Origin of the sequence: Flavobacterium sp. I-STPP5a (genome assembly GCF_009764685.1) — a bacterium.
GTDB lineage: Bacteria > Bacteroidota > Bacteroidia > Flavobacteriales > Flavobacteriaceae > Flavobacterium.
In genome coordinates this window covers 1-57,671 of record NZ_VHLM01000059.1, presented here as the reverse complement: position 1 = coordinate 57,671, position 57,671 = coordinate 1, and the positions used below count along the sequence as shown (strand labels likewise).

The window sequence follows — 57,671 nt, the reverse complement described above, 5'->3', positions numbered from 1 at the left end:
CGTCAATTCCTATTGCAGCACATTTTTTACAAAAATTTTCAATTCCATATTGCAACATAGGGTTAAAGTAGCCCATGATTATAAGTGGTATAGAAACGGTTTCTCTTATTTTTTCCAGTTGGTCAAATAACACTTGCGTGGTCATGCCATTATGCAAGGCTTGTGTAGAACTTTCTTGAATAGTAGGACCATCTGCTAGTGGATCACTAAAAGGCAGTCCAATTTCAATCATGTCAACTCCATTTTTTTCTAAGTCTTGTATTATTTGTACGGTATCGTGCAAGCTAGGATATCCAGCCGAAAAGTAAATGGAAAGTATTTTATTATTTTCTTGTAATTTTTTATTAATTCTGTTCATGATATATTGATTTCCCTTTTTGATTAGGGTTTAGTTATGGGCTTACTTTTATTTAAATTACGGCGCTGTAGGCCCAGGCTTTCTGTTTTGATTGGAGCTGTACTTCAACTCTTTTATAATGCAGCCCTTCATATAAATCAGATTGGTGTAGCTCTTTGGTACTAATTTCGTAGACCATTCCGTTAATGGTATTTTCTTGATTTTCAGTTTGTGTAATAATGGGGTAGTTGACAATGCCAAATTCTTCTTCAATTTGAATTTGTTTTACCACATATCCTATTAGTGTTTCTGGAGTACCCTCTAGAATGCGCCCAAAGAGGTCTTTTTGTATGTCCTCGTTTTGTAAACTACCGTAAGCAAATAATTTTTCCATAATGTGGGTTTGACAAATTTAATTTAAAACGTGATGTGCTCTTCTTGATTGCGTTAAGGATGGCAGCGGTATCTACTGGTTTAGAAAAATAAGGCTTTTGCCGTAGTTTTTGTTAATCGGGAATTTAGCGTACAGCCTGACCTCGCTTTTTTCGGCGAGGGAACGCCCTAAAATTAAGTCAAAAAAAACATCTCACAGGATAATAGTGTACTAAATTATAATTTAAAATAATCTATGTAAGTATTTAAATCCTTGTCACCACGGCCAGAGAGATTAATTACTACAATATCGTCTTTCTTGAATTTCATTTCGTCTAATACTGCAAAGGCGTGCGCACTTTCTATGGCAGGAATTAAGCCCTCCATTTTAGATAATTTGATACCCCAGTCCATGGCTTGTGCATCTGTAATTGAGATAAATTGAGCTCTTCCAGTAGTGTATAAATTAGCGTGCATGGGGCCAACACCAGGATAATCAAGTCCAGCTGATATGGAGTAAGGCTCTGTTATTTGTCCATCGTTGGTTTGCATTAATAGTGTTTTACTACCATGAATAACACCTATTTTTCCTAATGCTGAGGTAGCTGCGCTTTCCCCAGAGTCTACGCCTAGTCCAGCTGCTTCAACAGCAATGATGTTGACTTCTTTTTCGTCCAGGAAATGATAATAAGTTCCTGCAGCATTGCTACCACCGCCTACGCAGGCAATAACGTAATCTGGGTTTTCTTTCCCTTCTTTTTCTAGCAATTGCTCTTTTATTTCTTTTGAAATAACACTTTGAAAACGCGCCACCATATCAGGATATGGGTGTGGTCCCACTACCGATCCTATGATGTAGTACGTATCTACAGGATTGTTAATCCAGTCTCTAATGGCTTCATTAGTAGCGTCTTTCAAGGTTTTGGATCCAGACTTGGCAGGTCTTACTTCGGCACCAAGCATTTTCATTCGGGCTACGTTTGGCGCTTGTCTTTTTATATCTACTTCACCCATGTACACAATACATTCTAGTCCCATTAAGGCACATACCGTTGCTGTAGCTACACCGTGTTGTCCAGCGCCAGTCTCGGCAATAATTCTTTTTTTGCCCAATCGTTTGGCTAGGAGTATTTGTCCTATGGTGTTGTTTACTTTATGTGCTCCCGTGTGACACAAATCTTCTCTTTTGAGGTAAATTTTTGTATTATATTCTTCGGATAAGCGTTTTGCAAAATACAAGGGAGTAGGGCGGCCTACATACTCTTTTAGCAAGGCATCAAACTCTTCTTGAAATTCAGGTTCTGCTGTGATTTTTAGGTAATTTTGGCGAAGTTCTTCTACATTTGGGTATAACATTTCAGGAATGAAAGCACCACCAAATTCTCCATAATATCCTTTTTCATTAACGTTGTAACTCATTTTGTGTATGTTTAAAAGTTAAAGTTGTAAATTATGTTGCAACTTTTGTAATAATGTAATGTCTTTTAATCCAGGCTCTGTTTCAAATTTACTGTTTAAATCTAGAGCGTGAATTGGTAAATTGGTATTCAAGATTTGTTGTATAGATTCAACCTCATCAAGGCTTATCCCACCACTTAAAAAAAATGGTTTAAGCGAAGGATATTTTTCTAAAACCCGCCAGTCAAATGTATTTCCGTTCCCACCCGGAAGTTTGCCTTTAGTATCAAATAAAAAGTAATCGCATACCGTTTCAAAAGGTTCTAGTTCTTGAAAATCAAAGGTGTCATTGACCGAGAAAACCTTGATGATTTCTATTTTTTTTTCTTTTAATTTTTCTTTCAAATCACTACAAAAAGCAACCGACTCATTTCCATGTAATTGTATGGCTTGTAAATTATATTTTTCGGCTTTCGCCAAAATTACTTCGATTTCCTCTTGCACAAATACCCCCACTTTTTTTATAGATGCTGGTAATTCGGGCATCTCTCCATCAAAATAACGAGTGGATTTATCCCAAAAAATAAATCCCAAATAATCAGGTTGTAGCGCAGCAAGTCCCAAAATGTTTTCTGGATATTTCATGCCGCATACTTTTACTTTTACCCCCATTTTTCCTGACATAACGGGAGACGAAAGGGGAGTTGTATTTGGGTTATTTATTGAAGGTTGCATAATGACTACCTGTATTGATTGTTGTGTTATATTTTTTTTAAATTAAGAAAGTAGTTTCTGGATAAATTCAGTAGCTGCTTTTCCTGCATTGTCTGTTTTCATAAAATTTTCTCCTATCAAAAACCCCTTAAAACCATATGGTTTGAGTTCATTAATAGCTTCCACGCTAGCAATTCCACTCTCGGATACTTTTACAAAATTATCTGGGATTTGTGAAGCGAGTTGCTTGCTGAAATCCAAACTCACTTCAAAAGTTTTTAAATTTCTGTTGTTAACACCTATCATGTCAAGTGACGGCATAATAGATTTTTCTAACTCTTCTTGATCATGTACTTCTAGTAACACTTCTAATCCTAAACTATGTGCAAATTCAGATAACTGTTTGATTTCCTCTCGCGTTAAAACCGCTGCAATCAGTAAAATTAAATCGGCGCCATGAGCTTTTGCCTCTAGAATTTGGTACTCATCAACTATGAATTCTTTGCGCAAAAGCGGAATGTTTACTGTTGCTCTAGCCAAAAGTAAATCATCAAGAGAACCACCAAAATACTTCCCATCAGTAAGTACCGATATGCCACAAGCACCTGCAGTTTCATATCCTTTTACCACCTCTTCAACAGTAAAATTATAATTAATTTCAGCTTTTGATGGTGACCTGCGTTTGTGTTCGGCAATTATTCCAGAGTTACTGGCTCTAAGCGATTGACTTAATGAAATTGTTTTTTTTGTGAAAAATACTGAGGATTCTAGCTGCGATACCGGAATTATTGTTTTTTTGAGAATCACTTCTCTTTTTTTGTCAACTATTATTTTATCTAAGATGTTCATTTATTTTTTATTAGACGTTTTTATATTTAACATTTCATTTTGATCTGTAATTAGCTATTTCAGGAACACTTACCTTAAATTTTAAACTATTTTATTTGCTTAATTCTTGTAATTTCTTCAAAGATAAAAGTCCTTTACCAGATAATAAACTCTCTTTCGCTATTTGAAATCCTTCTAAAGGCGAGCAATTTGTAACCGTTGCAATAGCCATGGCAGCATTGGCACAGACGACATTATTTTGAGCTTCGGTTCCTTTTCCAGCAATAATTGTAGTAAACATTTCAGCCGATTCTTCAATGGTTGTTCCGCCTTCAATTTCTTTTTGGGTTAGTAAGTTTACACCAAAATCTTCGGGATTCAACATCCCTTCTCTTGTTTTTGATATTGTTTTTGAAGCACCAGTCAGGGATATTTCATCATATCCATCTAAAGAATGAAGTATGGTGAAGTTTACATCTGTATTTTGATACAAATACGCGTACATTCGAGCAAGTTCTAGATTGAAAACACCTACCAATTGATTTTTTGGAAAAGAAGGATTTACCATAGGACCTAGCATATTAAAAAATGTTTTTACAGCCAGTTCTTTTCTAATAGGACCCACGTTTTTCATTGCAGGATGAAATAAAGGTGCGTGTAAAATACAAATTCCAGCTTGGTCCATACAACTTTCTAGAAAACCATTGTCATTGCTAAAACGGATACCTAGTTTTTCCATTACGTTACTAGAACCAGAAATAGACGAAACACCATAATTGCCATGTTTAGCTACTTTTATTCCGGCACCTGCCGCTACAAACGATGCTAATGTTGAAATATTAAAGGTATCCTTCCCATCTCCGCCAGTACCACAAAGATCTATGGTGTTATAAGCAGATAAATCAACTCGAATACACAATTCTAGCAGTGCTTCTCTAAAGCCAGCAAGCTCCTCAATAGTGATGCTACGCATCATGTAAACGGTAAGGAAAGAAGCTATTTGGCTGTTGTTGTAACCTCCGTTTGAAATAGTAATCAATACGTTCTTTGCTTCCTCTCTAGAAAGGGTTTCGTGATTGATCAATCGGTTTAATATGTTTTTCATTTGTGATAGTTGTTCTTAATGGTAAACTCTTTGTGTGATACTTTAACTAGGAAAATTTTTAAAACTAGCTTTTAATCCAGTTTTCCAAAATTCGTTTTCCATTAGGTGTCAATACACTTTCAGGGTGAAACTGCACCCCACGTACATCATAAGTTTTGTGACGCAAGGACATGATTTGTCCGTTTTCGTCAAGAGAGGTAATCTCTAGTACATCAGGTAAATGAGTATCTACTACCCAAGAATGGTAACGCCCTACCTCAAAGGAGTTTCCTAAACCTTCAAAAAGAAGTTCATCAGTCACGGTAGTTTTTACCATAGAGGCTACGCCATGATATACTTTGTCAAGATTAGAAAGTGTTCCACCGTAAACCTCACCTATGGCTTGCTGCCCTAGACAGACTCCAAAAATACTCTTGGTAGGACCATATTTGCGAATCACTTCTTTTAACAAACCCGCTTCATCAGGAATTCCAGGACCTGGTGAAAGCAGAATTTTATCGAAAACTGAAATTTCATCAATATCAAATTGATCGTTTCTATAAACGGTAACTTCACAGTCTAAATCTTCAAGATAATGTACTAAATTATAGGTGAAACTATCGTAATTATCAATGACTAAAACTTGCCGTCTTGCAGCAGCAGTTGAAGTAGATGGTGTGTTTATATTGTTGCTCATTATATTTTTTTATTTTAATTTTTTTTTGAAAATGAAACCCTTTTTAGAAGGAATTTATTAGAATTGAATTAAATCGTTTCGGCTAAATCTAATGCGGCATTTAAGGCTCTTAATTTATTGTACACTTCTTGCATTTCACTTTCTTCATCAGAGCTTGCCACAATTCCAGCGCCCGCTTGACAATGCAATTGATGATTTTTACTTAAAAAACTTCGGATCATGATGGCATGGTTAAAATTACCATCAAAATCCATCACCCCTATTGCGCCTCCATAAAAATTCCGACTTGTTTTTTCGTATTCTTCAATGAGTTGCATGGCACGGTGTTTAGGTGCACCACTAAGCGTACCTGCTGGAAACGTATCAGCTACCACTTGCATCGTTGTGGCCGTGTCATGTAAATACCCTGTGACTTTAGAAACCAAGTGAATAACATGCGAAAAGAATTGTACTTCTCTATATTTTTCTACTTGAACATCATGACCATTTCGGCTTAAATCATTTCTGGCCAAGTCAACCAGCATCACGTGTTCACTGTTTTCTTTTTTATCCTCAGATAATTGCTTGGCAAGGTTTGCATCTTTCTCATCATCTCCTGTACGTTTAAAAGTTCCAGCAATGGGATGAATTTCGGCTTTTCTATCTTTTACGATAATCTGAGCTTCGGGAGAGCTTCCAAAAATTTTGAAATCGCCATAATCAAAGAAAAATAGGTAAGGGGAAGGGTTGATGCTTCTCAAGGCTCGGTATACATTAAACTCATCACCTTTAAAACCTTGCGTAAATCTTCTTGACAAAACGAGCTGAAACACATCACCTCTAAAACAATGTTTTTTTGCTAAGGCCACATTTTCTTTAAATTCTGCATCAGTCAAATTAGAAAAACCGTCACCTTCTTTTGAAAATTTATACGAAGCAATATTTCTAGATTGAAGCAGTTGTTCTATCTCGGCAATATTATTACGACCATCTAAGCTGTGGCAAAAGAGATACGCTTCATTCTTAAAATGGTTAATAGCAATAATGTTTTGGTAAACCGCATAGTGTACATCTGGAATGGAATTGCTATTTTCTTTTTTAGCGATTGTAACTTTTTCAAAATACCGAACCGCATCATACGAAATGTATCCAAATAACCCGTTGTTTATAAATTTGAAATTGTTTTTATCTGACTTGAATTGTCCAGAAAACTCTTGAATGACAGCTGGAATATCGGTATTTGTGTCAATATTTATTTTTTCAGAACTACCGTCAGGGAATGATTTATAAATCACTTCATTTTCTATTTTTAAGGATGCAATAGGATTGCAACAAATATAGGAGAAGCTGTTGTCATTACCATGATAATCACTACTCTCTAGTAAAAGACTATTGGGAAATTTATCTCTAATCTTAAAGTATACACTCACGGGGGTAATGGTGTCAGCTAAGATTTGCTTGTATTTTGTTTGTAATGTAAATGATTTCAATTTTTTATGTTTTTAGTGTTGTTTCCATTTTAGATCAAAAAAAAAGGCCTGTCGTGATGACAAGCCTTTTATATTTATAGTTTTAAAAATACCATAGGAGCTTAATTCACGACATTTGACGTAAATTGTTCCACCACCATGAATTGTTTAAAATTGTGTTCATTGTTTATTATTTTATACAAATATATAAATGAAATTTCAATTATAACACATTTTAAATTAAAATTAAATAATTTTTTTTCTGTTTTTTGTTATGAATATAAAACCTGAGTTTTTCTTAGAAGTGATTTTATTATGAATTACTTACTGGCTAAATTGGTATACGATTTTAAACGGAAATCTGGTGCTTTTTTTAAGGAAGGTTGAATGAAAAAATCTAAAGTTGGTATGGTAGTATAATCTAATGCGTAGGAGGCGTTGCTGTACCAATTTGCTATTTCAATATTATTTCCTGCTACTTCACTAATGATTTTATCAGAACAATTATTAGCAATTACACCTCTAAAACTAATTCGACCAAGATTTTCACTAATGTAACTTATCTTTGAATCTAAAACAGCTATTGCAGAAAAACCATGTATTACGCTATTATCTAATGTTAGAAAGCACTTATCTTTAATGTAAATTGATTCTTTAACAAGTCCTTGATTATTTTCTTGCGTATTAAGTAAGGTCATGTTATTGGCGGTTATTGAGGTAGCTTTTTTAGTAAAATCGCAGTTTTCTATTTTGTCATAATTGTCAATTTCAAAGCATCTAGAGCCTGCAACATCGCTTGAAAATGGATCTCTTATGGCAATACTATTGGTAATTTTAGCCTGTGCACCTTGTGTAAAATCAAAATCATCATCAGTAGAACGGTATGAAATAATATTGTTTAAAGTTGTTTTACCTCCATAACATTCAAAGGAATCATCATTTGAAAAACTTATTTGGATGTTTTCTAGTTTTGTTTTATTTCCAACGCCGGCAAGTGATAAACCATTGAGTTCTTTTTGTTCTTTTAATTTTCTGCCTGAAAATTCAATACGCACAAATTTTAAAATCCCGGAATTATCCTCTTCATTTGCACCACCATAATAGCTAACTTCTGGATTTAAATTAAAGTCTAAAAAACCGATTCCACCAATCCTATTGATTGGTGCATCGCCAAGAATTACAATTCCACCCCAATCTCCAGGTTTTCTTGATAAAACAGCATTGTTAGAGGTAAATACAATAGGAGCAGTTTCATTACCTTCGGCCATAATCTTAGAACCTTTTGTAATTACTAGCGTTCCGCAGGTTTCTTTATCACCACGAATAACGGTTCCTGGCTCAATAGTAAGCGTTGCTTTGTTCGTAACATAAACTACACCTATTAATCGATAAGTGTTTTTACGTTGTAAGGTCATATTGCTACTTATAACCCCTGTTAATATCGTTGTTGCTTCATTATATTCAGTACTAGCGGGTTTAAAATTAGTCCAATTGTTAAGCCAGTTTTCTTCTCCTATTATACCTTTGAGTTGTTGTGCATTGATGTACAAGCAAGAAAGCAGTAAAAGCAGTGTGATTTTTAATTTCATGGTACTTGTTTTTGTAGTTTCAGTTGTTATATGAGATGTAAATTTCATTTAACCAAAAGTACTTTAGTGCTGTTAAGCTAGTCTGTATCTAATATTATTAGTTTATTAAGAATAACTGACCGATGTTATTTTTGTGGAACTAAAGTTTGACTGTTCTGAAATTTCAGTTCTGATTTTAATGCAAGAACTAGGAGTATTGCTTTTCGGGTTTACTTGAAGAGAAAAAAATGTAAATACATTTTTAAGTACGGTTTTGGTCTAAAAAAGGAAATTAGCGATAAAAAGTAAAAATCATTAAAAAAAGAAAACCCTATCAATTTCTTGATAGGGTTTAAGGAGTGAGTTGTCTTGGAATTAGAATTTCAAATTCACAGCTAATGTAAAATCATCGTTGATTGCTTTGTCACCAATAGCACTAAAGATGCTAGCCGAGTTGTACTCTATTTTATATTTAGTTCTGTCTACAATTACATTTGCAGTTGCAGAATTAGCCGTAGTAGCCAGATCAAAAGTTACAGGGTTTGTAATTCCTTTTATAGTTAAATCAGCAGTTACAGCGTAAAGATTAGCTGATTTGCTTACTACTTTTTTGAAAACCAAAGTTGAAGTTGCAAATTTTTCAGTTCCAAAAAAGTCATCTGCTTTTAAGTGTCCTTCTAGATTTTCTTTTCCTTGTCCTGCTTTTAAGTCAGTTACTGTCATTGAAGTCATATCAACAACAAATGAACCTCCAGCTACTTTTTTTCCTTTAAAAACAAGGTTTCCACTTTTAAGGTTGATAGTACCTTCATGTGCTCCTGTTACTTTTTTTCCAACCCAGTTGATAGTACTTTTAGAAACGTCTACTGCTTTTGTTTGAGCATTTACGGTTACTGTTGTTAGCGCAATTACTGCTGCTAATGCAATTGATTTTAAGTTTTTCATTTTAGTTTGTTTAAAGTTGTTTAAAAAAATTATAGTGTAATAAATAAATCCTCGTTTGATTTTCTCACTTTTTTGTAATGCTGTGTAGCATCTTCTTTATGGCGATATCCTATTGTTGCAAGTAATGTAGCATTAAGACCTAATTTATCTAGACCTAGAATTTCATTTACTTGTGCTGGTATAAAACCTTCCATAGGAGTGGTGTCAATTTTTAATTCAGCAGCACTGTTTAATAGGTTACCAAGTGCAATATAGGTTTGTTTTGCTGACCATAAGTTTCTGCTTTCTTCAGACAATCCTACAATGTTACCCTTCATGTAATCCACATACCCTTGAATGCTTTCAAGTGGAATTTCACGAGTTTCGCTCATTGTTTTTGCAAAATCGTCAATTCCCTCTGCACCAAAGTTTAATTCATTTGCAAAAACAATCAAGTGTGAAGCATCCACAACTTGCGCTTGTCCGTAAGCTGCTGGTTGCAATTGAGCACGTAATTCAGGATTGTCAACAATAATAATTTTGTATGGTTGTAATCCATAAGAAGATGCGGTTAAGCGGATAGCTTCTTTTAACGTACTTAAATCTTCTGTTGTTATTTTTTTTGATGCATCAAATTTTTTAGTTGCATATCTCCAATTCTGGTTTTCTATAAATGTACTCATAATTATATTTATTTATTGTTTTCTATATTTTTCTAATAATGCGTTTAACTGTTCAATTTCTTCTGGTGTTAAGTTTTGCGAAAAAAAACGTTCATGCGCTATCACTTTTGGATCTAATTCTGATAGCACTTCTAATCCTTTAAGGGTAATTAAAACTTCAATTTTTCGTCGGTTATCAGGGCATACTTTTCTCGTTACATATTCTTTTAGGAGCAATTTGTCTACAAGGCGGGTTGTGTTGCTTGTTTTTGCAAGCATTCTTTCTTGAATTACAGACATGTTTGCTGGATTTCCTTTTTGCCCCCTTAGGATACGCAATACGTTATATTGTTCACTTGATATTTCAAAGGGTTTGAGGATTTCATTAAAGTTCTCTGTAATGACATTTTGTGTATATAAAATATTCAGGATAATTTTTTTTGAATTATCCATAGTTACAGTTGATTTTAATATCTCTTCAATTTTCATATTTGTATATATGTAATTTGTTGGTACAAATATAGTGATAATTATTGTTGTATATACAAATGTGTTTTAAATTTTTGTTAAATTTTATGTTCTTAATTTTGAAAAGCTCATTAAAGCATTTTACAAATAATAAAAATATACTATTAAATTGAAATGTATTTAACCTCTTATGTGTGTATTCTATCGAACATTATTTAAGTTTCATCATTTAAGTTTTTAATGGATTATTTTTTTTGTTATATTTAGCGATTACTTTAATACTAATGTCTTATGAATGAGGCTAATTACAGCTATGATGAATTGCTTATTTTAGTAAAGCAAAAGGGAACACAAATTCAAAACTTAATAGAAAAAGACTCATGTAAAAATAACTTTGAGCAATTAATTCAGAGTTCACAGGATTTTGTATGTATTGCTACTGCCGATTGTTATTTTAAAGAAATAAATCCAGCATTTGTTTCGGTATTAGGGTACACAGAACATGAACTTTTATCGCAACCTTTTCTAAACTTTATACATCCTGAAGATCTTGAAAAAAGTAGAGATGAAGTAAAAAGGCTAGGTAAGGAAAAGGAATCAATAAACTTTGAAAATCGTTATGTTAAAAAAAATGGTGAGATTATTTCTATTCAATGGATTATCACCGTATCTCATGAACACGGCCTAGCTTATGGCATAGGGAGAGACGTAACGTGTGTTAAAAGTATTCAAGAGCAATTATCAGTAAGTGAAAAATTACTTAATGATGCCCAACATATTGCCAAATTAGGTAGCTGGAGATATAAGTTAGATACTAAAGAAATGTTTTGGTCTAATGAATTGTATGCTATTTATGAATTGATAAGAGAACCTGATCAAGATTTATTTAAAGAATTTTTAAATATTTTTTCAAAAGAGGATTCTTCTTTTTTTCTCGAAAAAATAAATAATGCAATAATTGATAAAAAGGAATTTGATTTAGAGCGTAAAGTAGTCTTTGCAAACCAAGATCAAAAATGGCTGTATGCCATTGTTATTCCGCAAGAGGATAAGTCTGGTAGAATCATTGCTTTTAATGGAACGGTTCAAGATGTAACTGAAAAAAAGCAAATAGAATCTAAAATTAAAAAACGTGAAAAAGTTGAGGTTGCTCAGCGAATACAATTTATTCAAAAAGAAAGTGATTTAAAATTTCAAAACTATATCGAAAATGCTCCGGATGGTGTGTTTGTTTTAGATGAGCATGGATCTTATATTGAGGTTAATCAGGCTGCAACATTGCTTTCGGGTTATTCCAGGGAAGAGTTGCTTACGAAGAAATTTGGGGATTTATCAGCAATTACATACCAGAAAGAGTACTTTGTTGAATTTAAAAATCTTTTAGAAAAAGGAGTAGGTAAAAAAGAAATGCAAGCCGTTTTAAAAGACGGTTCCAGGAGATGGTGGCAAGTTGAAGCAGTAAAAATTGCTAAAAATCGTTACCTCGGTTTTGTTAAAGATGTAACAGAGAAAAAAGCTATTGAGGAAAAAATTGCTCAAAACGAACGTCGTTTTAGAGCTTTAATACAAAATAGCGTAGACATCATTTCTTTAGTTGATGATAAGTTAAATATTATTTTCCGAAGTGAATCTGCTCAAAGAGTCACTGGATGGTCACATGAAGATTTTGAAAGTAAATCAGTTTTTGATTATATTCATCCTGAGGATCAAAAAGATATTCCACTTTTATTAAAAAAAGTATTGAGTGAACCAGGAAGTCCTTTTCCAGTCACTTTACAATTAAAACATAAACGAGGTCATTACATCTGGCTCGAAGGCTATGTTAATAATTTATTGCATGATCCTGATATAGGTGGTATTGTTATTAATTTAAGAGATGTAACATCTAATAAAAAAGCACAAGAATTATTAAATGAGGAACGCAATAAATTTTTTAAGATTGCAGCTACCTCACCAGGTTTAATATATTCTATGAGACAAAATAAAGATCAGTCTTTATCTTATACGTATGCAAGTAATGCCATTCAAGAAATTTATGGTTTTGCTTTTGATGAAATTGAGTTTGATACTTCAAAATTATTTGAACGCATACATCCAGAAGACGTTAATTATGTTGTTGAGAAGATTAAAATTACCAAAACCAATTTGGTGCCACTAAAAACTCAATACCGTTATTTTCATCCGCAAAAGGGAATGGTTTGGCATGATGTCAACTCGTTGCCTATATTAGAACCCGAGGGGACAGTAATTTGTCATGGTATTATTACTGATATTACTGATCGAATACTAACAGAACAAAAAATTATTAAAACCAATAGATTATATTCATTTATAAGTCAAATGAATCAAATGATTGTGCGCACTACAGATGAGCAAACTTTATTTAGAGAAGCATGTAACATTGCTGTAGAGACAGGAAAGTTTAAGCTAGCATGGATTGGTATCATTGATAAAGAGAGTGAAAAAGTACTTCCTGCCATGGTTGCCGGAGAACATGAAAATTATGTTTCTGTAATTAGTACAATTTCTGTGAACAGAAACATTCCAGAGGGAAGAGGTCCAATAGGACAAGCCGTATATGAAAAAAAGTTTATAGTTTGTAATAATATTGCGGATGATCCTAGAATGCAGCCTTGGAGAACAGAGGCTTTGACAAGAAATTACAAATCATTGCTAACTATCCCTATCAAAAAATTTAATTTGGTAGTTGGCGTGATTACATTTTACGCCAGTGAAATCAATTTTTTTGATGATGAAGAAATTACATTACTAATAGAGGCTACAGGGGATATTTCTTTTGCGCTTGAAATATTTGAAAAAGAATCTTTGAGGAAAAAAGCTGAGGAAACTATTTCTGAAAGTGAACAACGTTATCATACCTTAACAGAGGTTTCTCCAGTAGGCATTTTTAGAACAGATCCTGCAGGATACACTACTTATGTTAATCCGTATTGGAGTCAACTTTCAGGTTTGTCTTTTGAAGAGGCATTAGGGAATGGGTGGTTTAAGGCGGTACATCATGATGATGTAGCAAACCTGGCTGGTCGCTGGAATAACGATTCGAAAAAATTAAATTCTTCATTTTCTGAGTACAGGTTTCTTCGCCCAGATGGAGCAATATCGTGGGTAATGGGTAAGGCCATACCAGAGAGAAATCTCAAAAATGAAATCGTTGGATACATAGGTACAATTACTGATATCACCGAGCGTAAACTTGCAGAATCGGAAATTTTGAAAGAAAAACAGCTGTCAGAAGTAGTTATAAATAGCCTTCCTGGAATTTTTTACCTCTATGATGAAAAAGGGAAATTTGTAAAATGGAACCAAAATTTTGAAGAAATCACAGGATATACCGAAGAAGAAATTTTAAATATGAGTCCGCTTGATTTCTTTGATGACGATCAAAAAAAGAGAATCGCTCCCCGAATTCAATCTATATTTGAGACCAAACAAGGCAATTCGGATATAAATAGCGAAGGTTTTGAGCTTGAATTCTTTACTAAATCTAAAAATAAAATTCCGTACTATGTAAACTCAAGATGTATTTCCTACGAAGGTAAAAAATGCATTGTAGGGATGGGTGTAGATCTTACCGAAATTAAAAAAGCAGAAGAGAAAATTAGAGCTGCCAATGAGCGTTTTGAAATGATTTCAGCAGCTACCAATGATGCTGTTTTTGAGGTAAACTTAATCACAGGAGAGAGTTGGAATAATCAAGCTTTTATAGATCTTTTAGGATTTGGTAGTACTGTAACAAATGGTGTTAACAACATGACTGTTTGGCGTTCAAAACTCCATCCAGATGATAGAGATCGAGTTATCAAAAAACTGGAAGAAACATACGCAGGAACTACTAATAATTGGTCTGATGAGTTTCGATTCATGAAAGCAGATGGAACCTATGGGATATTTTTTGACAGAGGTATAGTTTCAAGAGACGAAGAGGGTAAGGCAATACTTCTCAATGGAGCATTAACCGAAATTACTGAATTAAAGAATATCAAAGAACAGCTTGTTAACAGTGAAGAGCGCTATAAAAGTTTGATAGAGCAAGCCTCAGATGCAATTATGATTAGTAATAGTAAAGGTAACTTGCTAGAAGTTAATGATAGCGCCTGTAAAATGCTAGGTTTTACAAAAGAGGAATTATGTACTAAGAATTTTGAAAACTTATACATTATAGATGATCTTGTCAAAAGACCAATCATCTTTACTGAATTGATAAATACGGAGCAAACATTGATGGAGTGCAATATGATGCACAAAAATGGGACTTTAAGAGCTGTAGAGATCACTGCTAAAAAAATTGTAGATGGTAGAATTGTAGCCATTGTTAGGGATGTTAGTGAGCGTAAACAAATAGATGATGAGTTTATGCGCATGCATAAAAAAATGGAGGCCATACTTGGCGCCATTCCGGATATGCTTTTTGAAATTAATCTCGAAGGTAAAATTTTTAATTATCACTCCCGTAGAGATGATTTACTTGCGGTACCACCAGAATATTTTTTAGATAAAAAGTTTTCAGATGTGCTACCCGAAGAAGCGTCAAGCATAATTCTTGAAGCCATAAATGAAGCTTCGGTTGATGGTTTTTCAGCTGGCAAGCAATATGTACTCGAATTAGGCCAAGAAAAACATTGGTTTGAATTATCCGTTGCGCCTATGAAAGAAAATTTAGATAATGAGATTCACTTTATTTGCCTCTGTAGGGATATTACAAAAGCGAAACAATCTGATGTCGCATTCTTTAAAAGTGAGGAACGATACCGCGGATTATTGAATAACCTTGATGCGGGAATCATGGTATACAAACCTGATGCCTCAATCATTGTAAACAATCAGAAAGCAAATGAGTTGTTAGGACTTACAGATGAAGAGTTGAAAGGCATTTCTACTTATGATAGAAATCTTACCCTTTATGATGAGATTGGAATTGAATTACTTGTTGAGAAATATCCGGTCAACCAAATTATTTCAACAAAGTCATCCTTGAAAAATTTTAAAATGGGAGTAGTACGCTCGGCTAATAAAGAACCAATATGGGTCTTGGTAAACGGCTATCCAGATTTTGACAGTCAAGGGAACATCAACGAAATTGTTTTGAGTTTCATTGATATTACGGAACAGAAAGTGCTGGAAATGGAGCTCTTAAAAGCTAAAGAATTGGCCGAAGCCGCAAACAAAGCCAAAACAGATTTCTTAGCAAATATGAGTCATGAAATTAGAACTCCATTAAACGGGATTATAGGTTTTACACACTTGTTAATGAAGTCTAATCTTAAGAAAAACCAAGCAGAGTATATGACTACTGTTAATGAATCAGCAACGTCATTAATGGATATAGTAAATGATGTTTTGGATTTCTCCAAAATTGAGTCGGGTAAACTAGAGTTGGATTTTGAAAAAGTAAATCTTTTTAAACTTACCAATCAGGTAATCAACTTGTTTAAGATTCAGGCCATCAAAAAAAATATAAACTTAATACTTGATATTGACAAAGCTGTGCCGCAATACATCATTGCAGACTCGGTAAGACTCAAGCAAATTTTAGTAAACTTATTAAGTAATGCAATAAAGTTTACTCATTTTGGTGAAATTAGATTAGATATTAGTCAAATAAATAAACCTGAAAAAAAATCAGCAACAATTAAGTTTTCTGTAAAGGATACAGGTGTTGGAATCAAGACATATAATAATGAAAAAATCTTTAAGTCATTTGTACAAGAGGATAATTCTACCAACAGAAAGTTTGGGGGTACTGGATTAGGATTAGCAATTTCAAATCAGTTGCTAGCCTTAATGGATAGTAAGTTAGAGTTAATTAGTAAATATGGAGATGGAAGTGATTTTTACTTTGTGGTCAAATTTACAAGAGCGAGTTTCAAAAATGATTTAGACACACTAATTATTCCTAAAAATAATATCCTAACTAGCTTGCCGGAATGTATTTTAGATGATAAGAGAGTTTTGATTGTTGAGGATAATAAAATCAATATGTTGCTAGCTAAAACATTAGTGAAAAGAATCATTTCTAATTGTCAAATTTTTGAAGCCAAAGATGGTAACGAAGCTGTGGAACTTTATGAAAAAGAAAGACCTGATGTAATTCTTATGGACATACAAATGCCTAATAAAAACGGTTATGAAGCCACTGATGAGATTAGAAAATTTGAAAACTCTCAAGACATCCCTATCATTGCCATTACAGCAGGAATCATGGCAGGGGATAAAGAAAAATGTTTTGAAGCAGGAATGAATGATTATCTTCCTAAACCAATAATTCAAACAGATTTAGAGCGTGTTTTGCAAGCTTGGTTAAAAAAATAACTTTCATCAATGAGGTTCTCAATAAAAAAGGTATTTGAACAGTCAAATACCTTTTTTATTGATTACCTATTATGTTACAATATTAACTAGTAAAGCATATTTTCTAGGTAGTGCTATGAGGCGTAATTGAATAATTAGCGTCATATAAAAGCGCATCTTGAAGTTTTTCAATTACAATCATCGAGTGGCTTACAATAACAATTTCTTGGAAGTTTGTACTTATTGAAACTTGAAGTATACCTTCAATATCAGTTAATTTTGAATCTATTGTTTCGGCACATGTAGAGCAAGTAACTCCGTTTAATTCAAACAAGTTCACAATAACATTCGTCTTTTTTTCAAACATAAAAAACAACTCAGAGTTTGCTCTTGGCGCAACAGAATTTCTGGCTATTTCCATTTTTTGAATTCGGAAAGCATTTTCAAAAAGGCTTTCATATTCTTTTTGGCTTCCGCCAAAGGGAGGTCCAGCTTCAAAATTTCTATTAAAAAATAGTCCTGCTAAAATTCCGTTTTTTGCCAGCAGCTGATGCATTTTCCAAAGGTATTTTTGCCTCATAAACGGTGGAATAGCACAAAAGAAGGTTTGCTCAATAATACAATCATACTGACCAGAATGTGTAAAAAAATCACCTTGAATAATCTTTATGTTTGGATTGTTAGCATGTTTTTTTGTTAAGGCTGCCACCGGTGATGGTGCAATATCTATAACGGTAATGTTACTAAAACCATTTGCTAAAAGATATTCAGCCTCATAACTATTACCGCAACCCGGAATCAAAATACTACAGTCTTTATTGGTTATAGTATTTATAAATTCTTGAAGTGGTGGTGCTATGGTTCCCAAATCCCATTTTGTAGTTTGTGCAACATATTGCGATTCCCAATAATTTGCATCTATGGGTTGCTCGCAGCTAACAATGCAACATTTTAAATCAGACATAGTTTTATTATATCAAATCAAATGATTTATCATTTTGACATAAATCAAAATGAATCAATTGATTATAGTTTATTGTTATTTTAATATTTTACTTTGGCAAACAAAATCTGTTTTGGGAATATTCGTTTTTGCAATGGCGTTAAATCCCCCTTCAATTTCGGTAAAGTTTCTAAAACCGCGAGCTTCAAGGATAGAAGCTGCAATCATACTGCGGTATCCTCCAGCACAATGAATGTAAAAATGTTCTTTTGGGTCAATATCTTTAATCCAATCATTTATAGCAGCAAGTGGTTTATTATAAGCATCGTCTACGTGCTCTGCGCTATATTCAGTCTCTTTTCTTATATCAACGATTTTGCTTTCACCTATTTTTACTTCTTGTTCAAATTGTGCTGCCGAAATTCTATTAATTGTATCTATTTCATTTCCAGCATTCACCCATGCATCAAATCCTCCTTCAAGATGGCCTAATAAATTGTCAAACCCTACACGACTCAATCGTGTTACTGTTTCTTCTTCTTGTCCTACTTCACAAATTATCAATATAGGTTGTTGTACATCAGCCACTAGCGCACCTACCCAAGGTGCAAAATCACCATCTATACCTATGTTTATTGATTGCGGGATAAATCCTTTTGCAAAAACACCGTTTTTACGAGTATCAAGAAGTAATGCACCATTTTCTTCGGCAGCAGTTTCAAATTCTCTAGGAGTTAGTGCTCGCATTCCTAAATTCAATACATTTTCAAAACTATCGTACCCTTTTTTATTCATGGCTACATTCATACCAAAATAAGCTGGTGGAGGCAATAAACCATCTGTAACTTCTGCAATAAATTCTGCTTCGGTCATGTTTGCTCTTAAGGCGTAATTAGTTTCTTTTTGGTTCCCAATGGTAGAAACGGTTTCTTTACTCATGTTTTTACCGCAAGCACTTCCCGCTCCATGTGCGGGATACACAATAACATCATCAGCCAAAGTCATAATTTTATCACGTAGAGAATGGTACAAAGTAGCTGCAAGTTGTTCTTGTGTCATGTGTGCTGCTTTTTGAGCCAAATCAGGTCTTCCAACATCACCTATGAATAAAGTGTCACCAGAAAAAATGGCATGGTCTTTTCCGTTTTCATCAATAAGTAAAAACGTAGTACTTTCCATGGTGTGTCCTGGAGTATGCAACACCTTGATTGTCAAATTTCCTAAAGTAAAAATTTGGCCATCCACCGCAGAGACACATTCAAATTCGCAAGTAGCATTAGGACCATAAACAATAGGTGCATTTGTAGCACGACTTAAATCTAAGTGTCCTGAAACAAAATCAGCGTGAAAATGCGTTTCAAAAATGTATTTCAATGTTACACCATCTCTTTGTAATCTTTCAAGATATGGCTGCGTTTCTCTAAGCGGGTCTATAATGGCAGCTTCACCATTAGAAGTAATATAGTAAGCACCTTGCGCTAAACATCCTGTATATATTTGTTCTATTTTCATTTTTATAATTTATTTAGAGTACAAATGTACTTCTGTTTTTTAGTATTAACAGTGATATTTGTTACATAAAGTTTTTATTTAAAGAAAAATTCTTTAGTAATAATGTAGATGCCCATGAACAGTACAAACCAACCAAAAATAGGTTTTAGTTGCGCTCCATCTATTTTTTTTGATAGTTGCAAACCTATTAGCATTCCTATAAAAGCCATGCCCGATATTAAAAAAAGAATTTTATAATTTATGGGTGTACCAATGTATAAATCTCCACCAAAACCAATACTCGAGTTAATGAAAATAATAAGCAATGAGGTGCCCACCGCTTGCTTCATAGGTAATTTCGCAAAAAATAAAAGAGCAGGTATAATTAAAAATCCTCCTCCAGCACCCAAAAATCCAGTTACAATACCAATAAGAAAACCAATTGCACTAAGTTGTTTATAATTGGTCTTATTTGCTGAACTGCTAGGTTTTGATTTTCTGATCATTGTAATAGCAGATGCAATCATAAGTACTGAAAAAACTGACATAATAAGTGCGTTTTTAGAGACTTGATAAGAGGCTATTGAGAATAGGGTAGTGGCTATTTTAGGGAATATAACTTCACGAATTATTAATATTGAAATTACTGATGGTATGGCAAAGTACAAAGCCGATTTAATTTTTAAATTCCCCATCTTGTAATGACTAACGCAACCAAATAATGCGGTCACACCTACAATAAAAAGGGAGTAGCTAGTAGCAATTTCAGGATCTATTTTAAAAAGATATACTAAAATAGGTATGGTAAGAATGGAGCCTCCGCCGCCTATTAATCCAAGCGATAGCCCAATTATGATGGATGCAATGTATCCTAAATATTCCATAAACGATGTTGTTGAAAGGTGAACTAATTTTTAAAAACGTAAAATGTTAGTTTTAAAGAAGTTCAATATTATTACGATGAAGTGACACTTTTCCTCTTTGTTCCATTTTTTTTAACAATCGAGAAATTACTTCCCTTGATGTATTTAAGTCAGATGCTATTTCTTGATGCGATAGTTTAAGCTCTTTACAGCCGCAAGAAGTAGCGTGGCGTTGCAAATAAAATTCTAATCTTTCATCCATAGCTCTAAAAGCAATGCTGTCAATCACTTCAAGAACTTCTTCAAATCGGCTTCTATAGGTGTCAATAACAAATTCGTACCAGCTTCGGTGCTGCATCATCCATTTATCCATCAGGGGCAAGGGAATCATTACCAACTCAACATCCTCGACAACAAGGGCCATAATTTGACTTTTTTCATTTTTAGTAGCACATATCATAGAAATGGCACAAGCTTGACCTGGCTGCAAATAATACATGAAAAATTCCCCTCCATTTTCATCTTCCCTGTAAATTTTTATTTTTCCTTGAATAACTAGTACGGTACTTTTTATATACTGACCTGTACGCATAATTACGGTTCCAGCTGGATAAGATTGTAAGACTGCACTACTTTCTATTTCGTGAACTAAATCATTAGAGAAGGAGTGGAATATTTTTTTTATGGAGTCAATCATTTTTGGAATTATATTTTTTATAAAAGTAATCTAAAATACCAAATTTAGCCGTTTTTTCAGTTCTAAAAAATAATTAAACAGCTCATTAGTAGGTTGTTGAAAAATGTTTTCCTATGGATTTTATAGGCTTTTAAAGTGTGCTGTTTTATTTGATTGAATGTGAATGTTTTACGCAATCGTTTTCTTAGGATTAGAATCTAATTAACAATTGATTCGATAATTGTTTCATAAAAACATCGTATTTTTACAAAAAAACAATAGTATGAATTTAACACAAGAAGAGTGGGTTTCTCAATTTGAGGCCGACCAAAACACAGTAATTTTAGACGTAAGAACTGAAGATGAATTCAATGATGGTTTTATAGCCAATGCCATTAATATTGATATTCATAGGGGCCAAGATTTTATCAATGAAATTGAAGCATTAGATAAAGACAAAAAATATTATGTGTACTGTAGATCTGGTATGCGTAGTGCAAAAGCTTGCGAAATAATGAATCAATTGGGATTTGAAAGCACCTATAATTTACTAGGAGGTATTTTAGATTGGGAAGGTACTGTAGTAACGCCTTAATATTGCGCATGTGCTTGCTGATTTTTAATTTTAAAATTCAAAACAATGAATGTGATTCCCGAAGAATATCAGATTAAGAGTTTATTAAATCAAGACACCTATCTTGTTAATGGTGAATTAAAAAAATGGGAGGGACAAACTACTGCCGTTTTTTCTACAATTTCATCTACTCTGGAATATGGTCCTACCATTCTTGGTTCAATACCATTTATGGGCGAAGAGGAGGCTCTTGAGGCTGTACAAGCGGCAAGTAATGCCTATAATAATGGTCAAGGACTTTGGCCTACAATGAAGGTGTCAGATCGTATTAAGTGCATGACAAGTTTTGTCAAGCAAATGAAAGCAACCCGAGCTGAGGTAGTAAAGTTACTAATGTGGGAAATAGGAAAATCATTGCCAGATTCTGAAAAAGAGTTTGATAGAACCGTGGAATACATTTATGATACTATTGAAGATTATAAATTATTAGATAGAAATTCATCCCGATTTACTAAAAGTCAAGGTGTCAATGCCATGGTGCGTCGTGGGCCTTTAGGAGTTGTTTTGTGCTTAGGACCGTATAATTATCCGTTAAATGAAACTTTTTCATTGCTAATTCCTGCTTTGATTATGGGTAACACTGTGATTTTTAAGCCAGCAAAACATGGAGTACTTTTAATTTCACCTTTGTTAGAAGCTTTTAGAAATAGTTTTCCAAAAGGTGCCATCAATATCATTTACGGTAGAGGTCGCGAAGTAGCTTCGCCAATTATGAAATCTGGGAAAGTGGATATTCTGGCGTTGATAGGGAATAGTAAATCAGCTATTGCACTTCAGGACCAGCATCCTAATAAAAACAGATTACGTTTAATTTTAGGTCTTGAAGCGAAAAACCCAGCCATTATTCTACCAGATGCCGATCTTGATTTGACTATTCAAGAATGTATTGCTGGCTCATTATCTTTTAATGGACAGCGATGTACAGCATTAAAAATAATATATGTTCATGAAAGTATTGCAGATGAATTTAACACCAGGTTTGCTGCCAAAGTAGATGCTCTCACTTTTGGAAATCCTTGGGACAACGGGGTAATGTTAACTCCTTTGCCAGAAAAAGAAAAGCCCGCTTATATACAGGATTTAATTGATGATGCAATTAAAAATGGTGCTACAATCCTCAATGAAAAAGGGGGTGAGCATACGCCAAATTATATTTTCCCAGCAGTATTGTTTCCGGTGAATAAGGAAATGAGAGTGTACCACGAAGAGCAGTTTGGACCTGTTGTTCCTGTGATGACTTTCAAGGATATTCAAGAGCCATTGAACGATATGGCTGAGTCTAACTACGGACAGCAAGTAAGTTTATTTGGTAGGGATATTAAAACCATTGCACCATTAATTGATAGTTTGGTAAATTTAGTGTGTAGGGTAAATTTGAATAGTTCTTGCCAGAGAGGTCCAGATGTGTATCCGTTTACAGGTCGTAAGGATTCTGCGGTGGGTACTTTGAGTATTTATGATGCGTTACGATCGTTCTCCATTAGAACTTTTGTGGCCTCAAAGGATAACGAGTACAATAATGAAATTTTACAAGCATTATTAAATAGTAAAGAATCAAATTTTGTGAACACTGATTATACTTTGTAATCCGATTTAGTAGTTTTATAAAGCCATCTCAATGAACATGCCCCAATAAGTTAGACACTAATTGGGGCATTTTTTATGAAGAGAAAAATAAAATAGGTTTCATAAAAAAAGGTGATCTATTGCTAGGTCACCTTTTAAACAAATTAAAATTCAATATTTAAACCAAGTCAAAACGATCAAGGTTCATCACCTTAGTCCATGCAGCTACAAAGTCAGCTACAAATTTTTCATGTGCATCATGGTAACCGTAAACTTCTGCAAGTGCTCTTAATTCAGAGTTAGAACCAAAGATTAAATCAACTCTTGTTCCAATCCATTTTAATCCACCAGCCATTCTATCACTACCTACAAAAGCATCATCAGATTCTGAAACGGCTTTCCAAGTAGTTCTTAAATCTAATAAGTTTACAAAGAAATCATTAGTAAGTGTTTCAGGTCTGCTTGTAAAAATTCCGTTTTGCGACTTATCAAAATTAGTGTTCAATACGCGCATACCACCTACTAAAACGGTCATTTCTGGGGCAGTTAAGGTCAATAACTGTGCTTTATCAATTAACATTTCTTCGGCAGAAACAGTATATTTAGTTTTTACATAATTTCTAAAGCCATCAGCTTGTGGTTCTAAAACTGCAAACGATTCAACGTCTGTTTGCTCTTGTGAAGCATCCGTACGTCCAGCGGCAAAAGGAACTTTAACTTGAATTCCTGCATTTGCTGCAGCTTTTTCAACTGCTGCATTTCCAGCTAGTACAATTAAATCAGCAATAGATACTTTTTTATCAGTATTATGAGAATTGAATTCATTTTTGATATTCTCCAGCGCAGCTAATACACGATCAAGTTGAGAAGGATTGTTTACTTTCCAACTTTTTTGTGGCTCTAGTCTAATACGAGCACCGTTTGCTCCTCCACGCTTATCAGATCCTCTAAAAGTAGATGCCGATGCCCAGGCGGTGCTTACTAACTCTGAGATACTTAATCCAGATGATAAAACAGAAGTTTTAAGTGCTTCAACGTCTTGCTCGTTAATTAATTCAAATGTAACCTCAGGAACTGGATCTTGCCAAATTAACTCTTCAGCTGGAACTTCATTTCCTAAATAACGCACTTTTGGTCCCATATCTCTGTGAGTCAATTTAAACCATGCTCTCGCAAAAGCATCGTTAAAAGCATCAGGATTTTCTAAAAAGTGACGAGAGATTTTCTCATAAGCAGGATCAACACGCAAAGATAAATCAGTTGTAAGCATCATTGGTTGATGCGTTTTTGATGCATCATGAGCATCTGGAACTGATCCTGAACCACCATTATTTACTGGTTTCCATTGGTGAGCACCTGCCGGACTTTTTGTTAATTCCCACTCATAACCAAATAGGTTTTCAAAATAATTATTACTCCAGTTTACTGGTGTAGTAGTCCAAGCACCTTCTAGTCCACTAGTAATGGTATCTGCACCATTTCCAGTGCCATATGTATTTCTCCAGCCTAAACTTTGCTCTTCAATAGATGCACCTGCTGGTTCAGCTCCTACATATACATTAGGATCAGCAGCTCCGTGGGTTTTTCCTAGCGTGTGCCCACCAGCAATCAAGGCAACTGTTTCCTCGTCATTCATAGCCATACGTGCAAATGTCTCTCTAATGTCACGTGCTGCTAATAGTGGATCTGGATTTCCATCTGGTCCTTCTGGGTTTACATAAATAAGCCCCATTTGTACAGCAGCCAAAGGATTTTCTAACTCACGATCTCCTGAGTAACGGCTGTGTGGTTCTGTACTTAAAGACAACCATTCTTTTTCTGGTCCCCAGTAAATATCTTCTTGTGGTTCCCAAACGTCTACACGACCTCCAGCAAAACCAAACGTTTTAAATCCTGCTGATTCTAAGGCACAGTTTCCTACTAATACCATTAAATCTGCCCATGAAACTTTGTTGCCATATTTTTGTTTTATGGGCCATAACAACAAACGAGCTTTGTCTAAGTTGGCATTATCTGGCCAGCTGTTTAATGGTGCAAATCTTTGTGTTCCAAAACCAGCTCCACCACGACCATCAGCAATACGGTATGTTCCTGCGCTGTGCCAAGCTAAACGTATAAAAAACGGACCGTAGCTTCCGTAATCTGCAGGCCACCAGTCTTGAGAAGTTGTGATAACTTCTTTAATATCATTTTTTAAAGTCTCTAAATCTACTTTTTTAAATTCTTCGGCATAATTAAAGTTGGCTCCCATGGGATTGTTCTCTAATGAATTTTGACGCAGAATTTTTAAATTAAGTTGGTTAGGCCACCAATCACGATTTGTTTTACCGTGAGTAACACTTTGTTTAGGCGCAGCAGATGATGCCCCAGAGAAAGGACATTTACTCTCTCCGTTTACATTGTAAGAGGTTGGTTTTGCATTATGTTCCATAGTATGTTTGTTTTTTATTTTTCTGAATACAAAGTTATTTAAAACACCCGTAGTAAATTAAAAAATCAATAGATAAAAATTATAGTTCGAATTATTATTTATATGCTAATATAAAAAATATTGCTCTTTTAATCTCACTTTTAAGGTGTTAACTTTGTGTTAGTCTCTATTTATTTTGTATTTTTTTTTTGACATCAAAATATACACACACTCTAGATTGTTTTTATAAATGGTTAATTGTAAATTTAGCAAAAAAAATTTTGGAAAAAGACATTAATACTATGGGAGAAAATCCAATTCAATCTGAAGCTGAGGCTTGGTTAGGAATTTTATATACTTGTATAAAAGCAGATCATCATATATCTGAAGCCGAAAGAAAATCGCTATCAAGAATACTGTATTCTAAAGAAAAATTTAAGAATGTAGATTTCGGACCTTATTATGAAACTGCCGTCGTATTATATCAAGAGTTGGGACAGCTTAAATATATAAAGGCTTGTTGCTCTTGGATAGAAACCGAAGATAAAGAGACCTTGTTTGCTCTTGCCTTAGAGGTCTTATTGGCTGACGGAACATTAGAAAAAGAGGAAAAAAGTCTTATTGAAATTTTATCCAATCATTTAGGTGTGAGCACCTCTATGTCTAGTAAAATTATCGAGGTTATGTTTTTAAAAAACAGAGGGAATATTAAAGTAAAATAAGTACTCTAATAATAAGAACACGATATAGAAAGGTTACTTATTATATTATGTTTTTCTTTAAAATTTCAATAGTTTTAATGAGGCAGTTTATCTCTAAAATAACCATATACCCAAGTGCCTACGATTGCAAAAAATAGGGTTACAATCATCACGGTGGCGCCCGTTCCAATTTGTGCAAACAACGGTCCTGGACAAGCTCCGGTTACTGCCCAGCCCAATCCAAAAATAAGTCCACCATAAACTTGTCCTTTGTTGAAGGTTTTGTCGTGAAACTCAATTTTTTCTCCATAAATGGTTTTGATATTGAATTTTTTTATCAAAAAAACGGATGTCATTCCCACTACAACGGCACTTCCAATTACACCATACATGTGAAAAGATTGGAAAAGGAACATTTCCTGAATGCGATACCAACTGATAATTTCTGCTTTGATGAAAACAATTCCAAACAAGATACCAATGACAAGATATTTTAAATTATGGTACCATTTGTGTTGTAATTGGCTTTCGTTAATACAAACCGTATCCAAGGAACGCATTTCGAAATCAGTATTTTGATCTTTTATATTCATAATTAGTATTTTAAAGTGAAAGAATAAATGGTAAAATAAGGTTTGCCATAATCAAACCGCCTATGAAGAAACAACATGTCGCAATTAATGATGGTATTTGTAAATTAGACAAACCAGAAATAGCGTGACCACTAGTGCAACCTCCCGCATAACGAGAACCAAAACCAATGAAAAAACCACCAACGACCATCATGAAAAAGCCTTTGAGTGTAAACAAACTTTCCCATGAGAAAAGTTGTTCTGGTAGCATTCCGTAAATTTCAGTAATGCCGTAGCCTGCCAATTCGGTTTTTAGATCTCCATCAATGATAATCGCATTAGGATTTGACAAAAAGCTGTAAGCAAGTATGCCACCTAATAAAATTCCGAAAACGAAAAACATATTCCAGATTTCTTTTTTCCAATCGTATTTGAAAAACTTAATATTTGCTGGTAAACAAATAGCGCAAGTATGACGCAATGAAGCACTAATGCCAAATGATTTGTTGCCAATGATTAACAAAGCCGGAGCGGTAAGTCCAACTAGCGGGCCCGCAATATACCAAGGCCAAGGTTCGTTGATTAATTCTAAAATTTCCATAAACATGCTGTTATATTGTAATTGATACAAAGTTTATTTATTGTAATTCAAGTACTTTTTAAAATTCATAATATTCCAATTGATATTCACCAATGTGTTTTTTATTAGAAGCAATTGATTTTTTGTGTTTTACATAATTCATACACCCAATTGTAAAAATTACGAAAGATGCACTAAAGAGGATGATTTCAAACAAGATACTGTTCTCTACTTTGATCACATTTTTAAGGCTTAAACCTGCAATCAAGAAATACATTGAGGTTCTTAAAAAGGAAAGAAATGTAGATTGATTTGCCAATGTTGTTCGTTGAAGTGCTAGTTTTTCTCTTAAAATAAGATCTTTATTAATTTGTTTTGTAATTTCCATGACACTATTTTTTTTCAGTAATCTTCCTAAGAATGTCTTGAATAGTAACCCAAGTACCTCCGTTTGTAACATTATTAATACCGTTTTTGTTTAATAGTGATTTTGCTTTTCCACTACGATTACCGCTTCTACAGTAAACAATAATATTTGTTTTACTCCTAAAGTGGTATAGGTTATTTTCAATTTGGTCTAAAGGTATATTGACTGAACCGACCACATTTCCCTGCGAAAATTCATTTTGTGAGCGAACGTCTATTAACAAGGCGCCCTCTTGTATCATTTTTTCTAAGATACCGTTGTCTTTTTTAGAAAATATATTTTGTAGAATGTGAAGCATAACTGTTTTTTTTAATGTATTTGTATCAAAGAATGTTTCCTTTTATAATTTTATCTATGCAAAAGTAGCAATGCTTTTTACCTCGGTTAGTGACATAAGTTACATTGCATTTAGAATGTAGAATTTTAGAGCTAAACAGCTTTCTAATTTTAAAAAAAACTAGATGAATTATAACTATCATTGAAAGTTACTTTGAATCTGGTGAAAGATTTGACTATTAGGTTATTCTTTTTGCTATTTTTACCGCTTTTTTAAGGATAGCATTATGAGTATGCACCTAATAATTTATTGTAGTAGAATATGGTTTCAAGGATAGTTTTTTTATTTCTAATTTTTTCATTTCGGGTAGGTTACGCACAAGATATTGATTCAAAAGGTAAAAAGGATCATCGTTTTATAGGGCTTGGTTTTTCTATGGGTAAAACATTGCCATCGATAAGTATTTTTCCCGAGACTGAAAATCAAAAAGGAATAGATTTAACTTTTGGAAAAACTACCTATCAAAATAAAACATGGGCTAAATTCCTTAATTATCCTAAAACTGGAATTGCAGTAACGTACGCCGATTTTGGTAATCTTAAGCAAGTAGGATACAGTGTTGCCGTTTTGCCTTTTTTAGATTTTGGAGTATTTCAAAGCTTTACAAATAGAGTTCGTTTTCAAGTAGGTCTTGGAGCTTCCTACCACAGTGTGATTTATGATAAGGTTACAAATCCAGGCAATTATGGGGTTTCAACACCCATAACTTGGGCATTTAGGTCGTTTGTATATTATGATGTAGCACAAACAAACCAAGTAGCTGTAAAACTTGGAGTAGGAGCAACGCATTTTTCTAACGGACATACTAGATTGCCTAATCATGGTTTGAATTCGGTTTTGGCCACGCTTAAAACTGAATTTAAGTATCCTAAAAAGGAACTGATTGAAATACGTAAATCGGCTGATACTAGTCAGTCATCAACACAAAATTATATTTCTACCCGTTTTGGTCTAGGACAAAAAGTGTTGGCAAGAGGTTATAATTCGGTTGAAAACGTTTACACAGCATCATTTGCCATTGGAAAAATAAAAAATAAGACCTACAAATATGGTTTAGGTATGTATTACCGTTTTTATGATGATTATTTTAATTTTATAAAAAGTAATGATGAGTTGTTAAAGAATCAATTTGCATACTTAAAGGAAAATCCATTTCATAACGCAACCACTTTAGGAATGTATGCTAATTTTGAAATTTTAATGAATCATTTTAGTGTCGAAACGGAATTGGGAGTCAATTTTTACAAACCCTCTTATAAATTAGATTGGTACTTAAACAATGGAAGCTCAAAGTCAGGGCAATATATTGCAAAAGATTTTGCGGTAAAAGCAAGGGTAAAACAGGTGATTTCTTCTCGATTGGGTTTTAGGTATTACGCCTTTTCTACCCAAAAATCTCCGCAACACAACATATTTTTGGCAGCAAATATAAATGCAAATCTAGGGCAGGCTGATTTTACGGAGCTAAGTTTGGGATATGTTTACTCTCCAAAGATTAAGGCTAGTACTCACCTAGAGCATCATTAAAAATCATTTTAAAAGAATTTTGTAATAGCATTCTAAAACTGCTTTGAGTTCTCTTAGGAAACATATATCAACTTTAAGAATGTTTTCTAATTACTGATTACATTGCTAAAAGCTTGACTGTTAATAATAAAAAGATTGTATTGAATAAATATTTAATTGCTTGATGATAGTATAATTATCTTTGACTTGAAAGTAGTAATGGGAAGATGTTGGGAAAGACTAAAATAAAAAACCTGTTAACATCTATAAATCAAGACATTAACAGGTTTTTAAAGTGGAGTCGCCGGGAATCGAACCCGGGTCCAAACAAGCAATTCATACACTTTCTACGCGCTTATTTCCTGATTGAATTTTAGACGCAGTGCTAGGCCAGAAACAGCCACACTTTGCTTAGCTACTTTAGTTTCGAAAATTGTCCGTAGCTTACAAAATTCTAGGTTTTAATTTACGATTCCCCTGTTTCGAACGCTAAAAACCAGAGCTTTCGAGGAGAATCCTGCTTTCCTACCTGGTAGGACGAGGCTAATCTTACTATAATTCGGATTATGCAGCAAGAGCGTAGTTTCCTTCGCCGTGTAAATGTTTTGAAACCTTTTATTAACGAGAATTGTCCCAGTTCTCGACGTGCTTATGTATCAATTCGACTTGCTGTCAAAACCAGTCGACCCCTTTTTTAATCAGGTTGCAAATGTACAACTAATTTAATCCTTTAAAACAAAAATCATTCCTAAATTTATTCATCTCCAATCTTGAACGGATAATCCCCAAAAAGAACAGCCAGCTTTCTAACATTATAGGTTTTTCTTGTAAATTTATTTGATAATGCAATAATTGTAACGCCTTCCTCTTTTAAGGTAATGTAGGATGAGGTATTACCATGCCACCAACCATTGTGAAAATAAAAGTTTTGCCCTGTATCCCAGTTGATCATTCTAATCCCAAGACCGTAATTTTTTGTCCCCTTACGTTCATTGCTGTAACCTTTGTAGACTTCTTTTAATAATGAAGGATTTAAAAATTGAGTACCACTTCTAGCACGGTCAAATTTTAATAAATCTCTTGGGGTGGAGTATATATTTTTGTCTCCATAAACAGCATCTAAATAATCTTTACCAATTTCTATTTTATTCCCTTTGTATGATGTAACAGCAGTGTTTTTATCTTTTTCATAATCAAAAACGTAGGTGTTTTGCATTCCAAGCGGTTCAAAAATAAGTTGTTTCATTGCTTCCTTATAAGTCAAGTTTGTAACTTTTTCTATCAATAAGGCTAGTATAGCATAATTGGTATTGCAATAGCTAAAACGTGTATCTGTTTTGAACTCTAACGCTATGTTTTTTGTAGCTAGTAAGTTGAGAATATCTTTATTTGTTAAAATATTTTTCCTGTCCCAAACACTTTTGTCTCTATCTGTAAAATAGGCATAATTCCGCATTCCGCTTCTATGATTCAGTAGAGTTCTAACAGTCACATCGGGATATGGGAATTCTATTAAAAGCGTATTTACTTTTTGATCTAAAGAGATTCGTTTTGCATTTACCAATTTTAAAATAGCAGTAGCTGTTATCACTTTACTTACAGATGCAATGTGAAGAGGAGTGTTTGCTTTTATTAGGGTTTGATCTCTAAAGTTTGAATAACCTTCGTATTTTTCAAAAATTACTTGACCATTTTTAGCTACTAGAAAACTTCCATTAGCAGTATTATTAGGCCAGTTTTTTTTGTAAAACGAATCAATTTGTGCTCTTTTTTGGTTTATATACAGTGCCTCAAGTGGTGCTTCTTTTTGCAGTAATGGTTTCATTATAGGCAAAGTAGTTTTAGGAAGTTGATCGTCTCTGAGTTCAACTTTTTTCTTCACTTTTTCACAGGAGATTAAAAGGGATAGGAGCAGGATAATATGTAGTATATTTGTATTTTTCGGAAATTTCATCAAATGTGGCTTTAAAGGCAAATATATAGAAACGGAGGCTTTTAAGAATCAGTTATTTTTTGATCTTAACACAACTTTATAAACGTAAAAAAATGAAATTGTTGTTATTATTTTGTATTTCAAGCTTTAGTGAAATATGAAGTCAATCAAATGTTGAAAAAAAAGGAAATTTTAAGATACTTTTGTTATATTTGTAACAAATACATATCATAAAGTTATATAAATTTAATTATAAGTTATTTAAATCATGAAGTTCGGAATTATAAAAGAAAGAAAAAACCCTGTAGATCGGAGAGTTATTTTTTCGCCAAATGCTATTGAACAAATTTTGACACAGTATGAAGAAGTGTCAGTACAGGTTGAAGCATCAGATTGTAGGGTTTTTGCGGATTCACAATATGAAAATTTAGGGATACCAGTTACAGAGGATTTGAGTGATTGTGATTTCTTATTTGGAGTTAAAGAAGTTCCTGTTGAGAATTTAATTCCTAATAAATCATATTTCTTTTTTTCTCACACTATAAAAAAGCAACCGTATAACAGAAAGTTGCTGCAAGCCGTTCTGGAAAAAAACATTAACTTATATGATTATGAAACTGTTGTTGATGATTCAAATAGAAGGCTTATTGGTTTTGGTAGATATGCGGGTATTGTAGGTGCTTATAACAGTATAAGAGCATTTGGACTGAAATTTGAACTTTTTAAAATGCCCAAAGCTGAAACGTTATCAGGCAAAGAGGCTTTGATTTTACAACTTAAAAGAGTAATACTACCACCGATAAAGTTTGTTGTTACAGGAACTGGTAAAGTAGGAAATGGGATTAAAGAGGTATTGGATGCTATAAAAGTTAAAGAAATTTCGGCGGAAAATTATTTGACAAAGAAATATACACAACCGGTTTATACACAAATTGACGTATTAGATTATAATATTAGGACAGATAGATCTTTAAATGATTTTACTGATTTTTATCAAAACCCAAAATTATATGAGTCTAATTTTGAACGTTTTACAAAAGTTTCGGATATTTATATTGCAGGTCACTTTCATGGTAATGATGCGCCTATTATTTTATCTAGAGCTATGTTACAATCAAATGAATGTAAACTCAAAATTGTTGGGGATGTATCTTGTGATGTAAATGGTCCCGTTGCTTGTACCCTTAGAGCATCAACTATTGAAGACCCCTTGTATGGTTATTTGCCAAGTGAGGATAGGGAGGTTGATTTTTTTCATCCTGCTGCAGTTGTAGTAATGGCAGTTGATAATTTACCATGTGAATTGCCAAAAGATGCCAGCGATGGTTTTGGAGAAATGTTTATTAATCAAGTGTTACCAGCTTTCTTTAATCAAGACAAAGATGGAATTCTTGAAAGAGCTAAAATTACTGAAAACGGAAAATTAACGAAGCGATTTAGTTATTTACAAGATTTTGTTGATGGGAAGTAGTTCTTAAAACCTATCAATTAAAAAGTCGTGAATTTATTCCCGACTTTTTTTTCTTTTGAAAATAATTGATTTATTAAATTTAAATCTCAAAAAGAGAAAAGTGAATACAATTATTAAATTGATAATGAAAAGTAGATTTAAGTAAAATTTCAATTGAAATTTTAGATTATTTTTCAGTATAATTAATTTTTTTATTTAATGTAAAAATATTTCGAGTATTATTTTTGAAAATCAAATTATTAATCTAATTTGCTACACTTAATAGAGTATTAAATGTTAAAATATGATATTTTATTAGTTTTATTAACCGAATACCGCACAGAATACATGAGAAAGAACTTTACTTTATTATTATTGTTATCTTACATTTTTGTTGGATATGCCCAGAAAGATCAAATTAAAGAGGCGCAATTACAGTTTAAAAATGGTAATTCTCAAGGAGCATTATCGATTCTAAAAAAAACGCAATATTTAATTAATAATGCTGTTGCAGATGACAAGTCAGAGTTTTTTAAGCTTAAAGCTGAAATTTATAAAAGTTTAGCGGACCAAAAAGTTGAACCAGCTGCTAATCTTTCTGCTGCAATTGCTGCTTATAAGGAATTAATTGCGGAAGAAGATCGTATTGAAACTTATAAATACTCTGTAAAAGCCCGCGAAGCTATTAAGTTGATTAAAGCTGATGTGCAAAATAATGCCATTAAGGACGTTAATAGTGATAATTATGCCGAAGCAGCTAAAAAAATGTATGTCTTGTATGAGATAGATAAAAAAGATACAATCAACTTATACCTTTCTACTTCTTATTATTTAAAGGTTAAAGACTACGACTCGGCTTTAATAAATTATAAGGAGTTGAATAAATTGAATTATACTGGTAGAGGGATGGAGTATTATGCAGTGAACAAAAAAACTAACGTTGACGAATTGTATTTTAGTATTACAGAAAGAGACTCTTACGTAAAAGCTGGAATGGCAGAAAAGCCTAGAAATGTTGTCGCAGTTTCTAAGAGAAATGAAATTCTATTAAATATGGGTTTTATTTATCGAGAGAAAAAAGATTTGGCTGCAGCCGAAAACTGCTATAAACAGCTCGTTGCATATGATCCTACATCAGTTGATGGATATTTAGAACTGGCGTATTTAAGTTTAGACAAGAAAAAAGCAATAGGTGAGCAAATGAGTGTTTTAGGAACCTCCAAAGCAGAAATGCTTACCTATGATAATTTAAAAATTAAAATGGATGATATTGTAAAAGGTGCCATTAAATATCTTGAAAAAGCAAATGCGTTGCAGCCTAGTGATAAAACAGTTTCTGATTTGCTATTAAAGTTATATCGTTCTATGGATTTGATTGCGGAATATAATGCCTTAAAAGCCAAAACTAATTAACAAACTCTTAGTGAATTTATTATAGCCCTGTAATTAGATTACAGGGCTTCTTGTTTTATATCATTTCAGTAGGTTTTACCCAATTATCAAAATCTTCGGGTGTTACATATCCAAGACGTATTGCTTCGTATTTTAATGTGGTACCATTTTTATGAGCGGATTGAGCAATTTCTGCTGCTTTGTAATATCCTATTTTTGGGTTTAAGGCGGTTACTAGCATCAATGAATTGTCTAGTAATTCTTTAATTCTGCTATGATTTGGTTCAATTCCTTGGGCACAATGAAGATCAAATGACAAGCATGCATCACTAAGTAATCTAGCAGATTGTAAAAAATTTGATGCTATAAGGGGTTTAAATACATTTAATTCATAGTGACCTTGCATTCCACCAATAGTTATTGCGACATCATTTCCTATTACTTGTGCGCATACCATGGTCAATGCTTCACATTGCGTTGGATTTATTTTGCCAGGCATTATAGATGAACCAGGTTCGTTTTCAGGAATGAGGATTTCATTAATTCCGGATCGTGGTCCAGAGGACAGCATGCGGATATCATTTGCAATTTTATTTAGAGAAACGGCCAATTGTTTTAAAGCGCCATGACTCTCAACAATAGCGTCATGAGCAGCTAAGGCTTCAAACTTATTTTGGGCTGTAATAAATGGATGTCCGGTAAACTCAGTAATGTATTGAGCAACTTTTACAGCATATCCTTTTGGAGCATTTAGGCCAGTTCCTACAGCAGTTCCTCCGAGTGCTATTTCAGATAGGTGCGGTAGTGAGTTTTTTAAAGCCTTCAATCCATAATTTAATTGGGCTACATATCCCGAGATTTCTTGTCCAAGGGTTATAGGTGTAGCATCCATCATGTGGGTTCGACCTATTTTAACAATAGTATTAAATTTAATTGCTTTAGCTTGAAGTGTGTTTTTTAATTTTTCAATATTTGGAATAGTACTTTCAACTATTATTTTGTAAGCAGCAATGTGCATTGCCGTTGGAAAAGTATCGTTTGATGATTGGGATTTGTTTACATCATCATTTGCATTAATAAATTGGTTTTCTCCTATTTGTAAATCTTTAATAATTTGAGTTCTATTTGCAATCACTTCATTTACATTCATGTTGCTTTGAGTTCCAGACCCAGTTTGCCAGATTACTAATGGAAACTGATCGTCAAGTTTTCCGTCTAAAATTTCATTACAAACCATAGCAATACAATCTCGTTTTTCCTCTGATAGAATTTTTAAATCGCAATTGGTGTATGCGGCTGCTTTTTTTAAGTAGGCAAAACCATATATGATTTCTTTTGGCATAGATGCCGCTTCTCCAATTTTGAAGTTATTTCTAGAACGTTCTGTCTGTGCTCCCCAATATTTATCTATTGGAACACGTACCTCGCCTAACGTATCTTTTTCAATTCTATACCTCATTTTATTTGACTTTATTAATGAACTTATTAATGTATGAATAGTGCAATCGTTTTAAATTATGTGAAATTTACGATTTCTAGAAATGAACGGCTTGTTTATGTAATGTACGTAATATAATTATTTTGACAAGTGCATCTTTAGTTTTTATGTTTTTTTATTGCTACCAAAAATAATTAACGTTACATTTGTACCTACATTCAAAATTCCGGAAAACATGTTTGAATTTTCACAGTATTTAGGCTTTTTACTTTTCTTAACCATCCTAACAATGGGATTTTGGTTAATGTTTTTTCTAGTTGGTTTCGTATCCTATTGGGTTGGCGGTGCAAGTTGGGAAGCATACAAAGAGAAGAAAGCAAAAAAGAAGCAAGAACAATCTGTTTAAGCTTTTTTAGTATTATAAAGAACTCGTTTTTATGAGTTCTTTTTTTTTTGACTTTAAACGAAAAAAATAAGGACTCATTCTCATGAGTCCTTATTTTTTTTATCCTTGATAATCACCTTCGCTTTCATTTTGCATTTTGCGGGCAGGTTTTTCTCTTTCGTTTTTAGATTTGTTAAAACGGTAAGTAAAGGAAAGTGTGAACTGTCTTTCTCTCCATTGCATTTCGCTGTATGAATTAGCAAACAGAGGTAACTTAGTTTCCATAAGTCGCTTTCTAGAATTGAAAACATCGCTTACGTTAAATGAAAGTGTTCCTTTGTCTTTCATAATATCTTTACTAAAGGCTAAGTTTGCCGCAAATACTCCTAAGCTTCTTCCTTGTGCGTTGCCTTGAGGACCATTGTAGGTAGCATTAGTTTGCCAATCAATTTTGTTTGGTAATGTTATTTTTGAGGTAATTCTAGTAAACCAAGAAGTAGCGATATTATTGAAGTTTTGTGTTACTTTTTCGTTTTTAAAATTAGTGTACTCATATATTCCTTGAGTTTCATTCCTGAAGAAGTTAAAATTACCGTTTAATTTCCACCATTTGTATGGAGAATAATTAAGTGTAAATTCAAAACCTGCTCGATACTCTGTTGATAAGTTTATAGGGGAGCTAATTGTAATTGGTGTACGTGTATCTGGACGACCATTAACTTGGGTTACCTCGCCATTTTCTACAGTATCTTTTTCGTCAATGATAGTAATAACAAAGTCTCCTGATTCTCTTCTAGCAAATTGAAAAACATCAGTGGTTTTATTTATGTATAATGAAGTGTTGAAAGTTAGTTTTTCCCATCTTCTGATGTATCCAAAATCTATTGCATCTGTAAATGCAGGATCTAAATCGGGATTACCAACAAAGATATTGATGTTGCTAGATAAGTTGCTGAATGGGTTTAACATTCTTCCTCTAGGTCTTTGTATTCTTCGGCTATAGCTAACAGACGCACTACTTTTATCTGAGATTTCGTAAGTGAAAAATGCACTTGGAAAAAAGTTGTTGTACTTTTTAGTATTAAAATCGTTAGTTGCAAGCTGATTGATGTTAATGTTTGAATCTTCAAAACGCAAGCCAAAAAGAACTGAAAACTTATTTATTTTGACACCATATTGTGTGTATAAAGCGTTTACTTTTTCTTTGTATTCTAATTTATTAGTAAAATTATTATTTATCACACCATCATTGTCTACTCTGTAATCAGTAAGTAGTTCTGAGAATTCACCGCGATATCCTGCCTCAAATTGGCTGGATTTTCCAAAAGGTAAAACGTAATCCATTTGAACTAAGTTCCGGTTTTGTTGTTGATCATTTAGCGTGTTATCAAATTGAACTGCATTACTATTGCTACGTGTATCTGTAATCAAAGCATCATTGAACTCATCACTAGTTGAGAATGATCCATCAATCGTTAATTTGTGACCGTCTTTTTTGAATTTTTTGGTAAAGTTGGTAGCAAATTCAACACTTTCGCTATTGCTTCCTTCTACGTTGATACGGTTACGTCTGTAATTCAGAATTCCATCTGCATTGATGTAATCTTGAAAAACATTATCCGTATTCATACCGTCGCTTTTTCGGTAATTAAGGGTATTTGTCCAAGCACTAGTTTCGTTTAAATACCATTCCATACCAACGTTTCCATTGTAACCTTTGCTTAAACGTTCATTTTTACGAGACTCATTTACTGAATTTTTTACTTGGTTTGCCGAATTTAAATAATCGGTATTTGTTATTGCGTTTCCAGGATTGCTACGATCGTTATATCCTTGTGTAGTAAAAAGATTAAACTTTTTTGATTTGTAGTTTAAGGTACCACTTATTCCATAGTTTTCAGGATACCCAGCAGATGCAATTATGGTTCCGTTCAATCCTTGATTTTTTCCTTTTTTAAGAATAATGTTTAGTAAACCTCCACCACCTTCTGCATCATATCTAGCAGATGGATTTGTTATTACTTCTACTTTTTCAATAGCATCAGCAGGAATTAATCGTAATGCTTCAGTTATATTAATAGCATTTGAGGGCTTGCCGTCTATTAAAACACGAACGTTATCATTTCCTCTTAAACTTACATTTCCCTCAACATCTACTGATACTGATGGTATATTATCTAATACATCGCTTACCGTACCACCTTTAACCATTAGGTCACTGCCTACGTTGTATACTTTTTTATCTAATTTGATTTCAACACTAGTTTTTTCTGCTCGAACAATTACTTCATTTAGTTGTGCTGCATCTTCATCTAAGCTTATCAGTCCTAGATTGGTGTTTTTTAATAAGCTTTTTTGCTTGATATCAGTACCTTTAAAAGAAATAAATTCAATTTTTATATCGTAAGTTCCTGGTTTTATTTCAATATCAAATTCTCCAGTTGCATTAGTAATTCCACCAGCTATCGGTTTTGGATTGTTTGGTAATAAAAAAGTGATGGTTGCATATTCAAGCGGTTGTTTGCTTATTTTTTCGATAACTTTTCCTGTTATTTTAATCTTAGGAGCAGCTCCGCCTGGTTGCGCAAATCCTATTAGTGTAGATAAAAAAAAGGCAATAATTAAAAAAGGTTTGATTAATTTCATTACAGATTACTTTAGTTTTTTCTTTAGACGCTTAAACCTTGCATTGGTTTAACAGGACAAATCACAAATAAATGTTAATGCCAATATTTATCTATTTCAAAAAGTTCTCTATTGTTTCAAAATCTCTTCCTATTATTGCTTTATCACCATCAACTACAAGTGGTCTTTGCATTAAAATTGGATTTTCGGCAACAATTTTTAATACCTCTTGGTCATTTAGGTTTATGTTTTTATAGTTTTCTATCCAAAGTTTTTCTTTAATGCGCACTAAATTTATTGGTTTTATGTTTAGTTTGCTGACAATTGTTCTTAATTCGTCAATAGATAATGGGTGAAGCAAGTAGAGTTTAATTTCAAACTCTTTATTCGTTGTTTTAATTTGCGTTAAGCATTCTCTTGATTTTCCGCAACGGGGATTGTGATAGATTTGAATCATTTTGTATGATTTAGAATTATGTTGTAACAAAAGTAGCATTTGTTAAACTAATAATAGGATAACTTAATTTCAAAAAAATATGTACATAGCTCAAGGTTTTAAGTCCGGAAATAGTTTTTGGAAATACATTCAGGGATCCGTTTTACTGATTCTGGCTTCTTTAGTCGGTCAGTTATTTTTTGCAGCAGCTGTTGTTTTAGACTCTTTGAGCTCTGGGAAACATATTCAACCCGCAGGATTGAATATGATGACCTATTTTGATTCTAATAGTACATTGTTTTTTTTATTGTCAACCTTTGTGTTTGTATTGGTTGCTCTGTTTTTTATTGTGAAATCGTTACACTGTCAAACAATACTATCTCTGACTACTTCTAGGAAAAAAGTAGATTGGAACAGGGTACTGACAGCTTTCGGGGTTTGGTCTCTTTTTACGATTGGATCAACGGTCATTATGTATTTCGCCAATCCATCTAGTTTTGAAATTAATTTTAAACCTATTCCTTTTTTAATTTTAGCACTAATTGGGATCGTTATGATTCCTTTACAAACAAGTGCCGAAGAATATATTTTCAGAGGTTATTTGATGCAAGGATTTGCAGTTTTAGCCCATAATAAGTGGTTTCCGTTGTTGATGACTTCAATCATTTTTGGTGGATTGCATTTTTTTAATCCCGAAGTAGAAAAAATGGGTCCAATAATTATGGTTTATTATATTGGAACTGGTTTGTTTTTAGGTATTTTGACACTCATGGATGATGGCATGGAGTTAGCACTTGGTTTTCATGCTGCTAATAATACTATCGGTGCCTTATTAATTACTTCTGATTGGTCAGCATTCCAAACGAATTCTGTACTAAAGGATATCTCAATTCCATCTGCTGGAATTGATGTCATTTTACCGGTTTTTATTATTTATCCAATACTTTTGTTTATCTTTAGTAAGAAATACCAATGGACCAATTGGAAAGAAAAATTGACCGGCAGGATTCCATCGGTTTAGATTATAATTTTGTAAAAATCACAATCATGACCACTACAGTTACTTATCAAAATGTGCATAATTTGTTTAAATTAAATGGTTTTCACCTTGATCGTGATGATTTATGCAGGGTAGCATATAGTCTTATTAAGGAAGGAGAAGCCTATGAGAAAGCAGTAGGTGATTTTCTATTGGATTGGTTTGATGCAAAACCATATCTCATGCTTAATACATCTGGAACTACTGGAAAGCCTAAGCTTATTCGTATGGAGAAACAAGCCATGGTAAACTCGGCTTTAGCCACGGGAGATTTTTTCGATTTGAAACCAGGAGACAGCGCTTTACATTGTTTATCAACCCAATTTATAGCGGGAAAAATGATGTTAGTACGCGGTTTTATTTTGGGTCTTGATCTTGACTTTGTTGCTCCAAGTGCTGAACCACTTCTAAGAAACACCAAAAAATATGATTTTGTTGCTATGGTTCCTCTGCAAGCTCAAAATTCAATAAAGGCATTGCAGAATGTAAAAAAAATGATTGTTGGTGGTGCAAAAATGGAAAAGATTCTTGAAAATGAGTTGTCAAAAGTTTCCACAAAAGTGTATGAAACCTATGGCATGACTGAGACAATTACTCATATAGCAGCTAAAAAAGTTGGTGAAGACTTCTTTTCGGTGTTGCCCAATATTAAAATTTCGCAAGATGATAGAAATTGCTTGGTGATTGATGCACCTTTAATTTCTAATGAATCAATTGTTACGAATGATTTAGTCGAAATTAATGATGACAATCAATTTGTTTTCCTAGGTAGAGTTGATAATGTAATTAACAGTGGTGGTATAAAATTGATTCCTGAAAAAATTGAACAAAAACTATCTGCCAGAATAAAGGAAAGATTTTTTGTCTCCAGTATTAAAGATTCTGAACTTGGAGAAAAGCTAATTTTAGTTATCGAAGGAGAAAATCAGTTGTTGCCCGATGATTTTTTTGATGGTTTAGACAAATATGAAAAACCAAAAGCTGTTTTTTATGTTCCAAAATTTAAAGAAACAGATAATGGTAAATTAAAACGCGCTGAAATTGTAAATAGTTTATAATAAAGTTTCTGTAAATAAAAAAGCATCCCAAAATATACTTTCGGGATGCTTTTTTTTATAATTGGTAAGAATGTTATACTTGAATAACGCCTAAATTGAATTTCTTTTCAATAGGAGCGTGGTTTGCCGCTTCAATCCCCATAGAGATCCAAGTTCTGGTATCTAATGGATCAATAATAGCATCAGTCCATAATCTTGAGGCTGCATAATAAGGAGAAACCTGTTCGTCGTATCTTGCTTTTATTTTGTCAAATAACTCTTTTTCTTTACTTTCATCAACCACTTCACCTTTTGCCTTTAGCGATGAGGCTTCTATTTGTGCAAGTACTTTTGCGGCCTGTGTTCCTCCCATTACAGCTAGTTCAGCACTTGGCCAAGCAAAAATTAATCTAGGATCATACGCTTTACCACACATGGCATAATTTCCAGCACCATAAGAATTACCAACAATCACGGTGAATTTTGGTACTACTGAGTTAGACACTGCATTTACTAATTTGGCTCCATCTTTTATAATTCCGCCATGTTCAGATTTTGATCCCACCATAAAACCAGTTACATCTTGAATGAAAACTAACGGAATTTTTTTCTGGTTGCAATTGGCAATAAATCGGGTGGCTTTATCAGCACTATCCGAATAGATTACGCCTCCAAATTGCATTTCTCCATTTTTAGTTTTAACCACTTTTCTTTGATTGGCAATTATCCCTACAGCCCAACCATCAATTCTAGCATAACCAGTAATTATGGTTTGTCCATAACCATCTTTGTACGTGTCAAATTCAGAGTTGTCTATTAATCTGTTGATGATGTCCATCATATCATATTGCTCGCTACGTGCTTTTGGCAATATACCATACATTTCATTTTCATCAAATTTTGGTTTTTCAGCTTTTATGCGATTGTATCCAGCTTTATCAAAATCACCAATCTTGTCAACAATATTTTTTATACGATCAAGAGCATCTTTATCATCTTTCGCTTTATAATCAGTCACTCCAGAAATTTCGCAATGTGTTGTAGCTCCGCCAAGGGTTTCATTATCAATGCTTTCTCCAATGGCTGCTTTTACCAAGTAGCTACCCGCTAAGAAAATACTACCCGTTTTATCCACAATCATAGCCTCATCACTCATGATAGGTAAGTAGGCACCACCTGCTACACAACTACCCATTACAGCTGCAATTTGGGTAATACCCATGCTGCTCATGTGTGCGTTATTTCTAAAAATACGACCAAAATGTTCTTTATCTGGAAAAATTTCGTCTTGCAATGGCAAATAAACTCCGGCACTATCCACTAAATAAATGATAGGCAATCTATTTTCCATTGCAATCTCTTGTGCTCTAAGGTTCTTTTTAGCAGTTATAGGAAACCAAGCACCTGCTTTTACAGTAGCATCATTTGCAACTACAATACATTGTTTGCCTCTTATATAGCCTATTTTTACAACAACTCCACCAGAGGGGCAGCCACCATGTTCAGCATACATTCCTTCTCCAACAAAAGCTCCAATTTCTATACTTTTAGCCTTTGCATCTAGTAAGTAATCTATTCGTTCTCTGGCAGTCATTTTGCCCTCACTATGTAATTTTTGAATGCGTTTTTCTCCACCTCCTAATTTTACGGTACTTAATTTTTGACGTAAAGCAGAGAGTAGAAGTTTATTGTGGTCTTCATTTTTATTGAAGTTTAAATCCATGATTTATTCGATTAAAAAGTTTCAGCTAAAATACAAAATACTACTAAATATACCTTGATTATCTTATCAAGTAAAATCAAAATAATGTTTTTATTTTGGTTTTAAATAAAAAAAACAGAAGCGAACTTCTGTTTTTTTTATGAATGTGATAAAAATAAAGGTTTTATTTTTTTGATTCGTTTAGCAGTTTTCTTAGTATAGCCCATTGTCTTAAGGTGTCTCGAGCTTCTATAGCGGGGTAGCCAAGCATGGTTTTACCGGCTGCAATATCACCTATTACACCTGATCCCGCACCCACAATAGCACCATCGCCAATAATTGTATGGTCTTTTATTGAAGCGCTTCCGCCAATAATAACGCCGTTACCTAATGTTACTGAACCAGCAAGTCCGCTATTACCTGCCATGATACAAAATTTACCTAATTTGCTATTATGACCTATTTGTACAAGGTTGTCAATTTTACAACCGTCACCTAGTACTGTTGAACTAAATTTACCTCTATCTATGCAAGAATTGGCTCCAATTTCTACATTATTACCAATGATTACATTGCCTATTTGAGGGATTTTAACCAGGCCGCGTTGTGGATCAGGTCTAAAACCAAAGCCATCTGCTCCAATTGTAGCATTGGGGTGTATGATGCAATCGTTACCAACATGACAGCGTTCCCTGATCACGGTACCAGACCAAATAACTGTGTTTTTACCAATAGTTGATTCGTCTAAAATTGTTACGTTAGGATATATAGTGCTATTATCACCTATTACCACATTAGGACCTACATAACATCCTGCCCCAATCTGAACGCCATTGCAAATTTTTGCACTAGCATCAATTACTGCTGTAGGATGTATGGCTACGTTGAATATTGGAGTAGGTGGAGCAAAAAGCTCAAGTACTTGTGACATGGCTAAGTCAGCGTTCTTTACTTTGATGAAGGCACGGTTTTCACCAGGTTCAATACTAATATCCTCATTTACTATAGCTGCACAAGCCTTTGATGAATTCCATAATTTTTCGTACTTTTTGTTGCCAATAAATGAAATATCAGTAGCACTTGCTGCTTCTAATTGCTCTGGTGCGGTAATGCCAGTTAGGGTTGATCCAATAATTTCTCCTTTCAGAATTTCATTTATTTCTAGAATTGTATAGGATTTCATTAAAAAATAGGATGTTTATGAGTTAAATATTTTTCAAATAAAAGAATTTACCCTTAGTTATCCTAATTAATCTTCCATTTTAGTTCGAACAATTTTTGATTGTTTTTCTTCAAATAATTGTAATGTAATCGGAAGTTTGTGCTTTGTTACGATTGCCTTGCCATCAATTTTTCCAGCAAGCCATTTTGGACTTCTTACTAATGTTTTGATTACTGCTAAATCAATTTCTTTATTGATACTTTTTATTACTTCAAAATGATTTAAAGAACCATCCAATTCTACTGAAAATCCAATTATAACTTGGCCAAAACTATTGTTTGGTTTTTTAAAATCAGAGGCAATGAAGTCATGAAAAGCTTTTTCTCCTCCAGGGAATTCTGCTTTTACGGAGTAAGGAAAAAACGCAATTTCTATTCCATTTTCATCAAATCATTTTCCATCAACAAAGGAACCATTTAGGAAGTTTTCGATTCGCTTTACTTTTCCAGATTCATAGTAACGAGTTTGTGGACCTTCTTGTTTTCCTTTTACATAAATCGCTAAAGATTTTTTTTTTTTGTTAGAATACCATCGTTCTAACGTACCATCAATTTGTCTTTTTTTATAGTTAGAAAAGTAATTCTTAGAGTAAATCGTATCATTTATATAAAAAGTGGTTCGGGTGGTACCTTTGTCTTTTTGTTCGAATATACTGTAATATTTTGCTGTCTCTGCGTTGGGAAGTTCTTTAAAATCCTCAGTAAAATAAATTTTGTTTTGTGCAAAAACGTGAAAAGAAGTCAATAATATAAGTGATGTAAAAAAGGTTTTCATAAGTGTGATGTTTAAAAAAAACCAAAAATCCTACACAAAATAGGATTGTGTAGGATTTTATCTTTTATGATTCTTTTTGTCCCATCATCATGAGATAGGCTTTTAAGAATTCGTCAATTTCTCCATTCATCACTCCATCAACGTTGCTGGTTTCATAGCCAGTTCGTACATCTTTGACTAATTTATAGGGTTGCATTACGTAGTTGCGTATTTGTGATCCCCATTCAATTTTCATTTTTCCAGCTTCAATATCGGCGCGTTGTGCTTGCTTCTTTTTCAATTCAATTTCATACAATTGCGAACGTAACATTTGCATGGCTCGTTGTCTGTTGTCTTGTTGCGAACGCGTTTCAGAACATTGAATTTGTATTCCGGTAGGTTTATGAAACAGTTGTACTTTAGTTTCTACCTTGTTGACATTTTGTCCACCTGCACCACTAGATCGAGAGGTCGTTATTTCAATATCAGCAGGGTTGATTTCAATTTCTATACTGTCATCAACTAAGGGGTAAACATATACTGAAACAAAAGAGGTATGTCTTTTAGCATTACTATCAAAAGGCGAAATACGCACCAATCGATGTACTCCGTTTTCTCCTTTAAGATATCCAAAAGAATAATCTCCTTCAAACTCAAGGGTTACCGTTTTTATTCCGGCAGCATCTCCTTTTTGAAAGTTCAACTCTTTAATTTTATAACCGTATTTTTCGCCCCACATCATGTACATTCTCATGAGCATTTCGGCCCAGTCACAACTTTCTGTTCCACCTGCGCCAGCTGTAATTTGTACTACAGCACTAAGTGTGTCCCCTTCATCCGAGAGCATGTTTTTAAATTCTATAGCTTCAATGTGATTATTAGTAGCATTGAATTGTGCGTCAAGTTCTTCGGGTGTGAGTTCTCCTTCTTTATAAAATTCGTAAGCAAGTTCCAGTTCGTCTGTCATTTCAACAGCCAAATTGTAATCTTCTATCCACTTTTTCTTATTTCGAAGATTTTTCACCAATAGTTCTGCCTCTTTTGGAGTATTCCAAAAATCAGGTGCAAAGGTTTTTTCTTCTTCGTTTGAAATCTCAATTAATTTGGCATCAACGTCAAAGATACCTCCTCAACGCACCAAGGCGCTCCACAATACCTTTTATTTGTTCGGTAGTTGTCATAAGTTAGTTTTTATTTTTTTAGAAATCGATTTGTACTATTCCGTTTGTTCAATTGTTTTAGTTTTAACGGAACTTTTTGCAATATACAAACCGTATTGTGTAAATTTGTGCTGCAAAAATAGAAATTTTTTACAAAGGGACAATTCGCGAACCATTCGCACTGAAAATAAAAGAATACTATGGAAATAAATTTAATTAGCGATACCATTACAAAGCCATCTCGTGAAATGCTAGTTCACATGTTAAATGCTGTAGTTGGTGACGATGTGTATAAACAAGATCCTACCGTTATTGAACTTGAAGCTAGAGTAGCTCAAATGTTTGGTATGGAGGCAGGTCTCTTTTTTCCATCGGGGACTATGGCCAATCAAACTGCAATTAAGCTTCACACCCAGCCAGGGGAGCAGTTAATAGCTGATAAATATGCACACGTGTATCATTATGAGGGAGGCGGAGTTTCCTTTAATAGTGGAGTTTCTTGTTGTCTACTAGATGGAAATCGAGGCATGATTACTGCTGACCAAGTTGCAGCGGCGATTAATGATCCAGAGTTTTATCATAGCCCATTAACAAGTTTAGTATGTGTTGAAAATACAACAAACAAAGGTGGCGGTGCTTGCTATGAACTAGAAGATTTACAAAAAATAAAAGCTGTTTGTGATGCCAATCATTTAAAGTTTCACTTAGATGGAGCTCGTATTTGGAATGCTTTGGTTGCTAAAAATCAAGATCCTAAAGCGTATGGTAAAATTTTTGACACCATTTCAGTATGTTTGTCAAAAGGTTTAGGAGCTCCTATTGGTTCTGTACTATTGGGTGATAAAGAAACAATTCACAGAGCATTGCGTATTCGGAAAATACTTGGTGGCGGAATGCGTCAGGTAGGATATCTAGCAGCAGCTGGATTGTATGCTCTTGAAAATAATATCACGAGGTTAGCCGAAGATCACCGTAGAGCAAAGGAAATTGCCGAAGTGTTGAAGAAAACAAGTTGGGTAGCATCTGTAGAACCAGTTGAAACTAATATTTTAATATTTTCTTTGGTTCCAAATTGTATCGAGAAAAATCTTATTGAACTCTTGAAGCAAAAAAATATCTTTATCAGTTCTATGGGACACGGAAAATTAAGAATTGTAACGCATCTTGATTATAAAGAAGTAATGCATACTTATGTATTAGAAACGTTGCAGAAATTGGTATAAATAAAGTATAAGTTATGAATTATGAGTTTTGACAATTTAAAAACTCATAATTCACAAACTCATATTCTCTCGATTACTTGAACAAGTTGTCCATTCCAGGAATCATTGGCATGTCCATTTTAGCGACAGCATCAAGTTCTGCTTCATTTGTTTTAGTAGCCTTTTCAATGGCTTTATTTAAAACCAGAATTAAATAATCCTCTAATTGTTCTTTATCTTCTAATAAAGCGTCATCAATTCGTATTGATTTTAAAGCTCTGTTAGCAGTTAATGTTACTTTTAATAAGCCATCAGTACTTTGTTCATCAATAAGAACAGTGTCTAGTCTTTTCTTAGTATCTTCAATTTTTTGTTGGGTTTCTTTTAATTTACCCATCATGCCCATTAAGTCCATGTTGAAATTATTTTAAGTTTTAACTACAAATTTACTACTTTAGTGTTTCAATTCAATAAAAGAATCATGAAAAATAACGTTTTACTAAGTGGCCTTTGTCTTATTTTTGCACTTTCAATAACTAAAATAAACGCACAGCAAATGTCTGAAAATATAAAAGCACCTTTAGCAAAAATAATTCCAACGGTTTTAGAGAAACACGGCGATACTCGTGTGGATAATTATTTTTGGTTAAACAAAAGAGAAAATCCAGAGGTTATTGATTATTTAAATCAAGAAAACAGTTATTATGAAGCTATGACCGCAGATACCAAAGGTTTTCAGAAAGAATTGTATGAGGAAATGAAATCTCGTATTAAGGAAGATGATGAATCAGTACCTTACTTGTATAATGGATATTACTACATTACTCGTTTTGAAACAGGAAAAGATTATCCTATTTACTCCAGAAAAAAAGGAAGTTTAACTGCTGCCGAAGAAATTCTTTTTAATTGTAATGATTTAGCCAAAGGGCATTCTTATTTTCAATTAGGTGGATTAAGTTTAAGTCCAGATAACAAGTTTGCTAGTTTTGGTGTTGATACCGTTGGAAGACGTATTTACACCATTCAAGTAAAGAATTTAGAAACAGGTGAAATTCTTTCTGATAAAATAGAAAATGCAACTGGTAGTTCTGTGTGGGCCAATGACAATAAAACGATTTTTTATACCAAACAAGATGAAGTTACACTGCGTTCTGATAAAGTATTCAAGCATAAATTAAATACAAACTCGGATCAAGATGTACTAGTGTTTTTTGAAAAAGACGATACTTTCAACGTCTCCGTTGGAAAGGAAAAATCAAAAAAATATATTGTAATAGGATCGGGGAGTACCTTGACTACCGAATATAGAATTTTAAATTCAGATACTCCTGATGCTGAATTTAAGGTTTTTCAACCTAGAGTTCGTGGTTTAGAGTATAGTATTTCACATTTTGGAGATTCATTTTATATTTTGACGAATAAAGACAAAGCAACAAATTTCAAGTTGATGAAAACTCCTGAAAGCGCTACTGCAAAAGCAAATTGGGTGGATGTCATTGCGCACAGAGAAGATGTATTGCTGGAAGATATTGAAATTTTCAGAAACTATCTTGTTGTTGAAGAACGTTCTAATGGTTTAAATCATATTCGTATCATGCCTTGGAGTGGTGCGGGAGAATATTATTTGCCTTTTGGTAGTGAAACTTACAATGCCTACACTACTACAAATGTAGATTTTGACACTGATATTTTGCGTTACAGCTATCAATCCTTGGCAACACCATCTTCTGTAATTGACTTTAATATGAAGACCAAAGAAAAAGAGGTTAAGAAGGAGCAACAAGTTCTAGGTGGAAAATTTGATAAAAACAATTACATAGAGGAGCGAGTTTGGGCCACAGCAACTGATGGGACTAAGGTTCCAATTTCAATGGTATACAAAAAAGGTTTGAAAAAAGACGGTACTAATCCGGTGTTGCTTTATGCGTATGGTTCTTATGGTGTTACAATGGACACTTATTTTTCATCAACACGTTTGTCTATTTTAGATAGAGGTTTTGTTTTTGCCATTGCGCACATTCGCGGTGGTGAAGATTTAGGAAGACAATGGTACGAAGACGGGAAATTGCTTAAAAAGAAAAATACTTTTACGGATTTTATTGATTGTTCCAAGTATTTAATACAAGAAAAATATACTTCTCCAGAACATTTGTATGCCGAGGGCGGATCAGCAGGTGGCTTATTAATGGGAGCGGTTGTGAATATGGCTCCAGAATTATACCATGGTGTTATTGCTCAAGTGCCATTTGTAGATGTTATTTCAACTATGCTTGATGATACCATTCCTCTTACAACAGGTGAATATGACGAATGGGGTAATCCAAATGAAAAGAAATATTACAAATACATGTTGTCCTATTCTCCTTATGATAACGTAAAATCACAAAAATATCCTAATATGTATGTTTCAACGGGTTTACATGACTCACAAGTACAATATTGGGAGCCAGCAAAGTGGGTTGCAAAGCTGCGTACGCTAAAAACTAACGATACGGTGTTGTATTTAAATACAAACATGGATGCAGGGCATGGTGGCGCGTCTGGACGTTTTGAAGCGCTTAAAGAGCTGGCTAAAGAATATAGTTTTTTGTTAGATTTAGAAGAAATTAAAAACTAATTAGATTTTTTTTTGTTAAATTTGCATCGTTCATGGTTTAACTTAAAGTACACTATGACTAACTATTTTTTTATGAAAAAAGAAATATCTGCATATAATAATGTTCTTGAACTAATAGGGAATACGCCACTTATAAAACTAAATAAAGTTACAGAAAATTTAGTTGGAAATTTTTACGCTAAAGTAGAGGCATTTAATCCGGGACATTCCTCAAAAGATAGAATAGCATTATACATTATTGAAGAAGCTGAAAAAAGAGGTATTTTGTCTCCTGGTGATACTATAATTGAAACTACATCAGGCAATACAGGTTTTAGTTTAGCTATGGTAAGTATCATTAAAGGGTACAATTGTATACTGGCAGTTAGCTCAAAATCATCAAAAGACAAAATCGATATGTTACGCAGCTTGGGTGCTAAGGTTTATGTTTGTCCTGCTCACGTATCTGCAGATGATGAACGTTCCTACTATAACGTAGCTAAGCGTTTACATGAAGAAACCAAGGGTTCTGTTTATATTAACCAATACTTCAATCAGTTAAATATTGATGCGCATTATAAGTCTACAGGGCCAGAAATTTGGAAACAAACTAATGGAGCTATTACGCATCTTGTAGCATGTAGTGGAACAGGCGGAACTATTTCAGGAACTGCAAAGTACTTAAAAGAACAAAATCCTAATATTAAAATTTTAGGAGTTGATGCTTTTGGTTCAGTGCTGAAGAAGTATCACGAAACTAGAGAGTTTGATAACGAAGAAATTTATCCATACAGAATTGAAGGTTTAGGAAAAAATCTAATTCCATCCGCAACCGACTTTGATATTATAGACAAGTTTATGAAGGTGACAGATGAGGAAAGCGCACACACCGCCAGAGAAATTACTAAAAAAGAAGGTTTGTTTGTGGGTTATACCTCTGGAGCAGTAATGCAAGCAATTAAGCAATACGCAGAAGAGGGAGAATTTGACGAAAATAGTAACGTAATAGCTATTTTTCCAGATCATGGATCTCGATATATGAGTAAGGTTTTTAGTGATGACTGGATGAACGAGCAAGGTTTTTTTGATAGTGTCAATGAAGAAGAGGCTCAGAAAATTGAATTTATTAAATAGAGTATTTTATCAAAATATCATATAAAACTCCAGAATTTTCTGGAGTTTTTTTTTTGTTTTGCCCTGCATGTAGATTATTGATGTTGTATATGGGTAAAAAAAAACTCCTGATTGCTCAAGAGTTTTTGGGTTTTTAAGAAAGGAATTATTCCTCCATTGTATGATACACGTTCATCACGTCATCATCCTCTTCAATTTTTTCAATTAATTTTTCAACATCGGCCATTTCTGCTTCTGTTAATTTTTTTGTGATTTGAGGAATGCGCTCAAATCCCGAAGATAAGATTTCGATTCCACGACTTTCAAGTTCTTTTTGAATGGTTCCAAAACTACCAAAAGGAGCATAAATTAAAATTCCATCTTCATCAGCAAAAATTTCTTCAGCACCAAAGTCAATAAACTCTAATTCAAGTTCTTCTACATCTTGATTGTTATTTGGGATTCTAAAATTACAAGTATGATCAAACATAAATTCAACAGATCCCTGTGTTCCCATGGTTCCATTGCATTTATTGAAATAACTTCTAATGTTTGCAACAGTTCTGTTGTTATTATCTGTTGCGGTTTCTATCAAAATTGCAATTCCGTGTGGCGCGTAGCCTTCAAACAATTGTTCTTTATAATTTGCTGTGTCTTTATCAGTAGCTTTTTTTATCGCACGCTCCACATTCTCTTTAGGCATATTAACTGCTTTAGAGTTTTGTATTACGGCTCTTAACCTAGAGTTGGCCTCAGGATTTGGACCACCTTCTTTAACAGCCATGACAATATCCTTACCTATTCTGGTAAATGCTTTGGCCATTGCTGACCAACGTTTCATTTTTCTTCCTTTTCTAAACTCAAACGCTCTTCCCATTACTATTTGTTATTTTGAACTGCAAAAATACAATAATTATGCAGGTTTAAAAATCATTTTATTTCTTATAAAAAGGCAATTTTACCACCTTAGCTAATACATCATTTTTTCTAATACGAATAAAAATTTCACTATCTAGTGCGCTATTGGCTGCTGTAACGTAACCCATTCCTATTCCTTTGTTCATTGATGGAGACATGGTTCCAGAGGTCACAAGTCCTATCACACTTCCTGATGCATCTACAATTTCGTAATCATGTCTTGGCACTGCGCGCTCTTGCATTTCAAATGCAACTAACTTTTTAGTCACTCCAGTTTCTTTCTGCTTTTTTAAATTTTCAGCATTTGTGAAATCCTTAGTGAATTTAGTAATCCAACCCAAACCAGCCTCTAAAGGTGAGGTTGTATCGTTAATATCATTTCCATACAAGCAAAAACCCATTTCTAAACGCAAGGTATCACGAGCGGCAATACCTATTGGCTTTATGCCAAAAGAATCGCCAGCTTCAAAAACTTTATTCCAGATTTGTTCTACTTCATCGTTTTTACAATAAATCTCAAAACCACCTGAGCCAGTATAACCCGTTGCAGATATAATTACGTTTTCAATTCCAGCAAAATCACCTACCTCAAAATGGTAATAGGCAATAGCTGATAAATCTTTTGAAGTTAAAGGTTGCATGGCTTCAACCGCTTTTGGTCCTTGTATGGCAAGTAAAGAATAATCATCCGAAATGTTTTTCATATCTACACCCAAATCATTCTGGGCTGAAATCCAGTTCCAATCTTTTTCAATATTCGAGGCGTTAACAACCAGTAAATATTGTTCTTCCTTCATTTTATAAACTAGCAAATCATCTACAATACCGCCGTCTTGATTTGGCAAACAAGAATATTGTGCTTTTCCAATTGTTAAAGTTGATGCGTCATTTGAAGTTACTTTTTGTATCAAAGCCAATGCATTTGGACCTGTAAGCAAGAATTCTCCCATGTGAGACACATCAAAAACCCCTACTGCATTACGCACTGTTTCATGTTCTGCATTAACTCCTTCGTATGAAATGGGCATGTTGTATCCAGCAAAAGGAAGCATTTTTGCTCCCAAACTCTCGTGTATATGCGTTAGCGCAGTATTTTTCATTGTGTTTTGGTATAAAGTTTGAAGTGGCTAATTTATTGATTTTATTTTGGCTTACAAAGGCCGTAAGAGCAAAGTTTCAAACGTTTTCGGTATTTATATTTTGTCAAAAGGATGGATTTAAAGAGTTAATTCCTGCTATTTGCTACTTTTTTTACGGTGTTTATTTTTTTTATGACTGAAACTGTTAAATACTTGGATATTCTTGCAATCCTACCATTGCGTTACTTCTTGGAATAAATCCTAAACTTGCAGCATCGAAGTAATTTTTTGTATGCCAATGCAATATGTTGTTAATTCAGGTTTGCGTTCTGAAGCATAGTCATTCTCTTTAATCGTCCAAACTTGACGCTTTAAATCTTTGTCTGAATGATTTTTTTTAATTTCTGATTCTTTACTGCTAATTTTTACTAGGTTGATGTAGCAATTTAATACTTCCTTTAATAGCATTACGTAGTACAATTGCAGGATTCTTTTTTACAGTATTTTAATGATTGTGTAAACTAATTTCGGTGGTATCTAGAATGCATAATTTAATTTGTTATCGCAAGACTGAACGCAGTTAGCTGTTATATTGTGTAATATCAGCTTTGGTAGCATTATTATTATTATTATTATTATCTAGAAATCTATAAAAGGATTTTACCGTAGGATCAAATGCATTAATTTGACAAATAGAAATGAATACTATTTTTTTATAATTTATTTAAGGTTTTTTTTAACCCTCTTTAATAACTATAAATCCTTTACGTTCCTTTATTGTTTTTCCTTAAAGGTGTATTTGTTTTTTTTTTTTTTAAAATATAAATATTTTGTGTCTAGACATTAGGATGCTATAAGAACTTCCAATTTACATTATATTAAGGAATAGTATACTTAATTAAATATTTATCAAAAAATAAATTAGGAGCGCAAGTGCCGCTTGCAATATTTGTCTAAATTTCTTAAAGTAATTTTTTAATAAACGGTATAAAAATGTTCTCTTTTGTTTTACAGAACAAAAAACAAAATTATTTTAAATGTGAAATGGTTTTTTCTACCTTTGGTATCTAAAAAAAAACAGTTCTATGATTACCAAAGTTACACTTGAAGACCTTGCTGCATTGAATAAATTGATTAATTCAGCCTATCGCGGAGAAATCTCTAAGCAAGGTTGGACGACCGAAGCTAACATTCTGGATGGATTGCGTACCACAGAGAGTGAATTAAAAGAAACTGTTTTAAATACAAAAAACACACTGCTAAAATTTAGTAGTAATGATGAAATTGTAGGTTGCGTTTTATTAGTTGATAAAACTGAACACCTTTACCTAGGTATGTTGACTGTTGCGCCACATTTGCAAAATGGAGGCGTTGGAAAAAAATTATTGCAGCAAGCTGAAATTCATGCTGTGGAACTAGGTTTGTCAAAAATTGTCATGACCGTAATTACCGTACGTGAAGAATTAATTGCCTGGTATCTGCGCAACGGGTATGAGGACACTGGCGCGAGAGAACCATTTCCTTCAATTGATGTACATATTCCTATTGCTAATGAACCTTTAGAATTTATGGTACTAAGCAAAACTATAAACACAACCGAAACACTTTAAAGTGTAAATACCCTTTTGAATGCAATAATTTGAAAGGGTATTTTTGGATACTATGATGCTACAACACTAAGTCTTCAAAAAGTCGCTGAGTTGTATGGTTTAGGTTGTCGCATAATCCTGGATGTGGTCTTGAAGTTTGAATGGCCGAACTACGCAGCGCCGTCAACCATCTAAATCGTGAAGGGAGATCAAATTGTCCTATTGGCCCAGCATCTTTTTCACCATGAGCTACTTTTGCAAAAGCTTGAACATTTAATTTTAGTTGTTCTATATCCAAGTCATTCGAAAAAAGACGGAGTTTAACCTCTTTGATTTCGAATAAAACTTTTATAAATTTTGCTTTTTTACAAAAAAGAATAACCCCAACATTAAGGAATTCTTCGCGCTCTACCCTTGGTACAACACGAATAACGGCATACTCATATAAGTGTTGCTCTTGCATTTTGTGCTTCTGTTATAAAAATTTCGGAATGATCTAAGCGAGTGCTTAAAAATTGAAAGTAAATTTCTCTAATGGCTTCTGGCTGTTCCTGAGTTTCTTCCCATTGAAGCCAGTTGTGGGGAATTAGGTTTACGATATTTTTTAAAACCTCGTAAGTAAGGATTTTTTTGAAATCAATATTTGTCTCTTGTAATAAGGAAGCCTGTGGTAATAGTACATGATCTTTTATGAGTGCAAAAGGACTTTTTGCGTGTTTCTCCCAATTGCTCCAAGAATGATGGAAATATAGACTTGCTCCATGATCAATTAGCCATAATTCTTTATGCCAAATGAGCATATTGGTGTTCCTGAATGTCCTATCCACATTAGTAATAAAAGCATCTAACCAAACAATTTGTGAGGCTAGTTTTGCGTCAACCGCAGTTACTACAGGATCAAAATTAATAGCTCCAGATAAATAATGCAAGGCTAAATTAAGTCCTTGACTACCTTGTAATAAATCCTGAATTTCTTCATCAGCTTCACTACGCCCAAAAGCTTCATCTAGATTTGCAAAAACTAATTCGGGCATTTTTAGGTTCAAAGATCTAGCAATCTCACCTCCTATCAATTCTGCAATCAAAGCTTTTACACCGTGCCCGGCGCCTTTAAATTTTAGGACATATTTAAAATCATCGTCAGCCTCGGCAAGAGCGGGTAAAGAACCGCCTTCCCGTAAGGGTGTGATGTATCGCGTAACATTTACGGTCCTAAGATGGGGTTGTTTTTCCATAATTGAATTGGATAAAGCAATTTTGCTATGGTGCAAACTTACAAATTAAGAAATGAATTTACTGTCTCAATTTATTTTGTGTTCCTTTTTTAAACTCAAAAAAGCTTTGCCAATGTGGGCAATAATATCTGAAGCGATAAAGGACTGATTGCCGGTATCAGGCAGAGCAATATCAGCTGTTAAACCATGAAGATACACGCCAATTAAGGCAGCATGAAGCGGAGGATATAACTGCGCTAATAAACTAGTAATCATTCCTGTTAATACATCTCCACTACCAGCTGTGGCTAAGGCAGCATTTCCTGTAGTATTCTCATAAACTGTTTCGCCATCTATAACACGAGAAGGAGAACCTTTCATTACAATGATAATTTGATGTTCTTTAGAGAAAGCAATACTTTTCTTTAGCTTGTCTTTTTCGGAAGTCCAACTACCTATCAATAATTGTAGCTCTTTTGGGTGTGGAGTAATGATTGTTTTGGGTTCTACGTGGATTAATAATTTTTTAAACTTTGAAATAATATTCAATGCATCAGCATCAATAACCATAGGGATTTTGTAAGTTTTTAAAAACAAATGTAAGGCATTATGTGATTTATCAGATTGGCCTAATCCTGGGCCAATACCAATAGCTTGTGGTTTAAAATCAAAATTAATCTCTGATATGACTTCTTCATCTTGATCAGTTAGTACCATAACTTCAGGATTTGAAGTTTGGATAATTGTATAGCCGCATTTGGGAATAAAAACGGTAACCAATCCGCAACCAGTCTTTAAACAAGCCTTTGAAGCTAAACTTATAGAACCAATTTTTCCATAACTTCCACCAATAATCATTGCATGTCCTTGAATTCCTTTATGTGTAAACGGATTTGTTTCTTTATAAATTTTTCGAGTTACTTACTTAATGACTACGATTTGCTTCCAACCCTGATGCGGATGTGAGACTAATCGTTTGAATATATTATCAAAAATAGAATCTTTGTAAATTGACCTGTTCAGTCGATAAAAATATTCATCTAAATATTTTTGGAGATGTTCCTTTTTGACGTGTGATTGAATCGTTCTTATTGCAGTTTTTACCTGATGAATAATAGTGTGCATTTCTTTGAAGTTTTTCCCAGGAACGCTTTTTTCTTGGACGATGTTATAGCTCTTTGCTATTATTTTGTAAGCTGTCCATTGGTCTGTTTTAATATTCGCATCTTTACTTATATGCTCGTCAAATAATGGTTTTATTGACTTTGCAGAATAATCATCAATAACATTTGCATAACCTCTTTTTATCTTTCCTTCATCTGTCAGCTCAACAGCACAAGCAACTTTTGCCTTTTTGCTATCGTAACTTCTACCTTGTTTTCCTGTTTCTTTTCCGCCAACTACAAATTCATCAACTTGTACATTTCCTGTCATTGGATACTGTTTTGAGGACTTCATCGCAAGTCTTACTTTTTGCATAAACAACCAAGAAGTCTTTTGAGTTATTCCATAGCGTTTTGCCGCTTGAGTTGAGGATATTGATTTGGTTGTACAAGTCATTTCAAAGGCAATACAAAATGCTTTTTGAATTCCAAATTTAACTCTATGAAAAAGAGTTCCTGCCGTTGCACTCTCTTTATATCTACATTTGGTACACTCTCTTTTATTGTGTTTTTCAAAATAAACATACTTCGTATTCTCGCAACGTTTACATCTATAGCCGTCTTTCCACTTCTCATTGGCTATAAATTCACGGCAACTTTGGTCGTCTGGGAATGTCTTTATGAACTCTAAAATATTCTCCCCCTGAAATATACTTTCCATATCCTTGTATTTACTATAAATATAAGTGTTTTTTAAGTAAGTAACTCTA

51 protein-coding genes and 1 other RNA gene (1 of these 52 running past the window's edge) are annotated in these 57,671 nt (G+C 33.6%); 14 read left to right on the top strand and 38 right to left on the bottom strand.

Features of this window, described 5'->3' with window-relative positions:
- From trpA to FJV36_RS11740, 12 genes are all read right to left on the bottom strand, one after another.
- On the bottom strand, window positions 1–358 hold the beginning of the coding sequence (gene trpA / locus FJV36_RS11795; protein ID WP_158727983.1) for a tryptophan synthase subunit alpha. The gene continues 404 nt to the left of window position 1, outside the view; only the first 358 of its 762 coding nucleotides appear in the window; it begins with the start codon at window positions 356–358; its stop codon lies beyond the left edge, outside the window.
- Between the two features lie 52 nt (window positions 359–410).
- Window positions 411–731, bottom strand: a complete 321-nt coding sequence (locus tag FJV36_RS11790; protein WP_144893636.1) for a gamma-glutamylcyclotransferase family protein — start codon at window positions 729–731, stop codon at window positions 411–413.
- Window positions 732–946: 215 nt separating this feature from the next.
- Window positions 947–2,128 carry a tryptophan synthase subunit beta gene (trpB, locus tag FJV36_RS11785; protein WP_158727984.1) on the bottom strand — a complete coding sequence of 394 codons (1,182 nt, stop codon included), beginning with the start codon at window positions 2,126–2,128 and terminating at the stop codon, window positions 947–949.
- Between the two features lie 18 nt (window positions 2,129–2,146).
- Window positions 2,147–2,791 carry a phosphoribosylanthranilate isomerase gene (locus FJV36_RS11780; protein ID WP_370514376.1) on the bottom strand — a complete coding sequence of 215 codons (645 nt, stop codon included), beginning with the start codon at window positions 2,789–2,791 and terminating at the stop codon, window positions 2,147–2,149.
- A 93-nt stretch (window positions 2,792–2,884) separates the two neighbouring features.
- Window positions 2,885–3,670 (bottom strand): indole-3-glycerol phosphate synthase TrpC, encoded by a 786-nt coding sequence (gene trpC / locus FJV36_RS11775; RefSeq protein WP_158727985.1) that lies wholly within the window; start codon window positions 3,668–3,670, stop codon window positions 2,885–2,887.
- Between the two features lie 91 nt (window positions 3,671–3,761).
- Window positions 3,762–4,754, bottom strand: a complete 993-nt coding sequence (gene trpD / locus FJV36_RS11770; protein ID WP_158727986.1) for an anthranilate phosphoribosyltransferase — start codon at window positions 4,752–4,754, stop codon at window positions 3,762–3,764.
- Window positions 4,755–4,818: 64 nt separating this feature from the next.
- A complete protein-coding gene (locus FJV36_RS11765; protein ID WP_158727987.1) occupies window positions 4,819–5,430 on the bottom strand; it encodes an aminodeoxychorismate/anthranilate synthase component II in 612 nt (203 codons plus the stop codon).
- A 68-nt stretch (window positions 5,431–5,498) separates the two neighbouring features.
- Window positions 5,499–6,899: an anthranilate synthase component I family protein gene (locus FJV36_RS11760; protein WP_158981128.1), complete on the bottom strand. Its 1,401-nt coding sequence runs from the start codon at window positions 6,897–6,899 to the stop codon at window positions 5,499–5,501.
- Between the two features lie 299 nt (window positions 6,900–7,198).
- Window positions 7,199–8,467 carry a hypothetical protein gene (locus tag FJV36_RS11755; protein WP_158981126.1) on the bottom strand — a complete coding sequence of 423 codons (1,269 nt, stop codon included), beginning with the start codon at window positions 8,465–8,467 and terminating at the stop codon, window positions 7,199–7,201.
- 354 nt (window positions 8,468–8,821) lie between these two features.
- The gene (locus FJV36_RS11750; protein ID WP_158981124.1) at window positions 8,822–9,391 is read right to left on the bottom strand and encodes a YceI family protein; all 570 of its coding nucleotides are present in this window, start codon (window positions 9,389–9,391) and stop codon (window positions 8,822–8,824) included.
- Between the two features lie 29 nt (window positions 9,392–9,420).
- The gene (locus tag FJV36_RS11745) at window positions 9,421–10,053 is read right to left on the bottom strand and encodes an NAD(P)H-dependent oxidoreductase (RefSeq protein ID WP_158727991.1); all 633 of its coding nucleotides are present in this window, start codon (window positions 10,051–10,053) and stop codon (window positions 9,421–9,423) included.
- A 12-nt stretch (window positions 10,054–10,065) separates the two neighbouring features.
- Window positions 10,066–10,521: a MarR family winged helix-turn-helix transcriptional regulator gene (locus tag FJV36_RS11740; protein ID WP_158727992.1), complete on the bottom strand. Its 456-nt coding sequence runs from the start codon at window positions 10,519–10,521 to the stop codon at window positions 10,066–10,068.
- 270 nt (window positions 10,522–10,791) lie between these two features.
- Between FJV36_RS11740 and FJV36_RS11735 the strand changes: the two genes are divergently transcribed.
- Window positions 10,792–16,830 carry a PAS domain S-box protein gene (locus FJV36_RS11735; protein WP_158981122.1) on the top strand — a complete coding sequence of 2,013 codons (6,039 nt, stop codon included), beginning with the start codon at window positions 10,792–10,794 and terminating at the stop codon, window positions 16,828–16,830.
- Window positions 16,831–16,933: 103 nt separating this feature from the next.
- On the opposite strand, the gene FJV36_RS11730 is transcribed toward FJV36_RS11735, so the two are convergent.
- The 4 genes from FJV36_RS11730 to FJV36_RS11715 all read right to left on the bottom strand — a co-directional run bounded on the left by FJV36_RS11730 (window position 16,934) and on the right by FJV36_RS11715 (window position 20,803).
- Window positions 16,934–17,773, bottom strand: coding sequence for a methyltransferase domain-containing protein (locus tag FJV36_RS11730; protein WP_158727994.1), 840 nt, complete (start codon window positions 17,771–17,773; stop codon window positions 16,934–16,936).
- Between the two features lie 75 nt (window positions 17,774–17,848).
- Window positions 17,849–19,264, bottom strand: a complete 1,416-nt coding sequence (locus FJV36_RS11725) for a rhodanese-like domain-containing protein (protein ID WP_086454056.1) — start codon at window positions 19,262–19,264, stop codon at window positions 17,849–17,851.
- 74 nt (window positions 19,265–19,338) lie between these two features.
- On the bottom strand, window positions 19,339–20,127 hold the full coding sequence (locus FJV36_RS11720; RefSeq protein ID WP_158727995.1) for a sulfite exporter TauE/SafE family protein: 789 nt from the start codon (window positions 20,125–20,127) through the stop codon (window positions 19,339–19,341).
- Window positions 20,128–20,179: 52 nt separating this feature from the next.
- Window positions 20,180–20,803: a Crp/Fnr family transcriptional regulator gene (locus FJV36_RS11715; protein ID WP_158727996.1), complete on the bottom strand. Its 624-nt coding sequence runs from the start codon at window positions 20,801–20,803 to the stop codon at window positions 20,180–20,182.
- Between the two features lie 262 nt (window positions 20,804–21,065).
- Here FJV36_RS11715 and FJV36_RS11710 point away from each other — a divergent pair, with 262 nt between their 5' ends.
- Both FJV36_RS11710 and FJV36_RS11705 read left to right on the top strand, forming a co-directional pair.
- The gene (locus tag FJV36_RS11710) at window positions 21,066–21,377 is read left to right on the top strand and encodes a rhodanese-like domain-containing protein (RefSeq protein WP_158727997.1); all 312 of its coding nucleotides are present in this window, start codon (window positions 21,066–21,068) and stop codon (window positions 21,375–21,377) included.
- A gap of 45 nt (window positions 21,378–21,422) precedes the next feature.
- On the top strand, window positions 21,423–23,003 hold the full coding sequence (locus tag FJV36_RS11705; protein WP_158727998.1) for an NADP-dependent glyceraldehyde-3-phosphate dehydrogenase: 1,581 nt from the start codon (window positions 21,423–21,425) through the stop codon (window positions 23,001–23,003).
- A gap of 157 nt (window positions 23,004–23,160) precedes the next feature.
- Here the strand turns inward: FJV36_RS11705 and katG are convergent, their stop codons facing one another.
- Window positions 23,161–25,413, bottom strand: a complete 2,253-nt coding sequence (katG, locus tag FJV36_RS11700; RefSeq protein ID WP_158727999.1) for a catalase/peroxidase HPI — start codon at window positions 25,411–25,413, stop codon at window positions 23,161–23,163.
- Window positions 25,414–25,673: 260 nt separating this feature from the next.
- Here katG and FJV36_RS11695 point away from each other — a divergent pair, with 260 nt between their 5' ends.
- Window positions 25,674–26,114 (top strand): TerB family tellurite resistance protein, encoded by a 441-nt coding sequence (locus FJV36_RS11695; protein ID WP_158728000.1) that lies wholly within the window; start codon window positions 25,674–25,676, stop codon window positions 26,112–26,114.
- 74 nt (window positions 26,115–26,188) lie between these two features.
- Here FJV36_RS11695 and FJV36_RS11690 read toward each other — a convergent pair whose 3' ends face one another.
- The 4 genes from FJV36_RS11690 to FJV36_RS11675 are packed head-to-tail and all read right to left on the bottom strand — an operon-like array spanning window position 26,189 to window position 27,970.
- Window positions 26,189–26,686, bottom strand: a complete 498-nt coding sequence (locus tag FJV36_RS11690) for a DUF6691 family protein (protein WP_158728001.1) — start codon at window positions 26,684–26,686, stop codon at window positions 26,189–26,191.
- A gap of 10 nt (window positions 26,687–26,696) precedes the next feature.
- Complete coding sequence (locus FJV36_RS11685) at window positions 26,697–27,266, bottom strand: YeeE/YedE family protein (protein WP_370514374.1); 570 nt, start codon at window positions 27,264–27,266, stop codon at window positions 26,697–26,699.
- A gap of 58 nt (window positions 27,267–27,324) precedes the next feature.
- The gene (locus FJV36_RS11680; RefSeq protein ID WP_158728002.1) at window positions 27,325–27,633 is read right to left on the bottom strand and encodes a DUF202 domain-containing protein; all 309 of its coding nucleotides are present in this window, start codon (window positions 27,631–27,633) and stop codon (window positions 27,325–27,327) included.
- Window positions 27,634–27,637: 4 nt separating this feature from the next.
- The gene (locus FJV36_RS11675) at window positions 27,638–27,970 is read right to left on the bottom strand and encodes a rhodanese-like domain-containing protein (protein ID WP_158728003.1); all 333 of its coding nucleotides are present in this window, start codon (window positions 27,968–27,970) and stop codon (window positions 27,638–27,640) included.
- Between the two features lie 300 nt (window positions 27,971–28,270).
- Here FJV36_RS11675 and FJV36_RS11670 point away from each other — a divergent pair, with 300 nt between their 5' ends.
- Window positions 28,271–29,536, top strand: coding sequence for an acyloxyacyl hydrolase (locus FJV36_RS11670; RefSeq protein ID WP_158728004.1), 1,266 nt, complete (start codon window positions 28,271–28,273; stop codon window positions 29,534–29,536).
- A gap of 272 nt (window positions 29,537–29,808) precedes the next feature.
- On the opposite strand, the gene ssrA is transcribed toward FJV36_RS11670, so the two are convergent.
- Together ssrA and FJV36_RS11660 are read right to left on the bottom strand one after the other, a co-directional pair.
- Window positions 29,809–30,205, bottom strand: a transfer-messenger RNA (tmRNA) gene (gene ssrA, locus FJV36_RS11665).
- A gap of 64 nt (window positions 30,206–30,269) precedes the next feature.
- Complete coding sequence (locus tag FJV36_RS11660; protein WP_158728005.1) at window positions 30,270–31,469, bottom strand: serine hydrolase; 1,200 nt, start codon at window positions 31,467–31,469, stop codon at window positions 30,270–30,272.
- A gap of 247 nt (window positions 31,470–31,716) precedes the next feature.
- Between FJV36_RS11660 and FJV36_RS11655 the strand changes: the two genes are divergently transcribed.
- Both FJV36_RS11655 and FJV36_RS11650 read left to right on the top strand, forming a co-directional pair.
- A complete protein-coding gene (locus tag FJV36_RS11655; protein WP_158728006.1) occupies window positions 31,717–32,919 on the top strand; it encodes an NAD(P)-dependent oxidoreductase in 1,203 nt (400 codons plus the stop codon).
- Between the two features lie 273 nt (window positions 32,920–33,192).
- Window positions 33,193–34,311 carry a hypothetical protein gene (locus FJV36_RS11650; protein ID WP_158981120.1) on the top strand — a complete coding sequence of 373 codons (1,119 nt, stop codon included), beginning with the start codon at window positions 33,193–33,195 and terminating at the stop codon, window positions 34,309–34,311.
- 55 nt (window positions 34,312–34,366) lie between these two features.
- Here the strand turns inward: FJV36_RS11650 and fumC are convergent, their stop codons facing one another.
- A complete protein-coding gene (gene fumC, locus FJV36_RS11645) occupies window positions 34,367–35,749 on the bottom strand; it encodes a class II fumarate hydratase (protein ID WP_158728008.1) in 1,383 nt (460 codons plus the stop codon).
- A 214-nt stretch (window positions 35,750–35,963) separates the two neighbouring features.
- Between fumC and FJV36_RS16360 the strand changes: the two genes are divergently transcribed.
- Window positions 35,964–36,134, top strand: a complete 171-nt coding sequence (locus tag FJV36_RS16360) for a hypothetical protein (protein WP_086453821.1) — start codon at window positions 35,964–35,966, stop codon at window positions 36,132–36,134.
- A 99-nt stretch (window positions 36,135–36,233) separates the two neighbouring features.
- Here FJV36_RS16360 and FJV36_RS11640 read toward each other — a convergent pair whose 3' ends face one another.
- Both FJV36_RS11640 and FJV36_RS11635 read right to left on the bottom strand, forming a co-directional pair.
- Window positions 36,234–38,759, bottom strand: coding sequence for a TonB-dependent receptor domain-containing protein (locus FJV36_RS11640; protein WP_158728009.1), 2,526 nt, complete (start codon window positions 38,757–38,759; stop codon window positions 36,234–36,236).
- Window positions 38,760–38,850: 91 nt separating this feature from the next.
- Complete coding sequence (locus FJV36_RS11635) at window positions 38,851–39,195, bottom strand: ArsC/Spx/MgsR family protein (RefSeq protein ID WP_158728010.1); 345 nt, start codon at window positions 39,193–39,195, stop codon at window positions 38,851–38,853.
- Between the two features lie 79 nt (window positions 39,196–39,274).
- Here FJV36_RS11635 and FJV36_RS11630 point away from each other — a divergent pair, with 79 nt between their 5' ends.
- Together FJV36_RS11630 and FJV36_RS11625 are read left to right on the top strand one after the other, a co-directional pair.
- Window positions 39,275–40,195 carry a CPBP family intramembrane glutamic endopeptidase gene (locus FJV36_RS11630; RefSeq protein WP_158728011.1) on the top strand — a complete coding sequence of 307 codons (921 nt, stop codon included), beginning with the start codon at window positions 39,275–39,277 and terminating at the stop codon, window positions 40,193–40,195.
- Window positions 40,196–40,221: 26 nt separating this feature from the next.
- A complete protein-coding gene (locus FJV36_RS11625) occupies window positions 40,222–41,271 on the top strand; it encodes an AMP-binding protein (protein WP_158728012.1) in 1,050 nt (349 codons plus the stop codon).
- Window positions 41,272–41,344: 73 nt separating this feature from the next.
- On the opposite strand, the gene FJV36_RS11620 is transcribed toward FJV36_RS11625, so the two are convergent.
- The 5 genes from FJV36_RS11620 to prfB form a co-directional block, all read right to left on the bottom strand.
- On the bottom strand, window positions 41,345–42,973 hold the full coding sequence (locus tag FJV36_RS11620) for an acyl-CoA carboxylase subunit beta (RefSeq protein ID WP_158728013.1): 1,629 nt from the start codon (window positions 42,971–42,973) through the stop codon (window positions 41,345–41,347).
- A 163-nt stretch (window positions 42,974–43,136) separates the two neighbouring features.
- On the bottom strand, window positions 43,137–44,135 hold the full coding sequence (gene lpxD / locus FJV36_RS11615; RefSeq protein WP_158728014.1) for a UDP-3-O-(3-hydroxymyristoyl)glucosamine N-acyltransferase: 999 nt from the start codon (window positions 44,133–44,135) through the stop codon (window positions 43,137–43,139).
- 66 nt (window positions 44,136–44,201) lie between these two features.
- Window positions 44,202–44,411 (bottom strand): hypothetical protein, encoded by a 210-nt coding sequence (locus FJV36_RS11610; protein WP_158728015.1) that lies wholly within the window; start codon window positions 44,409–44,411, stop codon window positions 44,202–44,204.
- A gap of 153 nt (window positions 44,412–44,564) precedes the next feature.
- Entirely contained in the window at window positions 44,565–44,948 is a 384-nt protein-coding gene (locus FJV36_RS11605; RefSeq protein WP_158728016.1) for a toxin-antitoxin system YwqK family antitoxin, read from the bottom strand.
- 64 nt (window positions 44,949–45,012) lie between these two features.
- Window positions 45,013–46,108 (bottom strand): peptide chain release factor 2 gene (prfB, locus tag FJV36_RS11600; RefSeq protein ID WP_158728017.1). Its coding sequence is split into 2 segments (ribosomal slippage): window positions 45,013–46,044 and window positions 46,046–46,108, totalling 1,095 coding nucleotides; the frame shifts between segments, so codons are not numbered across the junction.
- 179 nt (window positions 46,109–46,287) lie between these two features.
- Between prfB and FJV36_RS11595 the strand changes: the two genes are divergently transcribed.
- The gene (locus FJV36_RS11595) at window positions 46,288–47,310 is read left to right on the top strand and encodes a low specificity L-threonine aldolase (protein ID WP_158728018.1); all 1,023 of its coding nucleotides are present in this window, start codon (window positions 46,288–46,290) and stop codon (window positions 47,308–47,310) included.
- 73 nt (window positions 47,311–47,383) lie between these two features.
- Here FJV36_RS11595 and FJV36_RS11590 read toward each other — a convergent pair whose 3' ends face one another.
- Window positions 47,384–47,704, bottom strand: coding sequence for a YbaB/EbfC family nucleoid-associated protein (locus tag FJV36_RS11590; protein WP_158728019.1), 321 nt, complete (start codon window positions 47,702–47,704; stop codon window positions 47,384–47,386).
- 141 nt (window positions 47,705–47,845) lie between these two features.
- Here FJV36_RS11590 and FJV36_RS11585 point away from each other — a divergent pair, with 141 nt between their 5' ends.
- Window positions 47,846–49,906: a S9 family peptidase gene (locus FJV36_RS11585; protein ID WP_158728028.1), complete on the top strand. Its 2,061-nt coding sequence runs from the start codon at window positions 47,846–47,848 to the stop codon at window positions 49,904–49,906.
- A gap of 72 nt (window positions 49,907–49,978) precedes the next feature.
- Window positions 49,979–51,019, top strand: a complete 1,041-nt coding sequence (locus FJV36_RS11580; RefSeq protein WP_158728020.1) for a PLP-dependent cysteine synthase family protein — start codon at window positions 49,979–49,981, stop codon at window positions 51,017–51,019.
- 145 nt (window positions 51,020–51,164) lie between these two features.
- Here FJV36_RS11580 and FJV36_RS11575 read toward each other — a convergent pair whose 3' ends face one another.
- Together FJV36_RS11575 and gcvT are read right to left on the bottom strand one after the other, a co-directional pair.
- A complete protein-coding gene (locus tag FJV36_RS11575; protein ID WP_144893803.1) occupies window positions 51,165–51,875 on the bottom strand; it encodes a YebC/PmpR family DNA-binding transcriptional regulator in 711 nt (236 codons plus the stop codon).
- A gap of 58 nt (window positions 51,876–51,933) precedes the next feature.
- Entirely contained in the window at window positions 51,934–53,016 is a 1,083-nt protein-coding gene (gene gcvT, locus FJV36_RS11570) for a glycine cleavage system aminomethyltransferase GcvT (protein ID WP_158728021.1), read from the bottom strand.
- Window positions 53,017–54,080: 1,064 nt separating this feature from the next.
- On the opposite strand from gcvT, the gene FJV36_RS11565 reads away from it, so the two are divergent.
- On the top strand, window positions 54,081–54,605 hold the full coding sequence (locus FJV36_RS11565; protein WP_158728022.1) for a GNAT family N-acetyltransferase: 525 nt from the start codon (window positions 54,081–54,083) through the stop codon (window positions 54,603–54,605).
- Window positions 54,606–54,663: 58 nt separating this feature from the next.
- On the opposite strand, the gene FJV36_RS11560 is transcribed toward FJV36_RS11565, so the two are convergent.
- From FJV36_RS11560 to FJV36_RS11545, 4 genes are all read right to left on the bottom strand, one after another.
- Complete coding sequence (locus FJV36_RS11560; RefSeq protein ID WP_158728023.1) at window positions 54,664–55,047, bottom strand: DUF3037 domain-containing protein; 384 nt, start codon at window positions 55,045–55,047, stop codon at window positions 54,664–54,666.
- Window positions 55,025–55,819 (bottom strand): HipA family kinase, encoded by a 795-nt coding sequence (locus FJV36_RS11555; RefSeq protein WP_158728024.1) that lies wholly within the window; start codon window positions 55,817–55,819, stop codon window positions 55,025–55,027. Before FJV36_RS11555 ends, FJV36_RS11560 begins: the two co-directional genes overlap by 23 nt.
- Before the next feature lie 66 nt (window positions 55,820–55,885).
- Entirely contained in the window at window positions 55,886–56,707 is an 822-nt protein-coding gene (locus FJV36_RS11550) for an NAD(P)H-hydrate dehydratase (RefSeq protein WP_158728029.1), read from the bottom strand.
- A 12-nt stretch (window positions 56,708–56,719) separates the two neighbouring features.
- Window positions 56,720–57,622, bottom strand: a complete 903-nt coding sequence (locus FJV36_RS11545; RefSeq protein ID WP_158728025.1) for an IS1595 family transposase — start codon at window positions 57,620–57,622, stop codon at window positions 56,720–56,722.
- Between the last annotated feature and the right edge of the window lie 49 nt (window positions 57,623–57,671).

Bases quoted from the DNA above. Each gene is read 5' to 3' on its own strand.
- FJV36_RS11620 (WP_158728013.1), bottom strand. From the start codon at position 42,973: ATGGATTTAAACTTCAATAAAAATGAAGACCACAATAAACTTCTACTC.
- fumC (WP_158728008.1), bottom strand. From the start codon at position 35,749: ATGAGGTATAGAATTGAAAAAGATACGTTAGGCGAGGTACGTGTTCCA.
- FJV36_RS11755 (WP_158981126.1), bottom strand. From the start codon at position 8,467: ATGAAATTAAAAATCACACTGCTTTTACTGCTTTCTTGCTTGTACATC.
- lpxD (WP_158728014.1), bottom strand. From the start codon at position 44,135: ATGAAATCCTATACAATTCTAGAAATAAATGAAATTCTGAAAGGAGAA.
- trpC (WP_158727985.1), bottom strand. From the start codon at position 3,670: ATGAACATCTTAGATAAAATAATAGTTGACAAAAAAAGAGAAGTGATT.
- FJV36_RS11745 (WP_158727991.1), bottom strand. From the start codon at position 10,053: ATGAGTACATTTATAGAAAACCAGAATTGGAGATATGCAACTAAAAAA.
- gcvT (WP_158728021.1), bottom strand. From the start codon at position 53,016: ATGAAAAATACTGCGCTAACGCATATACACGAGAGTTTGGGAGCAAAA.
- FJV36_RS11640 (WP_158728009.1), bottom strand. From the start codon at position 38,759: ATGAAATTAATCAAACCTTTTTTAATTATTGCCTTTTTTTTATCTACA.
- FJV36_RS11685 (WP_370514374.1), bottom strand. From the start codon at position 27,266: ATGGAAATTTTAGAATTAATCAACGAACCTTGGCCTTGGTATATTGCG.
- FJV36_RS11660 (WP_158728005.1), bottom strand. From the start codon at position 31,469: ATGAAATTTCCGAAAAATACAAATATACTACATATTATCCTGCTCCTA.
- FJV36_RS11625 (WP_158728012.1), top strand. From the start codon at position 40,222: ATGACCACTACAGTTACTTATCAAAATGTGCATAATTTGTTTAAATTA.
- katG (WP_158727999.1), bottom strand. From the start codon at position 25,413: ATGGAACATAATGCAAAACCAACCTCTTACAATGTAAACGGAGAGAGT.
- FJV36_RS11670 (WP_158728004.1), top strand. From the start codon at position 28,271: ATGGTTTCAAGGATAGTTTTTTTATTTCTAATTTTTTCATTTCGGGTA.
- trpD (WP_158727986.1), bottom strand. From the start codon at position 4,754: ATGAAAAACATATTAAACCGATTGATCAATCACGAAACCCTTTCTAGA.
- FJV36_RS11585 (WP_158728028.1), top strand. From the start codon at position 47,846: ATGTCTGAAAATATAAAAGCACCTTTAGCAAAAATAATTCCAACGGTT.
- FJV36_RS16360 (WP_086453821.1), top strand. From the start codon at position 35,964: ATGTTTGAATTTTCACAGTATTTAGGCTTTTTACTTTTCTTAACCATC.
- FJV36_RS11725 (WP_086454056.1), bottom strand. From the start codon at position 19,264: ATGAAAATAGAACAAATATATACAGGATGTTTAGCGCAAGGTGCTTAC.
- FJV36_RS11605 (WP_158728016.1), bottom strand. From the start codon at position 44,948: ATGAAAACCTTTTTTACATCACTTATATTATTGACTTCTTTTCACGTT.
- FJV36_RS11720 (WP_158727995.1), bottom strand. From the start codon at position 20,127: ATGGAATATTTAGGATACATTGCATCCATCATAATTGGGCTATCGCTT.
- FJV36_RS11565 (WP_158728022.1), top strand. From the start codon at position 54,081: ATGATTACCAAAGTTACACTTGAAGACCTTGCTGCATTGAATAAATTG.
- FJV36_RS11595 (WP_158728018.1), top strand. From the start codon at position 46,288: ATGGAAATAAATTTAATTAGCGATACCATTACAAAGCCATCTCGTGAA.
- FJV36_RS11780 (WP_370514376.1), bottom strand. From the start codon at position 2,791: ATGTCAGGAAAAATGGGGGTAAAAGTAAAAGTATGCGGCATGAAATAT.
- FJV36_RS11650 (WP_158981120.1), top strand. From the start codon at position 33,193: ATGTTAAAATATGATATTTTATTAGTTTTATTAACCGAATACCGCACA.
- FJV36_RS11555 (WP_158728024.1), bottom strand. From the start codon at position 55,819: ATGGAAAAACAACCCCATCTTAGGACCGTAAATGTTACGCGATACATC.
- FJV36_RS11560 (WP_158728023.1), bottom strand. From the start codon at position 55,047: ATGCAAGAGCAACACTTATATGAGTATGCCGTTATTCGTGTTGTACCA.
- FJV36_RS11710 (WP_158727997.1), top strand. From the start codon at position 21,066: ATGAATTTAACACAAGAAGAGTGGGTTTCTCAATTTGAGGCCGACCAA.
- FJV36_RS11675 (WP_158728003.1), bottom strand. From the start codon at position 27,970: ATGCTTCACATTCTACAAAATATATTTTCTAAAAAAGACAACGGTATC.
- FJV36_RS11765 (WP_158727987.1), bottom strand. From the start codon at position 5,430: ATGAGCAACAATATAAACACACCATCTACTTCAACTGCTGCTGCAAGA.
- FJV36_RS11575 (WP_144893803.1), bottom strand. From the start codon at position 51,875: ATGGGAAGAGCGTTTGAGTTTAGAAAAGGAAGAAAAATGAAACGTTGG.
- FJV36_RS11680 (WP_158728002.1), bottom strand. From the start codon at position 27,633: ATGGAAATTACAAAACAAATTAATAAAGATCTTATTTTAAGAGAAAAA.
- FJV36_RS11690 (WP_158728001.1), bottom strand. From the start codon at position 26,686: ATGAATATAAAAGATCAAAATACTGATTTCGAAATGCGTTCCTTGGAT.
- FJV36_RS11655 (WP_158728006.1), top strand. From the start codon at position 31,717: ATGAAGTTCGGAATTATAAAAGAAAGAAAAAACCCTGTAGATCGGAGA.
- FJV36_RS11790 (WP_144893636.1), bottom strand. From the start codon at position 731: ATGGAAAAATTATTTGCTTACGGTAGTTTACAAAACGAGGACATACAA.
- FJV36_RS11740 (WP_158727992.1), bottom strand. From the start codon at position 10,521: ATGAAAATTGAAGAGATATTAAAATCAACTGTAACTATGGATAATTCA.
- FJV36_RS11590 (WP_158728019.1), bottom strand. From the start codon at position 47,704: ATGGACTTAATGGGCATGATGGGTAAATTAAAAGAAACCCAACAAAAA.
- FJV36_RS11580 (WP_158728020.1), top strand. From the start codon at position 49,979: ATGAAAAAAGAAATATCTGCATATAATAATGTTCTTGAACTAATAGGG.
- FJV36_RS11730 (WP_158727994.1), bottom strand. From the start codon at position 17,773: ATGTCTGATTTAAAATGTTGCATTGTTAGCTGCGAGCAACCCATAGAT.
- FJV36_RS11705 (WP_158727998.1), top strand. From the start codon at position 21,423: ATGAATGTGATTCCCGAAGAATATCAGATTAAGAGTTTATTAAATCAA.
- FJV36_RS11635 (WP_158728010.1), bottom strand. From the start codon at position 39,195: ATGATTCAAATCTATCACAATCCCCGTTGCGGAAAATCAAGAGAATGC.
- trpB (WP_158727984.1), bottom strand. From the start codon at position 2,128: ATGAGTTACAACGTTAATGAAAAAGGATATTATGGAGAATTTGGTGGT.
- FJV36_RS11545 (WP_158728025.1), bottom strand. From the start codon at position 57,622: ATGGAAAGTATATTTCAGGGGGAGAATATTTTAGAGTTCATAAAGACA.
- FJV36_RS11750 (WP_158981124.1), bottom strand. From the start codon at position 9,391: ATGAAAAACTTAAAATCAATTGCATTAGCAGCAGTAATTGCGCTAACA.
- FJV36_RS11715 (WP_158727996.1), bottom strand. From the start codon at position 20,803: ATGATTGACTCCATAAAAAAAATATTCCACTCCTTCTCTAATGATTTA.
- FJV36_RS11630 (WP_158728011.1), top strand. From the start codon at position 39,275: ATGTACATAGCTCAAGGTTTTAAGTCCGGAAATAGTTTTTGGAAATAC.
- FJV36_RS11735 (WP_158981122.1), top strand. From the start codon at position 10,792: ATGAATGAGGCTAATTACAGCTATGATGAATTGCTTATTTTAGTAAAG.